The organism is Streptomyces sp. NPDC058457 (assembly GCF_042720695.1).
In the GTDB taxonomy this organism is placed as follows: Bacteria; Actinomycetota; Actinomycetes; order Streptomycetales; family Streptomycetaceae; genus Streptomyces.
On record NZ_JBHXLU010000040.1, the window covers coordinates 1 to 57,348 of the forward strand.

Sequence of the window (57,348 nt, forward strand, 5' to 3'; positions counted from 1 at the left end):
CGGGATGGTGGAGCGCGGGCACGGCAGCGTCGTGGCGGTCTCGTCGGCTGCGGGGCTGATCGGAATATTCGGTTACAGCGCCTACGGACCGGCCAAGTTCGCCGTACGCGGGCTGCTGGAGTCGGTACGGGCTGAGCTGACACCCCACGGGGTGCACGTCGGGGTGGTCTTCCCGCCGGACGTGGACACCCCGCAGCTCGCCGAGGAGGACCAGTGGAAGCCGGCCGAGACCCGCGCGGTCGGTGGGACGATCAAGCCGCTGGCGGCGGAGAGGGTCGCGTCGGCCATCGTGGACGGCATCGAGCGCAGGCGCTTCGTGATCTGCCCGGACGCGGGCACTCGCGCCCTGGCACGGTTCGGAAGCGTCCTCCTGCCCTTCCTCAACCGGGAGTTCGACCGGAGGGCCAGAGCGGCCCGCAGACCGTGATCCGCCCCACGGCGTGAGCCGGGCCCCGAACGGTCGCGGGACGCGGAGCAGACGGGACGACGCCGCGGGACTCGGCCGGCGTTGATCACGACGCACTTCACCCGGGTCCGGTCCTCCAGACAGTCAGGGCCCATCGAGAGGCCGAAGCCGCTGTGCCGATCGCCCCGCCGGGACCGCCGTCCCCCAGGGTGTTGACGGACACCTGGCCTGCCCGGACATGGCGGGCCGGCCGCACCGCCCGTCCGAGGGCGCGTCCACGCCGTCCCGGTCAGCCCGTAGCGGGCGCCGTTGGCGAGTTCGACGGCCTCCTTCTCGTCCTCGTGGGTGAGGACCGACAGCACTGGGACCGAGGATTTTCTCGGCCATGCCGGACAGCCCTGACCGAACGCGCCGGCCGGCGAGGAGCTCCGGCGCGGACGCGGGACGACGATCCGCACCGACAGAGTCCGGATCGCCCTCGACCTGCCGGCCCTGGATGACCGCCTCGCGAGCGCCCGAGTGCCCGATTCCCCCTTTTTCGGACTCCGGCGGCGTGGTGGTGGGCCCGCACGCTCGTGGAGTCGACCGACACCAGCCGGACGAACTCCCACTCCGCATCGGACAGTTCGTGGCGACGTATCACCCGACCGTGATCCACCACCGGAGATCATGTGGCGACAGGCCCGGGGCGTCGTCGTACGCGGCTGCCGACAATCCCTGGGGACCTCGGGTCTGGTTTGATCAGTCGTTCTCGAAGTCGAATGGGCCACGGCTTGTGGCGCCCTAAGCTCTTTTGTAACGCCGCATCCCCGTGACGAATGGCTGGAGCCGCCCATGAGCGGACGGAATTGTCAGGTCTGCGCCGCCCCGCTGCCGGATCGCGGCCGTGGCCGGACTTCCGTCTACTGCTCGGCGGCCTGTCGTCAGCGCGCCTACCGACACCGACGCACCGCAATCGACCCGCCGGCGGCCGAGGTCCTCGCGGACATAGAGCGGCGGGTGAAGACCCTGGCCCTGCAGCCTCCCGATGCTTTCCGCTCGGACGCCGAGGCCCTGGCCGCGGCGGTACGCAAGCTGCGGCGGCTGGCCCATAACGTCACGCCAGGCGCCGTGACGAAAACTGCGGAACGGCCGCCGGACTCCGACGACGAGGTCGACTTCGCCGCACTCGTCGAACCCCACCGCAAATGGCTGCACCTGCACTGCTACCGCATGGTCGGCTCCTACGACGACGCCGAGGACCTGGTGCAGGAGACCCTGCTCAAAGCCTGGCGCGACCGATCCGGTTTCGAGGGCCGAGCGGCGCCCCGGACCTGGTTGTACCGGATCGCCACCAACGCCTGCATCGACCACCTGCGCCGCACCGGCCGCCGTCCCCGGCGGTACGAGCCGGTCCCCGGCATCGAGTCCGGCAGCAGCGAGCCACCGGACCGCCTGCCCTGGTTGCAGCCCTATCCGGACCGACTGCTCGACGAGCTGTCGGCCGACGACGAGCAGCCGGAGACCGCCGCTGAGTCGCGGGAGACCATGGAACTGGTCTTCCTCGCCGCGCTCCAGCACCTCCCGCCCCGGCAGCGCGCGGTGTTGATCTTCCGTGACGTGCTGGGCCGCCCGGTGGAGGAGGCGGCGACGCTGATGGACATGAGCGTCGCAGCGTCCAACAGCGCCTTGCAGCGGGCCCGGCAGACGCTGCGCGAGCGGCTGCCTCAACGGCGGATGGACTGGGCGGTCGGGGAACACAGTCAGCAGGAGCACGACATCGTGCGCCGCTACATGGTCGCGGCCGAACGTGCGGACGTGTCGATGATGGCCGACCTGCTCGGCGCCGACGTGGTGGTGACCATGCCGCCCAATCCGATGTGGTTCGCCGGCCGGGACGCGCTGCTCCAACAGCTCGGACGGGTATTCGACCCGGCCTCGCCGGGGTACTTCGGTCGCTGGCGGCACCTGCCGGTCCGGGCGAACCGGCAGCCGGCCGTCGCCGGGTACGTGCAACGGCCGGGGACCTCGGTGTACCGGGCGCAGATGGTCGACGTGCTGCGCATCGAGGCCGGACGCATCGTGGAGATCACCACGTTCGAGGCCCACCTGGTCGCCGCGTTCGGTCTGCCGCTCAGGCTGCCGGTCGAACACGCCGCCGATGGGCACCGATGACAGATCGCCCCGGCCGACGTCCAACTCTTCGAAGACGTCACCGATTCGGGAAACCAGGAGAGATCATGGCCACGCAGAAGATCCAGGTCGAGCGTAACTACACCGCCGCACCGGAGAAGATCTGGGAGCTGTGGACCACCGCGGCCGGCATCGAGGCCTGGTGGGCGCCGGAGGGGTTCACTGTGCACGTCGACGCCCTGGACCTGCGCGTCGGCGGCACCTTGACCTACACGATGACCGCGACCGGCCCCGAGCAGATCGCGTTCATGGAGAACGTGAGCCTGCCGCTGAGCTCGACCTCGCACAAGACCTTCACCGAGATCGAGCCCACCCGGCGTCTGGCCTACACCACACTCGCCGACTTCATCCCCGGCGTCGGGCCGTACGAGTTCCTCACCGAAGTCGAGCTGCGTCCGGCCGCCGACGGTGGAACGCACGTGACCATGACGGCCGACACCATGCACGACGAGGAATGGACCGGGCGGCTGGCCGCCGGGCGGGCGAACGAGATGGACAATCTCGCCAAGGTGGTCGGGGCTTGACTGATCGTTTCCGAATGCCGTGCGGACTCGTCGGGAGCGAGGGTGCAACCGGCGAGTTCGAGCAAGCGACCTGTGCCCGGAGAGTGCCGCTGAGTTCGGCCAGGTCCTGCGGGAATGTCCTGCCGCGTGTCGCGAGGAACCGGGTTGTCCCTCCCGACAGAGTCGGCCGCCCGCTCGCCTTCACAGGCACGGGCGGCAACACCAACGACTGCACCCGGTTCACCGCCGTGACGGAAGCGATACGGGTACCCCGCACCGTGTCGACGCGGCAGCCGAGGTGGGCGCCCGCCGGCCTTCGGCAAGCAGCTCTGCAGGCGTCGCAACGTGGCGGAACGCTGCTTCACCCGCCAATTTGACGACGACTCCTAGTACACCGCTTCGAGGATCCCGAGGATCTGCTCCTCGGTGGGCTGCCGGGGCGCGTTGCGGGTGACCGCGTCCGCGAGGGCAGCCGCGGCGACGGGGCGCAGCAGGTCCGGGCGGGCGCCCAGGTCACGCAGGCGCTGCTTGATGCCGAGCGCGCCGGAGATCTCGCGGACGGCGTCGATCGCGGCGCGGGCCCAGTCGCCGTCGGCGGGCGGGGCGAGGCGGAGCGCGCGGGCGGCCTGCTCGTACGCCTCCTGGGCGGCCGGCGCACTGAACTCCAGGACCTCCTCCAGGACGGCGGCGAGCGCGACCCCGTGCGGGGTGCCCGTGTGGGCGGTCAGGGCGTGCCCGATGCCGTGGACGAGACCGAGCCCGGAGATGGTCAGGGCCTGGCCCGCCAGGTGGGCGCCGAGCATCAGCCCCGCCCGGGCCTCCAGGTCCGAGCCGTCGGCGTGGGCGACGGGCAGCCAGCGGCCGACCATCGCCACCGCCTGCGTCGCGTACGCAACCGAGACCGGGTTCGCGCCCTGCGAGGCCAGCGACTCGATGCCGTGCACGAGGGCGTCGATGCCGGTGGCCGCCGTGATCCGGGCGGGCAGGCCGAGCGTCAGCTCCGGGTCGAGCAGCGCGATCCGCGGCTTCACCGAGGGGTGGCCGAGGTACACCTTGCGGCGGGCGGCGGTGTCCTCGACGACGCCGAAGCCGTTGGTCTCCGCGCCCGTGCCCGAGGTGGTCGGGATCGCGATCAGCGGCAGCCCGTCCAGCGCCTCCCACAGTGCGTCCGCGTCGGCCGCCGCCGCGTCCGCGTTGCCGACCAGGAGCGAGATGCCCTTGGCCGCATCGAGGACCGAGCCCCCGCCGAGGGCGACGACCACCGCAGCGCCGAACTCCCGCGCCCGGGCAGCGCCTTCGTCGACGTTGCCGGTGGAGGGGTTGGCGCCGACCCCGTCGTACACCCCGTACTCGACGCCCGCCGCGTCCAGCACCTTGAGTACCTGGTCGGCGATCCCGGCGGCCCGCAGACCGCGGTCGGTGACCACGAACGCGCGGCTCATGCCGAGGGAGGAGACCAGGTCCGGGAGGTGCGCGAGGCGGCCGGGGCCGAACTCGATACGGCAGGTGGGGTCGACGGTCAGCTGGCTGGTGAGGGACTCGCCCATGGCGTACGGCTCCTGAAGACGCGAGGGGAAAGGGGGACGCGGATCGGCTCAGGCGGGACTCATCAGGGCCTCCTCCGGGTGCGGCAGCCGGAACTCCCGGCCGGCCAGGGCCTCGTAGAGCCGAACCGGGCTCATCTCCCCGGCCAGGTCGCCGTGTTGTGCCTTGGAGCGGCGGTAGATCTGCTCCACCAGCGCGGACAGCTCCGTGGCGACGCCCAGGTCGCGGCCGAGGTCCACGGCGAGGCCCAGGTCCTTGCAGGCGAGGACCATGGCGAACGAGTCGTCGTAGTCGCCGTCGACCAGCACGGACAGCAGGTCCTCCGCCAGGAAGTGCGAGGCCGCCGGGCTGGCCAGCAGCGAACTGCGCAGCACGCCCAGGTCGACGCCCGCCTTCGTGCCCATGGCCAGCACCTCGGAGGTGGCGACGAGGTGGGTGAACCACAGCAGGTTGATCATCAGCTTGACCGTGTAGCCGGCCCCCAGGGGGCCCACGTGCAGCACCTTGTCGGGGTCGCCCATGGCCTCGAGGACCGGCAGGCACCTGGTGAAGTCGTCCGCCTCCCCGCCCACGAATATCTGCAGCCGCCCCGACTCGGCGCCGCGCGCCATCCCGCTGACGGGGGCGTCCAGACGGCGTACCCCGCGCCGGTCCAGGACGTCGGCGGCGATCCGGTCCGCGACGGCCGGGGTGGAGGTCGACATGTCGATCCACAGGGCGCCCTCGGACAGCGCCTCGGCGGCCCCGCCGCGCAGCAGCACCTCCTCCACGACACGCGGGTTGGGCAGCATGGTGATCAGCAGTTCGGCGCCGGCCACGCACTGGGCCGGGGTGTCGGCCCAGCGGGCGCCGAGCGCCAGATGGCCGGCAGCGGCCTCGGGCCGGGTGTCGTGCACGGTGACCAGGTGTCCCGCCTGGATCAGGTGACGGGCCATGTGACGTCCCATGTTGCCCAGGCCGATGAAACCGATCCTCATCGTTGTCCTCGCTAGGTGATGGTGAAGTACGGGGATGGGCCGTTCAGGCCAGGTTGATCCAGGTGGTCTTGAGGGCCGTGTACGCGTCCAGCGCGTGCAGGGACTTGTCGCGTCCCGCGCCGGTGGCCTTGAAGCCGCCGAACGGGGTGATGACGTCACTGGCGTCGAAGGTGTTGATCCAGACCGTGCCGGCCCGCAGCCGCTTCGCGGTGCGGTGGGCGACCGTCACGTCCCGGGTCCAGACGGCGGCGACCAGCCCGAAGTCGCTCTCGTTCGCGAGCCGTACGCCCTCGTCGACATCACCGTCGTACGACACGACGGCGAGCACCGGGCCGAAGATCTCCTCCTGGCCGACGGCGGAGGTGTTCGCCACGCCGTCGAGCACGGTCGGCTCGACGAAGCAGCCGCCGGTGCCGGTGCGGGTGCGTCCGCCGCCCAGCAGCACCCGCGCACCGTCCGCCCTGCCGAGCTCGATGTAGCCCAGGATCCTGGCGAGTTGGGCCTCGTCCACGACGGGTCCCATGACGGTGGCCGGGTCCAGCGGGTCGCCGATGCGGAAGGTCTCGGCGGTGATCCGCCTTACGGCGTCCAGGAGTCGGTCCTTGACCGAGGCGTGCACGACGACCCGGGAACCGGCGTTGCAGGTCTGCCCCGCGTTGTAGAAGATCCCCCACGCCACGGCGGACGCGGCGGCCTCGATGTCGGCGTCGGCCAGGACGAGCTGGGGCGACTTGCCGCCCGCCTCCACGGCGATCTGCTTGCCGTTGGACTCGCCCGCGTACACCTGGAAGAGGCGGGCGACCTCGGCCGAGCCGGTGAAGGCGATCTTGTCGACGTCCGGGTGGCGGCCGAGGGCCTGACCGGCGACCTCGCCGCGACCGGGGATCACGTTGAGCACGCCGTCGGGCAGCCCCGCCTCGGTGGCCAGCGCCGCCAGCCGGAGCGCGGCGAGCGAGGTCTGCTCGGCGGGCTTGAGGACCACGCTGTTGCCGGTGGCGAGCGCCGGGGCCAGCTTCCAACTGGCGATCAGCAGCGCGTAGTTCCACGGCACGACCGCGCCGATGACACCGAGGGGTTCGCGGGTGATCAGCGCCAGCGCGTCGCCCGGGGTCGGGGCCACCTCGTCGTACGTCTTGTCGATCGTCTCGGCGTACCAGGCGATGGTCTCCGCGGCCTTGGCGACGTCGATGCGCACCGACTCGGTGATGGGCTTGCCCATCTCCAGGGTGTCGAGCAGGGCCAGTTCCCCGGCGTTGGCGAGGATCAGCCCGGCCCAGCGCAGCAGGATCCGCTTGCGCTCCTTCGGCGCGAGGTCACGCCAGCGGCCGTCCTCGAAGGCGGCCCGGGCGGCCCGTACCGCCCGGTCGACGTCCTCGGCCCCGGCCGCCTGCACCTGAGCCAGCACCGCGCCGTCGCGCGGCGAGACGCTGGTGAAGGAGTCGCCGGAGGTGGCGTCGGTGCAGGCGCCGTCGATGAACAAGCGTGTCTCGAAGACGAGTTTGTCCGCCGCGGTCAGCCATTCGTCGTACGAGCGGGCCAGCAACTCGTCGATGGTGTAGGTCACTTGATCCTCCAGCGGTCGATCGCGTCCTCGTCCAGCTCGACGCCGAGACCGGGCAGGTCCGGGACCTCCAGATCGCCGTCGGCGTTCACCCGAACCGGCTCGGCGAGCATGAAGTCGCGGCGCTCGGGGGTCCAGCCGGGCGGGTCGTACGGGAACTCGAAGAACGGGCCGCCGCCGACGCCCGCCGCCACCTGGAGGTTGGCGAGCACGCCGATGCCGTTGGTCCAGCTGTGCGGGGTGAACTGACGGTGCTTCAGCTGGGCCAGTTCGGCCAGGGTGCGGGCGCGGTGCATGCCGATCGCCAGCACCACGTCCATCTGGTAGATGTCGAGGGCGTCCGCTTCGAGGTAGCGCAGCAGCTCGGTGGGGGAGTGGTGCATCTCGCCGGCGGCGATCCGCACCCCCGGGTTCTCGGCGCGCAGCTGCCTGAAGCCGTTCAGGTCCGCGTACGGCAGCGGCTCCTCCACCCAGAACACGTCGAGTTCGGCGAGCCGGGCGACGGTCTTGCGGGTCGTGGCGAGGTCGGAGGCGTTCGCGGTGTCGCCGGCCATCCGCCAGGACTGGTTGAGGTCGACCATGATCTCGAAGCCGGGGCCGAGTTCCTCGCGGACCGCACGGACCGCCGCGATGCCCTCGTCGATGCGGTCGCGGTCGATGCGGATCTTCATGGCGCGGAAACCGGCCTCGCGCACCTTCAGGGCGGTCTCGACGCGCTCCTCGGGGGATTTCAGCTCGCCGGAGGAGGCGTATGCGGGCAGCTTCTTCGCCGCGTTGCCGAAGAGCTCCGACACCGGGCGGCCGTGCACCTTGCCGATGACGTCCCACAGCGCGGCCTCCAGCGGCCAGTAGTGGGCGCCGTGGAAGTTGGCGGTCTCGATCGCCCGGACATGCCGGGTGATGTCGAGCGGGTCCTCGCCGACGAACAGGTGCTTGTACGTCTCGAAGCCGTCCATGAGATCGCCGGAACCGATGCCGGTGATCCCCTCGTCGGTGTGGACGCGCACGATCGTCGCGTCGAAGGCGAGGCGCGGCTCCGGGTCCCAGGCGGCGCGGAACGGCGGGTCCAGCTCCAGCCGCAGCCGGTCCAGGACGATGTCGGTGATCTTCATCGGGCGAGCACCTCGGTGGTCGGCGTGTAGAACGGGTTGGCCGGGCCCTCCTTGGCGGCCGCCAGCACGTCGGACACGGTCGGCGTACCGGTCACGGCGGCACGGACCGCGCCGTGCGCGGCGGCGCGCTGGTTGCGGAAGGAGGTGTCCAGGTCGTCGACCGCCGGGTTGACCCACACCGCGGCGATGATCAGCAGGTCGTCCGCCTCCGCCGCCGGGATCAGCCCCTCCTCGACCGCGTCCGCGACCCCCTGCGCCAGGCCGGCCTGGGCGGAACCCCAGGTCGCCCGCTCGTGCAGCTCGCCCGCGGCGGCGGCCTTGGTCACGAACAGGGTCAGCGGTTTCACCGGCACCGACGGCCGGACGACGGTGAGGAACGGGACGTGCCCGGCGCTCGGGGTGGCCAGCGCAGTGGCCCACGCCGTCTCGACGGGACCGCCCTTGCGTCCGATCACGATGTTCGTGTGCGCGGCGCCGACGCCGTCGCCGACGAACGACTCGCCGATCAGCGCGGTCGCCGCGAAGCCGGGCGGGCGGGTGGGGGAAACCGGCGTGGGCATCGGATCTCCTGGGCCTGGGAAACATGATTCACCGGGCACAGAAGGACGAACCTCGTATTCGGCGCAGTTCATTCGGCCCGATGCGGCGAATCTAGGTCGGCGGCCACCCCCTCGCAAGGCGCCGACGGGAATCGAAATGGCGGTTGCTCTGCTGACAACTTCATCTCTGACCTGGGGTTCCGCTGTCGGTATCCGTGCCTACGATGACTCCGTGACCGACTCCTCCGCGGCTTCCCGCGGCCACGGCCTCCGCCGGGACATCGACCTCCTCGAAGCGCTCGCCTCCGACGAGGCCCAGAGCGCCGGCGGCCTCGGCGTCGTACGCCTCGCCCAGCTGGTGGGCCGGGAGAAGACCCAGATCTCCCGGGCCCTGAAGGCGCTGGCCGCCGAGGGCATCGTCGATCGCGACCCCGACACCCTGGAGTACCGCATCGGCTGGCGGCTCTTCTCCCTGGTCGCCCGCACCTCCGAGAGCCGGCTGGTACGGGTGGCCGAGCCGGTCATGCACGCCCTGTCGGCCGACCTGGAGGAGACCAGCCACCTGTGCGTCCTCAGCGACCGTGACGTCCTCACCCTGCTGTCCGTCTCGGGGCACTCCTTCCGCGTGCACGGCTGGGAAGGGCGCGGGGTGCCCGCCTGGCGGCTGTCGGCGGGGCGCGTGCTGCTCGCCGACGCGACCCCGGACGAGCTGTACGTCCGCTTCGGCACCAGCGGCGAGATGCCGGTACAGGACCTGTGGGCGCTCATCCAGGACGCCCGGCGACAGGGCTACGCGCGGGTCAGCGAGGAGTTCGAGGAGGGGCTGGTCGGGGTGTCGGCGCCCATCCGGGACTTCCGGGGCCGGGTCGTCGCCGCCATCAACATCTCCGCCCCGAAGTCCCGGTTCGGCGACCGGCTCGACGAGGCGGGGCGTACCACGGCACGGGCCGCGACCCGGGTGTCCGCACTGCTGGGCTGGGAGCCCCGGCGCGCCGCGCCGGCGCGGACCCGGCTCACCTGACAGAGGTGCTCAAGCGACCTCCCCGCGTGATCGGCGAGTTGCCCTCACAGCAACCCCCGTTGCGATCCGCCGAGGTTGCCTTGTCGGCCCCATGACGCGCTCGTAAATTCACCGCGCATCGGACGAGTCCCGTCCGGAACGGAGAAAAGAGCAGCTCATGAACCTCGCCGGCATCGACCTCCTGGCCAAGGCGCCGTACGCGGAGGGCGATGTGTTCCTCGGCGGCCGCTGGATCGAGGCCGCCGACGGACGCACCTACCCCGTGTACGACCCGGCCACCGGCGACCTGATCCGCCAGGTCTCCGCGGCAGGCGAGGAGGACGCCCGCGCGGCGATCGGGGCCGCGGAGTCGGCCGCGGCCGGCTGGCGTGCGACACCGCCCCGGCGCCGTTCGGAGATCCTGCACGACACGTTCGAGCTGATGCGCGAGCACACCGACACCCTCGCCCGGCTCATCGTGCTGGAGAACGGCAAGGCCTACCGGGACGCGGCGGCCGAGGTCGGGTACGCCGCCGAGTTCTTCCGCTGGTTCGCCGAGGAGGCGGTCCGGATCGACTCCTCCTTCGGCGACGCCCCGGCCGGCGGCTACCGGCACGTCGTGCGCAGACACCCCGTCGGCGTCACCGCGTTCGTGACCCCCTGGAACTTCCCGGCCGCCATGGCCACCCGCAAGATCGCCCCGGCGCTCGCGGCCGGCTGCCCGGTACTGCTCAAGCCCGCCCCGGAGACCCCGCTCACCGCCCTCGCGGTGGCCGCACTGCTCACCGAAGCGGGCCTGCCCGAAGGCCTGTTGAACGTCCTGCCCACCGACCGCGCCGCCGAGGTCGGCGCCGCCTGGCTCGCCGACGAACGGGTCCGCAAGTTCTCCTTCACCGGCTCCACCGCCACTGGCAGACTCCTCCTGGAGCAGGCCGCCGCCAACGTCGTCAACGTGACCATGGAACTGGGCGGCAACGCCCCCTTCGTGGTCTGCGCCGACGCCGACGTCGACGCCGCCGTACGGGGCGCGATGGACGCCAAGATGCGTGGCGGCGGCGAGGTCTGCATCGCCGCCAACCGGTTCTACGTCCACGCCGACGTCGCAGCGGAGTTCACCGAGAAGTTCGGTGCCGCCATGGTCGCCGTCCGCGCCGGATCCGGCCTGGCGGAGGGCGTCACCCTCGGCCCGATGATCAACCAGCCGGCCGTGGACAAGATCCGCGACCTGGTCGCCGACGCCCTGGCGCGCGGCGCGCGCATCGCCGCACAGGGCGAAGTGCCCGAAGGACCCGGCCACTTCCACCCCGCGACCGTCCTCGTCGACGTCCCCGACGACGCCCGCATCCTGCACGAGGAGGTCTTCGGCCCCGTCGCACCGCTCACCACCTTCACCGACGAGGACGAGATGCTGGCCCGCGCCAACGCCTCGGTCCACGGCCTGGCGTCGTACGTCTACTCCCGTGACGTCGGCCGCGCCCTGCGCCTCGCCGAACGCCTGGAGGCCGGCATGGTCGGCGTCAACCGCGGTCTGCTCTCCGACCCCGCCGCGCCCTTCGGCGGCGTCAAGCAGTCCGGCCTCGGCCGGGAGGGCGGCCGCGAGGGCATCGAGGCCTTCCTGGAGACGCAGTACATCGCCCTCGACTGGCCCCTCTGAACCTCTGAACCTCCGCCCGTCCCCGTCCCCGTCCCCACCCGCGCACCCGCTCACCCCAAGGACCGCTCATGGCAATGACGCCTGCGACCCAGCAACCGCCCGGCACCCCGGAAGTGCCCGCCGACCGCGACCGCGAACGCCGCCGCCTGCACACGAAGCTGAAGCTCGCCACCCAGATAGGCGAGGGCATCGACGGCTACATCATCGGCGGCATCGGCATGGCGATGACCGCCCTCACCGCCGATCTGCACCTCTCCACCCTCATGGAAGGCCTGGTCGGGGCCTCCCCGCTGATCGGCATCTTCGTCGGCGGCCCGCTCTTCGGCCGCCTCGCCGACCGCTTCGGCCGCCGCCCGGTGTTCCTCGCCGACATGCTGATCTTCCTGGTCGGCTCGGCGCTCCAGTTCTTCGTCACCGACGGGCTGCAACTCTTCCTCATCCGGCTGCTGATGGGCGTGGCGATCGGCGGCGAGTACGCCATCGGCGCCCCGCTGCTCTCCGAGTACGCCCCCAGAAAGGGGCGTGGCCGGCTGCTGGCCAGCCTGGAGATCAGCTGGTACGTCGGCTACGCGCTCGCCACGGTCGTCGGCGCCCTGTTCGCGGACGTCGACGGCGGCTGGCGCTGGTCCCTGGCCAGCAGCGCGGTCATCGCCGTCGTGTGCGTGTCGTTGCGCGGCGGCATCCCGGAGTCGGCCCGCTGGCTGCTCAGCAAGGGTCGCCGGGAGGAGGCCGAGGCGCTGATCGAGAGGTACGGCATCGAGATCGACGTCGACGCGGAACTCGACGAGCGGAGCGCGACCGGACAGGCCGGATTCCGGTCGCTGTTCAGCAAGGACCACCTGCGCAGCACGGTGTTCGCGAGCGTCTTCTGGGCGGCCCTGGTGCTGCCGTACTTCGCCATCGGCACGTTCTGGACGCAGGTCTTCGACGCCCTCCACATGGGCGACAACGCGGTCGCGGCGCTGCTCGTCTACTCGTTCACCGCGGTCGCCGGTGTCACGGCCGGCTGCCTGGTCGTGGACCGCATCGGCCGCCGCAGGCTGCTGATCCCGCCGTTCTGGATCACCGCGGCCTGTCTGGCCCTGGTCGCGGTGTGGCCGCACTCGACGCCCGTCATCGTGGGCGGCTTCGTCTTCTTCATCTTCCTCAACGCGGCCTCCAGCGCGCTCACCGCGGTCTACCCGTTGGAGGTGTTCCCCACCTCGCTGCGCGCCACCGGCGTCGGCTTCGCCACCGCGATGAGCAGGGTCGGCGCGGCCGTCGGCACCTTCCTGCTGCCGATGGGCCTCGACCGGTTCGGGGTGGAGTTCGTCCTGCTCGTCGGCGCCGGGGTGCTCGCGCTCGGCGGCCTGGTCTCCCAGTTCCTGGCCCCGGAGACCACGGACCTGGACCTCGCGAAGGCGGCGCGGACGGCCCGTGGACCGGTGAGCGGCTGACGTCTCCCGACGTGACGCGGCTACGGCCTCTGCGTGAGTGCGGTGACGCCGAGGCCGTCGGCCGACTCGATCTGCGGGAGCGTGTGGAAGTACATCACCGCGTCCTTGTGCCGGGGCTGTTCCTCGTTGGGACCTCCGCCGACGAGCATGCCCAGAAGGACGGCGTTGCCCTTGCCGTCGAGCCGGTACACCGGTGAGCCGGAGTCACCCTCCAGGGGGCCGGACGAGACCGGCTTGGTGGCGGCGGCGAGGCCGGTCGTGCAGTCGTCGGTGTGCCCCGGTTCCGTGCTGCACAACGTGCCGTGATCCGGGGTCCGGACCTCGAATCCGCAGTTCACCTTGGTCACCATCCCGCTGTAGCAGACCATGTCGCCCTGCGCGACGGAGCCCTTGCCGACCACCCTGACCGCACTCGGGACCTGGGGATCGACCCAGATCGTGGCCGCGTACGTCTGCGGTCCGGACTGCCCGCGCACACCGGTGATCAGCTCCATGTCGTGGTGTCCGTCGGGAACACCCGCCTCGAATCTCACGACCGTGACCGTGCCGAAGTCGATGGCGCCGCCGGACCGGTCGTGGCCCGAACCGAGATCGGTGTCCTTCTTGAAGCAGTGCCCGGCGGTCACCATGCCCTTCTTCCTGGGGTCGGCGTTGAACCGCACGGCGAATCCGGAGGTGCAGTGGTAGTCGCTCTCCTGCACGGTCGGGAAGACGGAGAGGGCGGCGCCGCCGAAGTGCGGTTGTACGTCGTTGGCCCGGCCGTACGGCCCCGGTTCGGCCAGCGGGTGTGGGGTGTGGAGCGCCGAAGGCACCAGGCTGAGACAGCCCACGGCGGCAAGGGCGACGGCGTAACCGGTGGGTGTCCTCGTGCGCATGGGCTGCCTCACAGCTCGATGTCGATGACGATGCCGCCGAGCAGTCCGCGCCTGGCGGGCACATAGTCGGCATGCACCAGCCGACGGGCAACCGGGACGGGCGTGCCGCCCACGGTCACGGTCTCGATGGCGGTGTCCGGGTCGCTCTGGTGGAGCTCGTGTTCCTCGACCAGGAACCGGTAGCGGACAAGGAGTTCGGTGGGCCGGTCGGGGAAGTCGACCGTCCAGGCGAAGCCGGCGCCGTCGGGCCGGCAGGTGAGGTCGACCGGGTCGCCGACCGGCGCCCAGTCGAGTTCGTCGCCGGCGGCCAGCTTCTGCAGGGTGGCCCGGACCCGCCGGCTCCCGGCCACCGCGGCCGGCCCCGTGCCGATCCGCCGGCCGAGGTCGTTCCAGGTGGCCGGGCCGGACAGGCGCAGCCGCACACGGTTGTCGACCGTGGTGGCGGTGACGGTCCGGGGCGGCGGCAGCTGGCCGAACTCGGCGACCACCGCCTTCGACAGTTCGAGACCCGGCAGGGCGAAGGGCTGGTAGCGGGCGACGACCGGGCGCAGGAACGGGAAGTAGGCGGTGGCCGCGGCCGCGGCCAGGTCCACGTCGATGTCGACGTACCAGAGGCGGCGGTCGGTGTCGTACACCGGCGTGTACGCGGCGACGGAGACGGTCGGCGGGGTGGTGGCGCCGGCGGACTCGGCGAGCGGCAGGCCGGTGGCCGTGACGGTGGGGCTCGGGAAGGCGGCGGCCGAGGGCGGAGGCAGGGGCGTGGTGTCCGCCCACACCGGGTCGATGCCCCAGCGGGTGGCGTACTCGTCGGGCAGCACGCCGGCCGGATCCAGGAGTACGGCGAGGAGTTCGTCGTCGCCGGAGGAGTACCACGGGCGGTTCAGGTAGAGCCGCAGGCCCGCGAGGTGCCGGGTCCTGGTCACCGTACGGGTGTCCCGGTCGACCGCGGTGGACCAGCGGAACGTGGGCACCAGGTGGCTGACGTCGGGCGGCTCCGGGCGCCGTGAACTGGGCACGGGCACCGCGATGCCCGGGCCGGTCCGGGTGACGAGTTTCGGGTCGTCGGTGATGGTCGGGTGGAAGTACTCGCGGAACCGGGTCATCGCGGTCGGCGTGTAGGTGAGGTTCCGGTGCCGAGTGTCGCCGAACTCATGGGAGACGGAGGCGAATCCGAAGTCGGCGTCCGCCGGGATCGTGGTGTCCTCCAGATGGGAGAGGTGGGTGAAGCGCTGCGGGCCCGCCTGCGTGACGTCGTCGACCCACTCGCTCCAGGTGCCCTCCACGGCCACGGTGGCGGTGCTCTCCACGTGCACCAGCAGGGTGCTCTCCAGCAGCGCGGACGTCTGTTCCGGCCCCCGGTCCACGCGCGGCCGGTCCAGCTCCGGCGGCCGCAGCGGCTTCTCCACCGCATGCACCAGGTCCAGCCGCACCCACGGGGTGAGCAGCCAGTTCTCGCCCGCCGCGCTGAGCCGCGCGACCAGGTCCCGGTCCCGCTGCGGGAGCGACGCCCAGTAGTCGGAACGGGTCAGCAGGGCCCACTGGTTGAGCAGCGGCAGGTCGGCGGGGTCGAGGTAGCAGCTGAGGTAGACACGGGCGGTCTCGCCCTTCGTGAGGTACACGGTCAGCCGGCGCCACAGCGGGTTGTCCTCGGGCCGCGGCTCGTCGTCGCCCTCCTCGATGCGCAGCACGAACGGCCTGGCCCGCGGCCAGGGGCCGGTGAAGGGGAAGAAGTAGTCACCGGTGGTGCCCGGCAGACCGCGCAGGCAGACACCGCGGGCGAGCGGGTCCGGCAGATAGGGCAGCAGCAGCTGATCGCGGTCGTGGATCACGAACTCGCCGGTCTTCAGGCCCGCGCCCCGGTGGGCCAGTGGCAGCCGGGTGAGCGGCTCGGTGTCCCGGACGCTGTGCTTGGCCACCCGGATCTCGCGGAACCGCAGCAGGTCGGTGCTGGACTCCGGGTCCTCGGGGTCGCTGACCACGGTGTCCAGGAAGGACCCGGACTCCCGGGCGGCGGAGGCGAAGTAGCGTCGGCGTACCTCCTCGGTGACGTCCGGGCCGAACGCCGGGTCGTAGCAGCCGTGCTCCTCGGCCATGCGCAGCGCGCACTTGGGCGGGGCGATGTGCCGCTCGTCGCGGTAGCCGTAACTGCGGTCCAGATGGTCGACGCCGGTGTCGGTGCCGTGGTCCGGGACGTCCGAGCGCCGCACGCTGTACGCGAGCGCGGAGATCTCCGTGCCGTCGTCCTCGACGGTGCTCCTGATGACGAGCCGCTCCGCCGACTCACCTTCGTTGAAGGGTTTCGACGGTACGACCACCGGCTGCGGCACCGGCTCCCAGCGCCGGTAGGTGACCGCCGGGGTGGCCGTCTCCCCGGGGATCTCGGCGGTGGGGTCGAGGCTGTTGCCGGCCAGGTCGACGGCGCGCGCCCGCAGCCGGTAGGCCCGGCCGTAGCGCAGGGCGGGCAGGCTGCCGGGCTGGGCGGTGAACCGGGTCTCCAGCGGTACGTCAGGGGAGACCTCGGGGGCCACTGCCTCCGGCTGGCCGTTCAGGCCGATCGTCCGGCCCGGGCGTGCGGCGACCAGGCTCCAGCCCTCCCAGCCGAACAGCGCCTGGTGGCCGTAGAGTTCGTCGGCCCCGGGCGACTGCCTGGTCACCGCGCTGGTCTTCACGTGGCCCTCGTCGGGCCGGACGGTGAGCGGCACGGGTGCCTCACCGGGGCGGCGGACGGTGTAGGTGCCCTGGCGCCGGCACAGGGAGTGCCAGCTGTGCACCTCTCCGGTCGCCTCGGCGACACCGACGTCCACCCGGTAGCCGCGCACCAGGTCCTCGGCGTGCAGGACGGGGTCGGCGGTACCCGCGGTGCGCTCGCCGTCGGCGCCGATCCGGCCCGCCAGCCGGTGGTCGGCGTCGGCGCACAGGACGGTGAGCCCGCTGCCGCGGGCCGCCGGGGTGCCGGTGCCCAGCTGTTTGCGGGCCGGGACCGTGTCGTCGAGCAGGCCCTGGTCCAGGGCGTCGACCACACGGGCGTAGTCGACGTACTTCAGTGCCGCGCCGTCCACGTCGAGGTCGGTGACCCGGAACGCGTCGGAGCCGAGGTCGAGCATCCGGCCGCGCAGCACGCCCTCGTCGGCGGGCAGGGGCTCGAACCGGCTCCCCGCCCGGTAGCGCACCCTGGTCGCCGGGCGCAGTCCGGGGGCGTGCAGCCGGTCCCGGTCGGGGTGCCCGGCGAAGGAGACCTGGACCGCCCCCTCGTCGGCCAGTCCGGGCGGTGCGGTGAAGACCAGGTCGACGACCAGTCCGAACCTGCGCTGCAGCTCGGGGTAGTCGGCGAGCAGGGTGCACGCCTCGTGGAAGTCGACGCGGTGCGGCTCCGGTTCGGGCTGCGGAGCGGCCGTCCGCGCCGCCGAGGACTGCGTGCGGTCGAAGAAGCGGTGCGCCTCGGCGAAGGCGAAGGCCCTGGCCCGCGCCTCGTAGTCCGGGTTGCCGGTGCGCCGCATGACGCGCGGGGTGTACGGCGACGGGCCGGCGGCCGCCTCGGCGGTCCCGGCGCCGAGCAGGGTGTCGAGGGTGCGGTAGGCCTCGCCCGGGTCGAGCGCGAAGTCCTTCACCCCTGGTGCGATCAGGTCCAGGACCGCGCCGGGTGCCGGGAACTTCCAGCCCTGGTCGAGGTCCGGGTCCGGCGGGCCGCACTCGCTCAGCTCCTGGGCGGCGGCCTCCAGACGCAGGCGCTGGGCGGTGGTGGCGACCGCGACCTCCCGGTACAGGCCGGTGACCTCGGTGTGCACCGCGGCCGCCGGATAGGAGCGGAGGGTCTGCTGAACCGGACCGGCGGCCGTGGCGTTCTTCTTGCCCGGCGGCCTTACCGGGGTGCTGTCGCGGAACAGCGCGGTCCAGGCCCTGCTGTCCGCGGGCGGGAACCGGTCGGCTAGGGCGACGGAGCCGGCCGTGGCGGTCACCGGGCCGCTCGGAGTGCCGTAGAAGTCGAGGGACAGGTGGTCGACGAGGCTGTCTAGTGCCGTCGGCCAGTCGCGCATCCCGTCGTAGTCACCGAGCCGGGTGGATCCGGTGAGCAGCGGGGTGACCAGGACGGAGACCCGCAGGACGTCGTGTCCGGCCGGGTCCTGGCCGGCGATGCCGTCGGGGAGCACGGTCCAGCGCAGGGTGCGTTCTGCGGTCACGGGGTCACCTTCGCGAAGGCGGTGCAGTACTCGGACACGGGGTCCCGTTCTGCTCCGGTCACCGGGTCGGGGTAGACGGACATCAGGTCGGCGAACGAGGGCGGGACGACCGGCGGGGGATCAGTGGCCGGGACGAACCCCTCGGCCAGGGGCGCGGGAGCCGTGCCCGAGCCGGCGAACCGCTTCTCGCAGGTGATCTCCACCGACTCGGAGAAGAACCCGATCTCGATGCTGATCGACAGGGTGGCCCGGCCGACCGCGTAGCCGTCGGTGTAGCCGAGCTCCAGATACAGCTCGATCGAGGCGGAGACCAGGCCGAGCACGTCGACCTCGCCGCGGGCGCGCAGATAGCCGACCAGTTTCACGCCCTTCGCGGTGTCCAGCCGGAAGTACACCCCGGCCATCACCGAGAGACTTCCGCTGGCCACCCCGAAGTTCATGGACACCGCGGCGCCGAACTCCAGGGCCGCCTCCAGCACCGTGATCTCCTGGGCGGAGAGCACGATGCCGAAGTACCCGCCGCCGCCCAGCATGGACACGGTCAGCCGGAACGGCGCCTCCCGGCGGCAGAACGCGAAGCCGACCTCCAGGGCGCTGCCGAGGAACGGCACTTGGAGGGAGGCGCTGAGCGCGATGTTCTCCAGGCTGAACACGCCGACGGCCAGGTTCGGCAGCGGCATCGAGTAGTTCGCCGTGATGCCGGAGGAGGTCACTTCGACGGCCGGCGGATCGCTGAAGCCGTCCAGCGGGATCAGCCGCCGCAGGGTCTCCACGAACGACAGCTCGTTGACGAACCGGACGTGCCCGAACTTCACCTCGATGTCCGGCTTCTTGCCGATCCGCATGGTGAAACGGATCAGCTCGAAGTGGAGTTCCAGGCCCTGGAGCACGCCGGGCACCAGGAGCAGATCGAAGTCGGACAGCGTGCAGGTCACGTCGGCGCCCTGCGGGACGCCCTCGCTCAGCGCGCCGCGGCGGTCCACCACGAGGGTGAGGTGTCCTGCGGCCCGCCCGTCGGACAGCCGGAACAGGGTGTTCGGGGCGTCCGGCCAGTCCCTGAGGTCGGGCGCCCATTCCATCCTGGCGTTCACCACCTCGGCCAGCTTGGCGCCCCTGGCGGCGAGTTGGACCGCGTCCTTGAGGGCCAGGGCGCCGCTCACCGTGCCGTCCCAGGTCGCCACCTGCTGCTGGACCCGTTCCAGGACGGCGCGGACGCCCGGATCCGTGGCGGCGGGCAGGACGGCCCGGAGGTCGGTCAGCGCCGACGAGAAGACGTGGAACGCGTTCTCCACGTCCTCCAGCCCCGGCGCCTGGTCGTCGCCCTTGAGCGCGCCGACGACGAACTCCACCAGGGTGTCGGCGAAGACCGCCGCCGCGTCGGTCGCCCTGATCACCCGATCGGCAATCTCCGGGAACTGCCGCTCCAGCGCGGAGGTGAGCCCGCGCACCCGGCGCAGGTCTCCCAGGAACCCGGTGACGGCGTCGACCGTCTCGGAGAAGAAGTTGGGCGCCTGGAGATTGTCCAGGCCGGTCGCCTCCAGCAGCTTCACCAGCGGGATGACTCCGAACAACCTGGCGTTGGCGCCGAGCAGTTGGCCGAAGAACGCCGTCGGGTCGAAGCGGCCCTCCGCGATCGCGGACCAGTCGTGCTCCAGGACGTCCGACGCGTCGGCGCCCGCCGCGCGGGGCAGTTGCGGCGCGGCGACCGGTCCGGTCAGCCGGGAGACACCGGCCACGTCGAAACTCGGGGTCACCAGGGCCCCGGACTGGTCGGCGGAGCGGTGGAAGGACATGGGTGCGGTGTAGAGGACGAGTTCCGCGAACAGCTCGCCGCGGTTGCCGTCCTCGAACGCGTGCTTCGCGTAGGGGGCCGGGTAGCGCAGTGGCAGCGCGGACCGGAACCCGCTCAGGGACCTCACCTGCGGCAGCACCGCGCGCGCCCAGCGCAGCCGGGGGACGAAACGGGGGGCCGCCTCGCTGTCCCCGGCCAGCAGTTCGTCGGTGGTCTCCATGCCCCAGACGGCCTCGGCGAGTTCGAGCGCGGTGTCGCCCGGGGTGGTGCTCGGTGCCATCGCCACCGACTGGCCGCGCAGGGCCGCGGATACGCGTCCGACGGTCGTGGTCCCGTCCGGTGGGCCCGAGGTGGGGCCGGTGTCCTGCCGGTTGTAGTGGTCGGCGACGGCGGTGACGGCGTCGGAGGACTCGTGTGCCGTCTTTCCCAGGAACAGCAGGGGGACCTGGAACTCGACCAGCCTGCCGTCCCGGTCCACGGCGCTGACGGCGAACCGGAAGGCGTCCTCGGGCCGGGCCGGGTCGTTGCCGCTCGCGACCGGGAAGAAGGCGTGCTCGCCCGGCAGGATGCCGTCGAGGTTGACGGGCTCGGCGAGATCCGGGGTCACCTGGGTGAGCAACTGCACGCTGGTGAAGGGGAACAGCAGATGCAGCCGGTCCCGGGGCGGGGCGCCGGGGCCGAGCACCTCCCGGTCGTAGCCGATGACCGGCTCTCGTACGACGACGAACATCCGCTGGCAGAGATAGGCGCCGTGGTCCGGACGGCCGGGATCGAACTTGCGCTCGGTGACCTTGACCAGCTCGGCCCGGTGCCCGAAGGGGCACAGCCGTCCGGCGTACATGACCCGCACGTAGTGGTCCCGGCCGAGCGCCGCGCGGTGCCGCCACTGGGTGACGTCCAGGCCGGTGGGCGGTTTCGGCCAGCGGCCGAGCGAGTCCAGGCCGCCGCCGAGGCTGGACAGGGTCAGGCTCCGCACGTCCACCGGCTCGGGCGGGCGGTCGCCGGTGAGCGCGAAGTCCGAGGTGAGGTGGACCAGTTGATGGCGGTCGCGGGAGTCCAGCGCCATGCGGAACTCGTACTGGCCCGCCGGGGGCAGGATGATCCGGCCCGGTACGAAGTCGGGGTCCCGGGTCCATACGGCCCTCGCGGTCTCCTGCCGCAGCCTGGTGTGCCAGAGGGCGATGCGCTCCTGCGGCTGAGCCGGGCCGAGCGCGGTGGTGTGCGTCCAGCGCGCGTCCTGGGTCGGCGACAGCAGCAGCCGGTACGGCAGTTCGATGCCGGTGCGCGGGTCGGCGGGGTCGGCGAAGGGGTTCTGCGGGCCCGGCGGTGGCTGGGGCGGGCCGGCCTGCGGAGGCTGTCGTGGGCCGGCCCGCGGTGGCTGTGGCCGGCCGGAGTGCGCCGGCGGCAGTGGGGCGGGGTGTGGCGCGCCGACGGGACCGGCCACCGCGGCCAGCGCGGTCTCCGCGCCGTACCGCGCGGTGAGTTCGGCCAGTGCGCGGACCGCCCGCAGGACGTGCTCGGCGCTCCGGCCCGCGAGTGCCTCGGCGAGCCGGGCGGTGGCGGCGGGCGCGGCCGGTGCCACCGCGGCGTCGACCACGCGCAACGGCAGGGTACGCATCGCGGTCAGCAGGCCGGTGACGGAGTAGTCGATCCGGTCCTGTGCACCGACGACGAAGACCAGGGCGCTGCGCCCGGCGATCCGCGCGAGCACGGGCGGGGCGGGGTGGGGTTCACCCGCTCCCGGTTCGCCCTCGGCCGGCAGCCCGGGGGCGGCCTCGAAGAACGCCTGCTCGGTGAGGTGCTGCGGGCCGAAGTCGACCACCAGCAGGCCCTCGACCGCCGGATCGGCTCGCTGGAGTGTTCGCCTGCCGAACGGGGAGGCGTCCAGGCGCAACCCCGGGAAGCTGAATCTCAGATCCAGCAGATCGTCCGTACGTAACAGCCTGATGGGTGCTGGAGTGGGATTCGTTGAGGTCACCAGCCGCTCCTGCCCAGGTGAAGAGAGCCCGCCCCGGGCGATGACCGTAGCCTCGGTCCGACATGTAGATCAATGTGCAAATTCACCCGCAAGGGTGATCGTGTGGCGATGTGCACCCGGATGAGTGAATGATGTTCATGGGTCTTGGCATCGCCAGGTGACGCGACCGGAATGCAAAGGTTGCGGTGTCCGGTACAGCCCCGCACCCCCCGCCCGGACGTAGCGTGAGCCCGTCACCGTATGCCCGCCCCGCAGCAGCACCGGGAGTCCCAGATGGCCCGCTCCGAAGCCCGCGTCCCCACCGACCGCCCCGCCCGCTACGCCAAGCAGCTCGCCTCGCATCTCGGCCGCCGCTCGCAGACCAGCTGGGACGAGGAGACCGGCACCGGCGGCATCGTCTTCCAGAACGGCACCGGCACCCTCACCGCGACCGAGGGCGCCCTGCTGCTCACCGTGGAGACGGACCCCGAGAACCTCGAGCTCCTGGAGAGTGTGGTCGGCCGGCACCTGGTCCGCTTCGGCACCCGTGACGAACTCGTCGTCGCATGGCACCGCGACAACGGGGAGCAGGGCACCACCCAGAGCAACCCCGAGGACCCGATGCCCCACTGAGCCCGGCCGGAGACCGGTCTAGTCGAACTGGCTCGGCAGGGGTGCCGGGGTCTTGCCGGACAGCACGTCCTTGAGGCGCTGGGCGCCGTTCTGTACGGCCAGGGCGGTGCTGTCGTGGTCGACGCCGGCCAGGCCGCCGTTGGTGACCGCCGCCCCGGAGGCGCCGACGCGCATCGCCGCGACGTCCAGGGTGGTGGTGGCGGGCTGTCCGTTGGAGGTGCCCTGGACGGTCACCGTGAGCGCCGCCAGTGCGTCGGCCACCTTGGGCGGTTCCTTGTACTCGACGACCTGCACGGTCCGCCGGCTGCCGTCCGAACCGGTGGCCGTGAACTGGTTGCACTTCTCCGGGAGGCTCTTCAGCCAGTCGATGGTGGCGTCCATCTTGGCCTGGCCGTAGTCCCCGACCTGGTACAGCATCCGGGAGTTGTCCGCGGTGAAGCCGCGCAGCCCGGAGGCGCCGGTGGCGCGGCCCAGCAGGGTGTCGGAGTAGAGGCTGTCCAGCAGCCGCTGGCAGTCGGCGGCGTCGGCCTTGCCGCTGAGGAAGTCGGCGACGTCGACCTTGCCGACCAGCATCTGGTTGCGCCAGGTGGCGGCATCACTTGCCAGCTGCCAGTCGTCCTCGATGTCGGCCGGCGTGATCAGCGCGGCCTGTGCTCCGGCGCCGGTGAGGGCGGGGGTGCGCGACGGGTCCGGGGAGCGCTCGGCGGCGGGGGAGACGGCCGCGGCCTCGGGGGAGCCGCTGCCGTCCGAACATGCCGCGGTGGCGAACAGGGTCCCCGCCGTCAGGGCCGTGGCGAGAACACGCGCGGGTCGGGACGGACGGTTCATCGCGACTGCCTCCTCGGGAACGCGGTAGGTCCCTCCACGCCACCACCGCCCGTGAGCGCCGACCACTCGCACGTGCCATTCGGGTGAGCCTCAGGATCCGGCCGCCGCGACCCGTACCCGTCGGCTGCCGCAGCGCGGGCACACCGCGTCCGTGAGCGGCGACGGTACGGCCCGGCCGGCCTCGTCCACGTACTCCAGGGTGCTCTGCAGCTCGGGGTCGGCGACCGGGTCGGTGAAGAACACCGCCTGGAAGGTGGCCTCCCAGGCGTGGCCGCACCGCCCGCAGTGGAACGCGAAGGTCTCGGGCACGGCGCCGGGGACGGGTCCGGGACCCGGGGGCTCGGTCATCGGTTCCGGCTCCTGTCACTCGGCCTCCGCCACCCAGCGCACCGCCCCTCCCGGCGGGCGGCAAGTCGGGGCCGGGTGTCTCAGGCGTGGACGCCCCCTTGACGCCGGGCGGAGGCCGATCGACACTCCAGATGGGAATCCTAGTGAAAAGGTAGGGAAAGATGGGTCGCCTGCGCACGCTCACCGGCAGACACCGCCGCGAGAGCCCCGCGCCCTGGGCCGGTCCCCTGCTCACCTCCCGCCGCCACATCGACCTGCTACGGGTGTGCGGCGCCACCGGCCGCAGAGGCTGAGCGCCCGATCCCGGCCGCACGGGCCGGGAGTCCACCAGCCTGGACCCACCAGGGCGCACCGGAACCCACTCGGATCCCACTGAACCCACCGACGAACGCTTCCGCCGCGCGTACGCCCGCGCGCCCGCCCCCGGGGAGACGCATGTCCATCGCTCCACTCGCCGCCCTGCCCTCCGTCCGTACCGCCGCCGCCTTCCGGGGCCGCATCGGCCGGGACGCGCGCAGCGGCCACTACGCCGTGCCGCGCCGCTACCGGCTCCACCTCTCCACCGCCTGTCCGGACGGCCTGCGCATCGCCGTCGGCCACAGCCTGCTGGCCCTGGACGACTGTTGTCCGGTCACCTTCCTGCCCGCGGTCCCGGACTGTCCCGACGGCAGCCATCCGGCGCTGCGCCCGCTGTACGAGGCCAGCGCCCACCGCTACTCGGGACCGGCACTTGCGCCGGTGTTCAGCGACGACTGGTCCGGCCGTATCGTCAGCACCCACAGCCGGGACATCCTGCGCGACCTGGACCGGCACTTCGGCGACGGCGTCGCCCGGCTCTACCCGTGCGGTGCCGAGGCCGAGATCGAGGCCGTCGAGCGGCTGTGCGCCGAGGACATCGAGCAGGCCGCACAGCGGGCCGGCCGCGAGGGCGGCGACCCGGAGGCGCTGGCGGTGCTGCTCGCCGCCCTGGACGGTCTGGAGCGCCGGCTGACCGGCGTGGAGTTCCTGGTCGGCGGGCAACTCACCGCCGCGGACATCGAGTTGTGGGTGACCCTGGTGCAACTCGACACCGTGCACCGCAACCACCTGGACGCCGCCGCCGTGCACGCCATCGCCGGTCACCCGGTGCTGTGGGCCTACGCCCGGCGGCTGGCCGCCCACCCGGCCTTCGGCGCCCACCTCGACCTCGACGGCATCGCCCGCCGCCACCACGGCCGTTGCCAGGGCCTGGAGGCCGCCGGCGCGGCCGTCCAGATCCTGGACTGGGCGGGCCACGCGGCGGACGCACCCGGCGTTCCGCGCAGGTGAGAGCGGCCCGAACCGTTTCGCCAGTCGGACAGGCGTTGACATTCGTTCGGGCAACTGCGTTACTTACGGACCAGAACGGTCATGAGTGTCAGCGTCAAGCCCTGGCTTGCTGACCGGCAACCCTCGCATCGCGGTGGGGTGCCCCAGGTGACGACCGGACCGACGACGTTTCGGCAAGCGACGATTCGGTAAGCGCGAGGCCCCCGGGGCCGGCTCGACAGTGACAGGTGACGGACATGTACGCAGCTTCCAGGACGGCCCAGCGCCGCGCCGTGGGCTGCGTACGCCCGTACCCGAGCCCGCTCGTCGCCGACCGTGCCGTCGACCTGCTCCGTGTCAACAGCGCCCTGTGTAGCGCGTGTACCGCACCGGGCTGTGCCCGCTGTCGGGTCTGACCAGGCCTTTTAGCCGGTTTCCCGCAGCTCAGCACCCCAGCGTCCCCGTCGAAACACCGGCCGCCCGGTGTGCCGCCGTCCGCCCAGCCCCGTGCCCCGCGCGCCTCCGCGCATCGTGCCGTGCCCGAACACGGCACGGTGCGCGGCCCCCGCCGCGGGACACGTGGGTGTCCGACTCCGCCGGAGCCCGCCATGAGTGAACCCCCAGGCGCCACGATCGCTGCCCCCGAGGCGCCCCCCGCAGCCGACGAGCCGTCAAAACCCCTGGCCGCACAGCGAGTTCTGCCGCTGCGCAGGCCGGGCCGGTGGATCGCCACCGCCGTCGTCCTGGTCCTCGTCGTCCAGTTCGCCCACGGACTGGTGACCAACCCGTTCTACCAGTGGGACCGTTTCGGCTACTGGTTCCTGCGGCCGACCATCCTCGACGGACTGGTCATCACCCTCGAAGTCGCCGCCTACAGCGCGGTGTTGGGCCTCCTCGGCGGCATCCTGCTCGCCCTGGCCCGGCTCTCGAAGAGCCCGGTGCTGCGCGCGGTCAGCTGGACCTACGTGTGGGCGCTGCGCTCCATCCCGCTCATCGTGGTCCTGCTCTTCCTCTACAACTTCAGCGCCCTGTACAAGACGTTGAGCATCGGCGTCCCCTTCGGACCGGCCTTCTTCTCCTTCGACGAGTCGAAGCTCGCCACCGACATGGTGGTCGCCGTCATCGGCCTCAGCCTCAACGAGGCCGCCTACGCGGCCGAGGTGGTCCGCGGCGGCATCCTCTCCGTGGACCAGGGCCAGCACGAGGCGGCCGCCGCGCTCGGCCTGCCCAAGGGCTACCAGTTCCGGAAGATCGTGTTCCCGCAGGCGCTCAGGTCGATCACCCCGAACTACGTCAACCAGCTGATCGGCCTGATCAAGAGCACCTCGCTGGTCTTCTACGTCTCGCTGCTCGACCTCTTCGGATCCGCGCAGAGCATGGGCTCCACCTACCCCGGGGACATCGTGCCGCTGCTCCTGGTGGTGACCGTCTGGTACCTGATCCTGACCAGCATCGTCTCTGTCGTCCAGTTCTACGTCGAGCGGTACTACGCCCGCGGCGCCACCCGCACGCTGCCGCCGACCCCCTTGCAGAAACTGCGCACCGGCCTCACCGACCTGCGCGCCCGTATCCGCCGGGAGGCCGCGGTATGACCATCACCGACAGCGTGGAGACGGCCCCCGCCGCCCTGGAGATATCCGGCGTCCACAAGTGGTACGGCACCCACCGCGTCCTCGACGGCATCGACCTGACCATCCGCCCCGGCGAGGTCACCGTCATCCTCGGCCCGTCCGGCTCCGGCAAGTCCACTCTCCTGAGGGTCATCAACCACCTGGAGAAGCCCGAGATCGGCCATGTCAGCATCAACGGCGAGCCGATCGGCGTGAAGCGGCAGGGCGACCGGCTGAAGGAGCTGAGCGAGCGCGCCATCCTGGCCCAGCGCGGCCGGATCGGCTTCGTCTTCCAGAACTTCAACCTCTTCCCGCACCTGACCGTGCTGGACAACGTGGCCGCCGCCCCGGTCGCCACCGGAAAGCTCACCAAGCCCGAGGCCCAGGCCCTGGCCAAGGAACTCCTGGAACGGGTCGGCCTCGGCGAACGCGTCGGCGCCTATCCCCGCCAGCTCTCCGGCGGCCAGCAGCAGCGGGTGGCCATCGCCCGCGCCCTCGCCCTGCGCCCCGGTGTGATCCTCTTCGACGAGCCGACCTCCGCCCTGGACCCCGAACTCGTCGGTGAGGTCCTCGCCGTCATCAAGGACCTGGCGACCAGCGGCACCACCCTCGTCATCGTCACCCACGAGATCGGCTTCGCCCGCGAGATCGCCGACCGTGTCGTCTTCATCGACGGCGGCCGGATCGTCGAGCAGGGCCCGCCCTCCCAGGTGCTCGACAAGCCGCAGCACGAGCGGACCAGGGACTTCCTCAGCAAGGTCCTCTGAACCGCCGTACCCACAGATCTCCCCCCACGTCTCTCTCATCTCATCCAGTCACAAAGGACGACCATGCCTGCCCACTTCACCCGACGCAGCCTGATACGCGGCATCACCGCGGCGACCGCGGTCGCCTCCCTCGCCACCGGGCTCGCCGCCTGCGGGGGCGACAGCGACGCGGCCACCACCACCTCCGCCGCGAAGACCGGCGAGGTCGTCGTAGGACAGGTCTCCAACGGCGCCGCCACCCAGACCACGATCAAGGTCTCCGAGGTCAAGTCCATCAGCGCCGAACTGCCCGACTCCGTCAGGAAGAGCGGCAAGCTCGTCATCGGCGAGGGCGCCCTGCCCGCCGGGTTCCCGCCCCTGGCCTACGTCGGCAGCGACCAGAAGACCCTCACCGGCTCCGAGCCCGACCTCGGCCGCCTGGTCGCCGCGGTCTTCGGCCTCAAGCCCGAGATCCAGAACGCCACCTGGGAGAACATGTTCGTCGGCATCGACAGCGGCAAGGTCGACGTGGCCTTCTCCAACGTCACCGACACCGAGGAGCGCAAGAAGAAGTACGAGTTCGCCTCCTACCGGCAGGACAACCTCGCCTTCACCGTCCCGAAGAAGAGCACCTGGAACTTCGACGGCGACTACGAGAACCTCGCCGGCAAGACCGTCTCCGTGAGCGCCGGCACCAACCAGGAGAAGATCCTCCTGGAGTGGAAGAAGAAGCTGGAGAGCGAGGGCAAGAAGCTCACCGTCAAGTACTTCCAGGACAGCAACAGCGTCTACCTGGCCCTGTCCAGCGGCAAGATCGACGCCTACCTCGGCCCCAACCCCGGCATCGCGTACCACAACAAGCAGACCGAGAACACGCCCAACGCCACCCGCACCGCGGGCACCTACTCCGGCGCGGGCGCCAGCCTCCAGGGCCTGATCGCGGCCACCGCCAAGAAGGACAGCGGCCTCGCCAAGCCGCTGGCGGACGCCATCAACTACCTGATCAAGAACGGTCAGTACGCCGAGTGGCTCAAGGCCTACAACCTCTCCAACGAGGCCGTCGCCAAGTCCGAGGTCAACCCGCCCGGACTGCCGCTCGACAACTCCTGATCACCTGTCTAGAAGCAACCCTGCAAGGCAAGAAAGGACCGCGCCTCCGTGACGCTCCAGACCCACCTCCACGGAGGCGGGGCCCCGCTTGCACCCGACCCGGCCCCGCTCGACAACGCCGTCTGGTCAGCCCTCGCCGGCCCGCACGCCCACCTTGCGGAGCGGGTCGGCCGGGCGGCCCGCTATCCCGACGACGTCTACGCCTACGCCGCCCTCGCCGACCCCACCGACCCGGCGGCCTGGGCCGACCTGCACACGCTCGTCGGCCCGGGAACGACCGTGAAGATCAAGCCGGTCGAGGCGGCGCCGCCCGGCTGGGCGGTGGTCGGCGGCGGGACGGGCGTCCAGTTCGTGGACACGGCACTCCGGGCCGAGCCCGCCCCCGAGGCGGTACGGCTCGGGCCGGACGACGTGCCCGAGATGCTGGACCTGGTCGCCCGCACCGAGCCCGGCCCGTTCCGCACCCGGACCGTCGAGATGGGCACCTATCTCGGCATCCGGCACCGCGGGCGGCTGATCGCCATGGCGGGGGAGCGATTGCGGCTGCCCGGCTGGACGGAGATCAGCGCCGTCTGCACCGACCCGGAGCACCGGGGCCGGGGCCTGGCCACCCGCCTGATCCGCGCGGTCGCCGCCGGGATCCGGCAACGCGGGGACACCCCGTTCCTGCACGCGGCCCCGGGCAACGCGAACGCGATCCGGCTGTACGAGTCGATCGGCTTCACCGAGCGGCTGCGCGGCCGCACCCTGCTGGTGCGCAGCCCGGGAACAACCACGGAAACCGGTCTGTTGTGACTCACGACGAGATGTACGCGGAGCAGGCCGGAAGATCTGGGAGGTGGGGGACGTGACACGTGTCCTTAGCCCCAGCCGCCGTACCGTCCTGCACTCCCGGCCGCACATCGACCTCCAGCGCGTGGCCGGCGCGCTCTGTTGCTCCTGATCAGTTGTCCCCGCCGCGCCCCGTCTCCGGCGCGCCCTCGTACGGACCCTCAGGAAGGCACCCCTGTGTCCTCATCTCCCGCTTCCCGCCTGCACCTCGCCGTCGCCCTGGACGGCACCGGCTGGCACCCCGCGTCCTGGCGCGAGCCGGTCGCCCGCCCCCGCGAGCTGTTCACCGCCGGCTACTGGGCCGACCTGGTCGCCGAGGCCGAGCGCGGTCTCATCGACTTCGTCACCATCGAGGACGGCCTCGGCCTGCAGTCCTCGCACTACGGCGAGCTCGACGGCCGCACCGACCAGGTCCGCGGCCGCCTGGACGCCGTCCTGATCGCGTCCCGGATCGCGCCCCTGTCCAGCCACATCGGCCTGGTGCCGACGGTGATCGCCACCCACACCGAGCCGTTCCACATCTCAAAGGCGATCGCCACCCTGGACTACGTCAGCACCGGCCGCGCCGGGCTGCGGGTGCAGATATCCGCCCGCCCGAACGAGGCGGACCACTTCGGCCGGCGCGCCTTCCCGCCGATCGACCTGGCGGAACTGCAGTCCCCGGCCGGGCAGGAGCGGCTCGCCGAGCACTTCGACGAGGCCGCCGACCACGTCGAGGCCGTGCGCCGGCTCTGGGACAGCTGGGAGGACGACGCCGAGATCCGGGACGCCGCCACCGGCCGCTTCGTCGACCGCGACAAGCTGCACTACATCGACTTCGAGGGCCGGCACTTCAGCGTCAAGGGCCCCTCCATCACGCCGCGCCCGCCGCAGGGCCAGCCGCTCGTCACCGCCCTCGGCCACCAGACCGTCCCCTACCGGCTGATCGCCCGCCAGGCCGACGTCGGCTACGTCACCCCGCGGGACGGCGCCGACGCCCGCGCGATCGTCACCGAGATCCGCGCCGAGCAGGAGGCCGCCGGGCGGGCCGGGGACACGGTGCACATCTTCGGCGACCTCGTGGTCTTCCTCGACGACGACCAGGCCACGGCCGACGCCCGCAAGGAGCGCCTCGACGCCCTCGACGGCGGCGCGTACACCAGCGACGCCCGGATCTTCACCGGAACGGCCGCTCAACTCGCCGACCTCCTTGAGGAGTTCGCCGCCGAGGGCCTCACCGGATTCCGGCTGCGGCCCGCCGTACTCGGCCACGACCTGCCGCGGGTCACCGCGGACCTGGTCCCGGAACTCCAGCGCCGCGGCCGCTTCCGCACCGCCTACGAGGCGGACACCCTGCGCGGCCTGCTCGGGCTCGCCCGCCCCGCCAACCGCTACGCCGCCGCGACCGCCTGAGCCGGAAGGACCGCACCCGACATGAGCAAGCCCCTGAAGCAGATCCACCTGGCCGCGCACTTCCCCGGCGTCAACAACACCACCGTGTGGAGCGATCCGGCCGCCGGCAGCCACATCGAGTTCAGCTCCTTCGCCCACTTCGCGAAGACCGCCGAACGCGCCAGGTTCGACTTCCTGTTCCTCGCCGAGGGCCTCAGGCTCCGCGAACAGGGCGGGAAGATATACGACCTGGACGTGGTCGGCCGACCCGACACCTTCACGATCCTCGCCGCGCTGGCCGCCGTCACCGACCACCTCGGTCTCACCGGCACCATCAACTCCACCTTCAACGAGCCCTACGAGGTGGCCCGCCAGTTCGCCAGCCTCGACCACCTCTCCGGCGGCCGGGCCGCCTGGAACGTGGTCACCTCCTGGGACGCCTTCACCGGCGAGAACTTCCGGCGCGGCGGCTTCCTGCCGCAGGACGAGCGCTACTCCCGTGCCAAGGAGTTCCTCGCCACCGCGAACGAGCTCTTCGACTCCTGGCACGGCGACGAGATCCTCGCCGACCAGGCCACCGGCGCCTTCCTGCGCGACGCCGGGGCCGGCTCCTTCGTGCACAAGGGTGCCCAGTTCGACATCCACGGCCAGTTCAACGTGCCGCGTTCCCCGCAGGGCCGCCCGGTGATCTTCCAGGCCGGCGAGTCCGACGAGGGCCGCGAGTTCGCCGCGTCCGGCGCCGACGCGATCTTCAGCCGGTACGCCACCCTCGACGCCGGCCAGGCCTTCTACACCGACGTGAAGTCCCGCCTCGCCAAGTACGGCCGCCGCCCCGACGAACTGCTGATCCTGCCCGCCGCCAGCTTCGTCCTCGGCGACACCGACGAGGAGGCCGAGGAGATCGCCCACCAGGTGCGCCGCCAGCAGGTCAGCGGCGCGACGGCACTCAAGCACCTGGAGTTCGTCTGGAACCGGGACCTGTCGTCGTACGACCCGGAGGGGCCGCTGCCCGACGTCGACCCGCTGGTCGGCGAGGAGCACATCTCCCGGGGCCGTGCCCAGGTCAGGATGTACCGCGACCCGATCGCCATCGCCCGCGAGTGGCGCGAGCTCGCCGAGGCCAACAAGTGGTCCATCCGCGACCTCGTGATCAACACCGGCAACCGGCAGACCTTCGTCGGCTCCCCGGCCACCGTCGCCCGCACCATCAACGACTTCGTGCAGGCCGACGTCTCCGACGGCTTCATCCTGGTCCCGCACATCACCCCCGGCGGCCTCGACGGCTTCGCCGACACGGTCGTACCGCTGCTCCAGGAGCAGGGCGTCTTCCGAACCGAGTACGAGGGCACCACCCTCCGCGACCACCTCGGCCTCGCCCACCCCGACGAGCCCCGGGGCGAGCGGGTGGCGTCGTGAGGGTCCTGGCGATCACCCTGATCGTGCACCGCCCGGATCCGGTCACGGGGAGACAGAAGTCCACCCACGACCGGTTCCGCGAGGTCCTCGACAACGCCGTGTTCGCCGAGGAGTTGGGCTTCGACGGCTTCGGGGTGGGGGAGCGGCACGAGCGCCCGTTCATCTCCTCCTCCCCGACGGTCGTACTCAGCCATGTCGCCGCGCTCACCCGGCGCATCCGGCTGTTCACCGCGGTGACCACGCTGAGCCTGCTGGACCCCGTCCGGGCGTACGAGGACTACGCGACCCTCGACCACCTCTCCGAGGGCCGCCTCGACCTGATCATCGGCAAGGGCAACGGCACCGCCCAGCGCGAGCTGTTCCACGTCACGCCCGAGGACCAGTGGGACCGCAACGCCGAGAGCTACGAGGTGTTCCGGCAGCTGTGGCGGCAGGACAAGGTGACCGCCAAGACCCGCTTCCGGCCGGAGCTGACGGACGCCGAGGTCTGGCCGCGCCCCTACCAGCGGCCGGTCCGCGTCTGGCACGGCAGCGCCACCAGCAAGGAGTCCGTCGACCTCGCCGCCCGCTCCGGCGACCCGCTGTTCTCCGCGAACGTCACCAACCCCGTCGAGCCGTACGCCGAGTTGGTCCGGTACTACCGGGAACGCTGGGAGCACTACGGCCACGACCCGGCGGACATCGCGGTCGGCGCGGGTACCGCGGGCCTCCTGGTGGCGCCCACCACCCAGCAGGCGCTGGCCGCGTACCGCCCGGTGTTCGAGGCGAACCTGGCCTTCTTCCGGCGGGCCGGACTGCCGGTCGTCTTCGAGACCCTGGAGGACTTCGCCGAGCGCAGCTCGGCGCTGATCGGCAGTCCGCAGCAGGTCATCGAGAAAGTGCACCGCTACAACGAGCAGTTGGGGCACACCGTCCTGCATCTGCACGCCGACGCCGGTGGGCTGACAGATGCTCAGCACCGTGACTCGCTGGAGCTGTTCCAGTCGGCGGTGGCCCCGGTGCTGCGCAAGGACATCCCCGACCCACCGTTCCCGTGGGCACCCGTACACCCGGCCGCCGAGGAGCCCGCACATGTCTGACATCCCGCTCGGCGTCCTCGACCTGGTGCCGATACCGAGCGGTGCCACCGCCGCCGACGCGCTGCGCAACTCCGCCGAACTCGCGCAGCGCGCCGAGGAGTTCGGCTACGCCCGCTACTGGTTCGCCGAGCACCACCTCAACCCGGGGGTGGCCGGTACCTCCCCCGCGGTGGTCCTGGCACTGACCGCCGCCGCGACCTCCACGATCCGTCTCGGCTCCGGCGCCGTACAACTCGGCCACCGCACCGCGCTGTCCACGGTCGAGGAGTTCGGCCTCCTCGACGCCCTGTTTCCGGGCCGCCTCGACCTGGGCCTGGGCCGTTCCGGCGGCCGCCCGCCCGGGGAGAAGGCGGCCGCGCCGACGGCGACCCCGGTGGTCGACGGCCGGGCGCCCAACGGCCTGGTCATCCCGCCCCGCTTCTCCCTCGCCCGCCTGCTCGGCTCCCCGCGGATCGCTCTCCACCGCAAGCTGCTCCTGCTCCCGAACGCCGAGTCCCAGGACTACGCCGAACAGATCGACGACATCCTCGCGCTGCTCGCCGGGACCTACCGCACCGAGGACGGTGCCGAGGCGCACGTCGTGCCCGGCGAGGGCGCCGAGGTCGAGGTGTGGATCCTGGGCAGCAGCGGCGGCGAGAGCGCCCAGGTCGCGGGCGAGCGGGGCCTGCGTTTCGCCGCCAACTACCACGTCAGCCCGGCCACGGTCCTGGAGGCGGTGGACGGCTACCGCACGTACTTCCAGCCCTCGGACGTCCTCGACAAGCCGTACGTCAGCGTCTCCGCCGACGTCGTGGTCGCCGAGGACGACGCCACCGCCCGCGAACTCGCCACCGGCTACGGCCCCTGGGTCCGCAGCATCCGTACCGCCGAGGGCGCCATCCCCTTCCCCACCCCCGAGGAGGCGCGGGCGCACGTCTGGACGGACGAGGACCGGGAGCTGGTCCAGGACCGCCTCGACACCCGGTTCGTGGGCAGCCCGCAGCACGTCGCCGACCGCCTGGAACAGCTCCAGGAGGCCACCGGCGCCGACGAGTTGCTCATCACCACCATCACCCACGACCAGGCCGACCGGGTCCGCTCGTACGAACTGCTCGCGGCGGAGTGGCGCCGGCGCTGAGGCTCACACCTGGTCGGCCACCAGCTCAAGGAGCCGGTGGCCGACCGTTCCCGAGAACCACTCGGCATGGCCGACGTAGTACTCGTACGCCAGCCGGGCGTTCGCGGGCGACCGGGTGACGCCGTGGAAGTAGTCCAGCTCGGACAGGGCGAACTCGGCGTGGACCAGGGGGAGAAGAGCGGGCAGGGCCGCCGATTCGGCGGCGCTCAGCGGGCGCACCGACCGGTATCCCCGGAGCAGTTCGACCGCGTGCTTCTCCTGGACCGGACGGTCGGGATGCAGCCACTGCACGGTGTTGCGTTCCAGGGCCGTGGCCAGGTCGTGCACGGCGGTGGTGCGGTCGCTCATCCCGAAGTCCAGGACCGTGGCGACCTCGCCGTCCTCGCCCCAGAGGAGGTTGGAGGCGTGCCAGTCGTTGTGGGTCCAGAGGGGGCTGAGCGCCGGGAGGTGCGGGGCCAGGTGCTCGTGGCGCGGGAGCAGCACGCGGTGGGTGTCCTCGCGCCAGGGGAGATCCGCCAACGCCGTTGCCAGTCGCGGCCGTTCGGATATGTACGTGTTCAGCGCGGCCCAGGGGTCCGGGGCCGCGAACACCGTGAAGGAGGCGACCAGCGGCTGTGGTGAGCGGCGCGGTGCGGCGAAACCCTCCGCCGCCAGGTGCAGCCGGGCCAGCGCCTCGCCGGCCGCCCGGGCATGGGCCGTACCGAGGAACGGCGACCAGGACAGCGCGTCCCGGTACAGGTCGGTGCCGGTCCCGGCCGAGTGGACCTCGTACGTCCACTCGCCGCGCTCCACCAGGTCCAGGACCTCCACCACGGGTGCCCCGCGCTCCCGCAGGTGCCGGAGAAACGCGTGCTCCTCCGCCAGACCCTGCGGGGTGCGTACGCAGACATGGTGCCGTTTCACGAACAGCCGCCGTCCGCCCCGGTCCACGACGGCCGCCGCCGACAGCGGGCGCGGGCTGCGCCACACCACCCGGGCCGGACCGGTCACGGCCGTGACCTCGGTGTCGGTCAGCGGCGGCCAGTCAGGTTCGACCGGCTCGGTGCCCAGACCGTGGGCGAGATGTGAACTCATGGGGTCCGCACCGCCGTTGTGCCGCGCAGGGAGTCCAGGATCCGGCGTTCCGTCGCCGCGAACCCGGGTGCCGTGAAGTCGTCGGCGCTGCGCGGGCGGGGCAGCGGGACCTCGACGCGGTCCACCACCGCGGCCGGGCGCGGGGACAGGACGTGGACGGTGTCGGCGAGCAGCACCGCCTCCCGGATGTCATGGGTGACCAGGACGACCGTCCAGCGGTGCCGCTGCCACATGCCGGCCAGCCACAGCTGCATCTCCGTGCGGGTCAGCGAGTCCAGCGCGCCGAAGGGCTCGTCGAGGAGCAGCACCGGCCGCTCCAGGACCACCGTGCGCAGCAGCGCGGCCCGCTGCCGCATGCCTCCGCTGAGCTGGGCGGGGTACGCCTTCTGGAAGCCGTCGAGGCCGAAGTCGGCGAACAGCGCGTCGGCCCGCGCCCGCGCCTCCCTCTTCCGCACGCCCTGTGCCTCCAGGCCCAGTGCGGTGTTGTCGAGGACCGTCCGCCACGGGAACAGCAGGTCCTTCTGCGGCATGTAGGCGACCTTGCCGGATGCCACCCCGGCCGGCTCGCCCTCCACCAGCACCTGACCGGAGGTCGGTTGGTCGAGCCCGGACACCAGGTTGAACAGGGTGCTCTTGCCGCTGCCGCTGGGTCCGATGACGGCGGCGAACTCGCCTGGCTCCACGGTGAGGTCGAGGCCCCGCAGGACCTCCAGTGAACCGAAGGACTTGCCCACGCCCGCGATGCGCAGACTGCTCATTTCCCGGCCTTTCGTTCCCAGGGCAGCACCAGCCGCTGCAGCAGACAGGTGGCTCCGAACAGGGCGATGCTCAGCGCGGCCGTCACCGCGACCGCCGCGAACACCAGGTCGGTCCGGAACGCGCTCTTCTGGGCCTGCATGTAGATCCCGAGCCCCGACTCGGCGCCTGCGTACTCGGCGAACACCGCGCCGACCACGGCGTAGGTGATGCTCACGCGCAGCCCCGCGAAGAAGTACGGCATCGCGCTCGGCACCCGCACCAGCCGGAACGCCCGCCAGCGGCCGGCTCCCAGTGAGCGCAGCAGCCGCATGGCCTCCCGGTCGGTCGCCGCGAAGCCCGCGGCCAGGTTGGCGGCCAGTGGGAAGAACGTCGTCAGCGTGACCACCAGCATCTTGGGCAGCAGCCCGAAGCCGAACCAGATGATCAGCAGGGGCGCCACGGCCACGATCGGGATCGTCTGGGAGGCGACCAGGAGCGGGTACAGGCCCCGGCGGGCGGCGGCGGAGAAGTCCAGCACCACCGCCACCAGCCAGGCCGCCGTGAACGACAGGGCGAAGCCGAGCAGCGTCTCCTGGAGCGTGGGCAGCGTCTGGTCCCACAGGTCCTGGCGGTTCGCCCAGCCCTGCTCCACCACCCGGGCGGGGGAGGGCAGGGTGGTCGGGTCGACCCCGGCCGCCGTCACGTACAGCTGCCAGCCGCCGACGACCACGGCGAGCACCAGCAAGGGCGGCCACAACGACCGCAGCACCGGCCTCACTTGGCGTCCGGGAGGTAGGCGTTGGTGAAGAAGGTCGAGGTGTCCGGCGCCTTGGTGAGCTTCTTGCCGTTCGCGTCGACGAGCAGCCCGGCGCCGTACTCGAAGTCGGCGAAGGCCTTCCAACGGGCCGCGCTCTGCGTCCCGATCGTGCCGTCGGCGCCCTTGTAGTACTCCTTGGCCAGCAACTGCGAACTCTCCTTCACCAGCTTGGTGTTGGTGAGCACGCTCTTGTTGGCGGCGATGAGCAGGTCGGCGGCCTGGCCGGGGTTCTCGGCCGCGTAGCGGTAGCCCTTGTCGACGGCCGCCAGGAACTTCTTCGCCACCGCCGGGTTCTTCTTCAGGAACTGGTCGGAGGACGCGATCAGCGTGGAGTAGATCGCCGGGAAGCCGTAGTCGGAGAGCTGGAAGTCCTTCAGCGGCTTCCCGCTGAGCTTCGCCTCCAGGCCCTCCCAGGTCGGCATCGGCATCGCGAAGTCCGCCTTGCCGGCGTACAGCGCCGCGTACGCCGAGGTGTTGAGGGTGACCTGCCTGAAGTCGCCCTTGCCACCCGCGTTCTTGATCACCTTCTGCAGCAGCGGCTTCTCGTAGGGGGCGCCGAACCCGGCGTAGGTCTTGCCGTCCAGGTCCTTCGGCGAGGTGATGTCGGTGCGGTCGGCACGTACCGAGACGGTCACGTCCGTCTTCTGCGTGACGGCGTAGACGGAGGTGATGTCCTGGCCGGCCGCGCGGGCCGTGGTGACACCCTCCTGGTAGGAGATGCCGAAGTCGGCCTTGTGGCTCGCGATCAGGGTCTCGGGCGCGGTCGAGCCGTAGGGCACGATCCTCAGATCGATCCCGGCGTCCTTGAACCAGCCCTTGGCCTGGGCGACGTAGATGCCGGTGTGGTTGGTGTTGGGGGTCCAGTCCAGGGCCAGGGTGACGGTGGTGGTGCCGTCCTTGGCGGCCGCCGTGGAGTCGGCGTCGGCAGAGCAGGCGGTGGTGACGGCGAGGAGGGCCAGGGCGGCGAGGGCCGGCAGCGCGGTGCGGCGGAGCATGGTGGAGGGTCCTTCGTACGGGGGAGGGGAGTCGGGCGGCGGTGCGGGGCGGTCAGGCCCGACACAGCGCGCTGTCCACCCGCTTGAAGTCGACGGCGAGCCGCCGGGTGAGCAGGGTCATGCGGTCACGTCCAGCAGGCTGTTGGTGAAGGACCGGTTCCAGTCGTGGTCGTGCGCGATGGCACCGTTCTCGGCGAGCCAGTGCGCGTAGGGGCCCATCCGGCCCTCGTCGATCACGCCCCAACGGCCTTCCGGGTCCGTCCACGTCGGCGCGATCAGGGCGAGGGAGCGGGCGATGAGCGGACGCGGGAAGTACGGGATGACCCGCTCCAGCATCTCCAGCGTGGCGTCGGGCTCGTGGGCGGCGGTGGCGTATCCGCGGGCCGTCACAGCCAGGAAGTCCCGTACCAGAGAAGGCTGTTCGTCGAGCAGTCGCTCGCTGGTTCCCAGCAGGTAGCTGTGGTAGCGGGGCGCGCCTATCTCGTCGACCGGCCAGGTCAGCCGACTGTGCTCGGGCAGGTCGCCGCGCAGGGCGTCCCAGGACCAGTAGTTGCCGAAGGTGGCGTCCGCCTCGCCGGCCTCGATGTCGTCCACCGTGAGTTCGCGGGAGCCCGCGTCGACGGTGATCACCGCGTCCGGGTCGCCGCCGTCCGCCGCCACCAGATGGCGGACCATGGCCCGTCCGCGCGGGGTCGGGTTGTAGGCGAGACGGCGGCCCGCCAGGTCCCGGGGGCGGGTGATGCCGGTCGAGGTCGTGGTCTGGATCGCCTCCAGGCCGCGGTGGTTGACCGCGGCGACGGCCACCAGCGGCTGGCCCAGCGACGCCCGGCGGGCGAGCAGCCGGTTCGGCGGGAAGATCCCGAAGTCCACCTCGCCCCGGGCCAGGTACTCCAGCGTGTCCCCGCGCCCCGGGTCCTGCACCACCAGCTCGACGTCCAGGCCCGCGGCCGCGTACCCGTCACGGGCACGGGCGACGTACAGACCGGATGAATTCGGCCATGGGTGGAAATAGTCGAGCATGACCCGGATGTGCGGCATGGAGGTACTCCGAAAGCGGCGCGCGATGGCGCGCGGAGGTGAGCGGGGTGGAGGAGGCGAGGGAGGCGGCGGTCAGCGGGACCGGCGACAGCACGCGCGACAACAACAGGAGCGGGCGGCGTGACGGAACACGGGGGGCCGCGGCTCGACTGCTGTGGACACGTGAACTCCTACGCGGGGCGCATGGCGCTGCTGGTGCGGTCGGCGTCCCCATGGGGACCGTGTCCGCCATCGCGGCACACGGATCCCAGACGCCCTCTCAGCCCGGTCGGGGAGGGGCTCCCGCGTAGATGGCCGAAACCATAACCGCAGCTCCTGCCTGCTGTGCAAGCCACGTCCGCGATATGGGATGCGCATGCCCGATTGGTGAGACGTCCAGGTCGCGGGCGTACGATCGCCCGCCATGACCACCCTGCTGCCCGGCCCCCTGGTCGACGACGTCTGGCTCTCGACCCACCTGGACGACCCCCGGCTGGCCGTCCTCGACGCCACCGCGCTGCTGCCCTCGCCCCGCCACGACGGCGACCATCGCTCCGCCTCCGGCCGCGCAGGCTGGGCCGAGCGCCATGTTCCCGGCTCCCGCCATGCCGACCTCACCGGTGACCTCTCCGACCCCGGTGCGCCGTACCACTTCGCCGTCCCGGCGCCGGACGCGCTCGCCGCCGCGCTGGCCCGGCTGGGCGTGGGGGAGGGGAGCGAGGTCGTCGTCTACGACACCGGGGGCGGAATCTGGGCCGCCCGGCTGTGGTGGATGCTGCGTGCGATCTCGGTACCGGCCGCGGTGCTGGACGGCGGCCTGGCGGCGTGGGAGGCGGCGGGGCGACCGGTGGCCGCGGGGGACCGCGGCCCCGGGCCCGCCGCCGTGCCATTGACGCCGTTGCCGCGGCCCGGGCTCTGGTCGGACATCGAGGAGGTGGCGGCGATCAGCAGGGGGGAGCGGCCGGGGGTGCTCGTCTGTGCGTTGCCCTCCGGGGGGTACGCCGGGTCCGTGCCGAGCCGGTACAGCCGGCGGGGGCACATTCCGGGGAGCGTCAGCCTGCCGGGGCGAGGGCTGCCGGCTGCCGAACTCCAGGAGACGGTGCGGGAGTTGGGTGACGCTTCGCCCGTCGTCCTCTACTGCGGTGGGGGGATCTCGGCGGCGGGGGCGGCGCTTGCGCTCACGCTGCTGGGCCGTGAGGACGTGTCGGTGTACGACGGTTCACTTGAGGAGTGGTCCAAGGACCCGGAACGGCCGCTGGAGTTGGGCGGCTAGCGGGAGGGGTGGGGCGGTGCGCTGCCGGGAGCGGGTGCGTGGGGGTTGATCGCGCCCCCGCGGCGGAGCCGCATATCGACAGGGGCCCCGCGCCCCTGGGTCGGCTGCCCCGAAGTGCGTTCCCACGCACCGGAGCTGCCGCGCGGACGTCTCCCTCCCCCGAAGGTGGCGTCCGCGCGGCTGCTTCCCCCGGCGCCGGACAGTGGTCCGACCTCCGCGTCGCCGTCGTGTGCCGGTGTCACCAGCACATGACCGCTGTCTCCCCCGACCCCCACGTGGAGTGGAGACGGACGCGGACGAAGTAGCGGCGGCCCTTGACGAGCCGGACCCTGATCCTGGTGTTGTGCGGGGTGCCTCCGTCGTCGTGGCCGGCGAGGTAGCGCGGTTCCCCGTCGCGCTCCTCGAAGACCACGACGACGGAGTCGCTCTCTCCGAAGGTGCCCACGCTGTAGACGCGGGTCTCCGGCGGCTCCACGGCGAAGTCGGCCTGTCCGCCGGGACCCAGGCTGAGCGGTGCCGAGCGGAACGGCACCAGCTCGGCCGGCGGATCGGCGGGCGGGTACCAGCGGAGCACGAACTCCTTGTCGGCCGGGGACAGCGACCCCGGCGGGTAGAGGCCGCTGTGGTAGTGCTCCGGTTCCAGGACCAGCCCCGGGCCGAAGGGGAACTGCATCACGGACTGCGGGTCCCACACCGACCCGTTGGCCTCGGACGGGTCCAGCCTGCGCAGGATGTTGAAGTCCGTGCGGTCCCGGCTCCAGTGGTTCGGCGCTCCGGCGAGGTCGGCGTAGACCGCCTCGTCGTCCCAGTGGACGCCCGCGAACGGGCTCTGGTGCTCGTGCTGCATCCCGAGCGCGTGCCCGATCTCGTGCAGGGCCGTCCAGCGGCCGCCGGACTCGGTCAGGTCCCAGCCCAGGTTCATCGTGCGATCGTTGGCGCCCACCGAGAGCGCGTCCCGGCCCACCGCCGACCAGGATCCGTCACCCAGCTGGAAGCCGATCCGCAGCTCCGCCTCGCACCGGTCGAAGACCTCGGCGAACAGCACCCCGATGCCGAGATCCTGCCACTCCCGGAAGCACTCGCGCACCACGTCCCGCTGCTCCTTGGCACCGGCCCACGCCACCCGGCGGGTCTCCCCGGTCCCCGGGACCGGGATCACCGAGGCGTCGCTGTCGGCGTCGAAGAAGTAGTAGTGCAGAGCCGTGCCGTTGACCCACATCCGCCGCCCGCCGACGAGCGCGCCGAGCCGCTCGGCGGTCAGTCCCGGCGCGAACGCAGGGGCCGACTGCTGCGGAAGCGAGCAGTAGCGTCGGGCCATGCGCCCAGACTGCCGTTCGACCCGGCCGGACGCCTGAGTCGGAAGCTACTCAAGTCCCCCTGTATCAGAGCTGAGTAACGCGACTCATACTCACGTGACGACTTACGAACGGGATGCACGAACCCTCGAACTGCCCTGGCCGTTCACCGGCCGGGCGGACGAACTGGAGCTGGTCAGACGGTCGTCGGTGGCGGGACGGCAGGGTGTCGTGGTGACCGGCCCGGCAGGCATCGGCAAGACCCGGCTGATCACCGAAGCGGTCCGCGGCACCGACTGCGTCCGGGTCACCGGCACCCCCGAGACCAGCACCCTCCCGTTCGCGGCGTTCGCACACCTGCTCTCCGACCGCGTCTCGCTGCCCGGCGCGGTCCGGCACCTGTCCGGGGTACGGCTCCTGGTCGTCGACGACGCCCACCTCCTCGACGAGGCCTCGGCCGCCCTCGTCCACCAGCTTGCCGTGCACGGCCGCACCCGGCTCGTGGTGGCCGCCGCCGACCCGGCACCCCTGCCCGGCGCCGTCTCCCGGCTGTGGACCGGCGAACTCCTCACCCACCTGGCCCTGGAACCGCTGCCGTACGACGAGACGGACCGGCTGCTCGCCGGCGGCGGTCTGGAACCGCTCACCGTGCGCCGGCTGCACCGGGTGTGCCGAGGCGATCTGCGGCTGCTGCGCGACCTGCTCGGCGCGCTGCGCGAGTCCGGTCCGCTGACCCGGGTCCCGGACACCGGAGAGTGGGCCTGGCGCGGCCGGCTGCCGCTCACCGCGACCGTACGGGACCGTGTCGCACCCCTGCTGGGCCGACGGGGGCCGGGAGAGCGCGACACCCTCGAACGCCTCGCCTTTGCCGAGCCGTTGCCGCTCCACCTCGACGACGGCCTCGACCTGGCCGTCCTCGAACGGCTGGAGACAGACGGCCTGATCCACGTCGACGACCGGGGCGCGGTGCGCCTCGCCCACCCGCTGCACGGCCCCGCGCTGCGCGCCTCGGCGGGCCGGCTGCGGGCCCGGCGCCTGGCCCGCACCCCCGACCAGTGCGAGCCCGCCCTGAAGGACGAACAAAGGCAACTGGAGCGACACATCGAGCAGTTGGACGTACGGGAGGTGTCGGCCCCGGTGGGGGAGTGGCTGGCGTCGGGAGGCCTGCCCGTACCGGCCGGGTACGCGGCCGTGCGTGCCCGGTACTCGTGGCTTCGGGGGGAGCTGCGAGAGGCGGCGGCGTGGGCGAGGGAGGGACTGCGGGCGGCGCCGGGCGACGCCTCCTGCCGTACCGAACTCGCCCGGGCCGCCGCCGAGTCGGGGGAAGGTGCCGTAGTGCGCGGGGACGGGGGTCTCGCGCACTACGGCACCGTACGGCTCGGGGAGCCCGAGGGGGCCGCGGGAGCCGTGCGGCGGCTGGACGGCGTGCTCGCGCGGCACGCCGAGGCCCTCGCCCGCGGCGACGGACCCGCCCTGGACCGGGCGGCCGAGGCGCTGGCGGAGCGCGGCCTGCTGCTGTTCGCGGCGGAGGCCCACGCCCAGGCCGTCCGCGCCCACCGCGACCCGCGCGCCGCCCGGATGTCCCGCACCCGCGCGGTCGCCCTCGCCCGCCGCTGCCAGGGCACCCGCACCCCGGCCCTGGCCGGCCTGGTGCTCGGCGAACTCACCGCCCGCCAGCGCCAGATCGTCACCCTCGCCGCCTCGGGCCTCAGCAACCGCCAGATCGCCGAGCAACTGACCCTGTCCGTACGGACGGTGGGCAACCACCTCTACAGCGCCTACACCCGCCTCGGCGCGAGCGACCGCGCGGCCCTGCCGTGGCTGGTGGAACAGCCGGACCGGCAGTCGGCCTGAGGCTTCGCCGGAAGTGCCGCCTCATGTCGTCGATCGCGTGCGGCGCCGTGGTGGCTGGTCGCGCAGTTCCCCGCGCCCCTTCGGGGGCGCTGCCGATCTCAGGCCGCCCCGAACGCGGCGAACGCCCACCCCGTCGCCTGGTGGAGCGCGTCGCCCGGCAGAGCGGCCCGGGCGTCGCGCAGCGCCTCCGCCAGCGACAGCCCGGCGCCCAGCCCCTTGTGCAGGGCCAGCATCAGCGGGACCACCGCCGCGTCGTTGACGGGTGCGCTGCTCGCCACCACCCCGGCCGTGCCCAGCGGCAGCAACGCCGTGACCAGGCCGAGGAGTTCATCGGCGCCCACCGACGCCAGGCGGGCCGTGTCGCAGCTGGAGAGGATGATCCGGTAGGGGCTGCGGGCGAGGCGTTCGAAGTCGTGCACGATCAGCGGGCCGTCGGCCATCCGCAGCGAGGAGAAGAGCGGGCTGTCCGCGCGGAACGTGCCGTGCGCGGCGATGTGGGCCAGCGCGGCGCCGTCCAACTCCTGTAGAACGCGCGGGACTTGAGCGTCCTCGTGCTCCAGGATCCGGGCCGCCGCGTACCGGCCCGCCACTTCGGGCACCTCAGCGCCGCCGGTCGCCAGCCCCGGCCCCCGGACCAGCACATGGCGGCCGCCCGGCGGCGGCTCGGTCTCCCGGGCCCGCAGCCAGCTCCCCGCCGACGGCGACACACTGAGCACCCGCTCCCGGAGGGAGGGAAGCAAGGCCCAGGGCACCCGGTGCAGCGCACCCGGCGGGACGATCACCACCGGCCCGGAGCCGAGCTGGTCCGCCGCCGCGCCGAGGAGCAGCTCCTCCAGCCGCTTCCCGGCGGCCTCCACCACCGGCAGCCGCCCCTCCGCCCCCGGATGCGCGAGCCGTCGCAGCCCCGCCTGGACGTGCTCCGCCTCCGCGACCGCCTCCGCCAGCAGGCCGCCCACGAAGCGCCGTACCCGGCCCTGCCCGCACAGCAGGATGTGCACCCGGCCGTCCAGGACGGCGAGTTCGACCAGCCGCGCGTCACCGAGCCGGTCCAGGAGCCGAGCCGGGTCGAAGCGGTCGCCGCCGCCGGGCGCGTCACCCCGGGTGTGATGGGTGCGGGCGCGGATCTCCCGCTCCAGGCGCCGCTGTTCACGCTCCAGGGCGGGCACCGGACGGCGCTCCCGGCGAGCCTCCTCCGCGCGCGAGGCGATCTCCCGGAACGCGGTGAGCGAGGCGAGCAGGTCCGGGTCCGCGGGCGGCCGGGTCGGGGGAGTGGACAGCACCGTGGCCCGCCAGCGCTCGCTCCACTCCAGCAGGCGGCGCGGCCCGCCGTGCGCGAGGCTCGCCTGCTGGGCCAGCGCGGCCAGTTCGGCACCCTGCGCGGTGGCCCGTGCCCGCAGCTCCGAGGCGCCCAGCGTCATCCGGTGGTCGTCCAGGACGTCGAGGCCGCGCCGGCACGCCTCCAGGACACCCCGGCCCGAACCGGCCGCCCGGGCCCGCAGCGCCTGCGCGGCCCAGCCGGTCATCCGGGCCAGCGGCGGACCCACATGCCGGCTGCGCGCGGCCACCGCGAGATGCCGCTCCGCATCCGCCGTCCAGCCCAGCGCCAGCGCGATCCGCCCGGCGAGCAGCGAGGCCTCCGGCGCGGCCGGGGCACCGAAGGACGCCAGCTGGTCGGCGACCGCCGCCGTGTCCTGCACCAGCCGCCCGGACGCGGCCCCGCCCGCCACCCGCGCCTCGATCAGCACCAGCCGCGCATGCGTCTCCCACCAGCTCCGCCGCTGCCCCGAGAACAGCCGTACGGCGACGGCGGCCCGGGCGATCGCGGTCTGCGCGTCCCCGGTCGACAGCGCGGACCGGGCGGCGGTCAGCAGCAGTTCGGCCTTGCGGGTGGACTGCCCGCCGATCCGGTCCAGGGTGGCGATCGCCGCGTCCGCCTCGGCCAGCGCCTCCGGGGCAAGACCGGCCGCCATCAGCACGTCGCAGCGCGCGATGTACAGCATGAACGGGGGCGTGCCCAGCTCGTCGTACCGCTCCTTGGCCTCGGCCAGCAGCCGCAGCGCCGCCGGGATGTCGCCGGACCGGTACGCGGCCAGGCCCCGGTTCTCCACGGCGACCGCCTTGTCGTGCTCCTGGCCCGTCGTCTCCCACAGCAGCTCCGCCGCCGTGAAGTCCGCGTCCGCCCGCTCCACCGCGCCCATCGCCAGATGCACGGTGGCCCGCACACTCAGTGCGCGTGCGGTCCAGATGACGTCGTCGGCCTGCCGCAGCACCGGTATCGCCCGCCGCAGATCCTCCAGGGCCTCCTTGTGCCGGCCCAGCACCCAGGAGGCGAACGCCCGCCGGTACAGCACCCGGGCCCGGGTGTGCCCGTTGCCCCGGGCCACCCCGCGGTCCAGCGCGGCCAGACCCTGCCGCGTGCGCCCCGCATGCACCAGGGCGACACCGAGGGCGGCGAGGACGTCCGCCTCCCGGTCCGCCGAGTCCGCCCGGGCCGCGAAGTCCCGGGCACGCCGCAGATGGTCGAGGGCCACCGCGAGGTCCCCGAAGTCCCGCTGCCAGATGCCGATGACCTGGTGGGCGACGGATGCGTCCAGGGGCGTCGGATCGGACCGAAGGACCTGCTCCGCCCGCGCCAGGGCCTCGCCCGGGGCGGCGAACACCATCGGCAGCAGTTCCGTAACCGAATCGCTTCGCGCAGTCACCCCTCGGATGGTAGTGGCCTGGGCATACATGCCCCACAGGTTTGGCGCTGTATCAGGCGGCGGGCCCGTGACTCTGACTGAAGAACGCCGTTTCCGGGGGAGGACAGGCCATGGCACCTCAGCGATTCCATGAGCAGTTCGAACAGATCCAGCGCTCCATGCCGGACGTCCCACTGGCGATGGGGCCGGACGACGCCGCCGAGTTCCTGTACGAGAAGGGGGTCGTCCTCGCCCGCGACGGCGCGGAGGCACGGGTCGTCGAGGACACCGTGCGCGCCCACTTCACCGCCACCACCGGCCTGGTCGCCGACCAGGTGCGCAGGGCGGGACCGGAGACCAACCGCACCGGGGTCACCCGCATCCAGGTCGGCGACCCGAACCACGGCGACCGCACCGGCGACCGCGCCGTCGGGCACGCGCTGCGCGCCCTGCGGGAGGCGGAGGGCCGCGCCGGGCGCCGCCTGGTCAGCCGCAACCACATCGTGTCCACCACGGGGAACGCCAACTCCTGCAACCCCTGCGAACCGCTCCCCGCCCTGCTCACCCAGATCCCCAACCCGCAGCCCGTGGTCGGCAGTTACGACCCGGACACCGCCGTCAGCGTGCTGGTGATGGACACCGGCCTGGTGCACGACTACCGCTCCTACCCGCTCCTCGACCGCGTCCAGGGCGACCTGCAGGTCACCGAGACCGACGCGGACGGCATCCTCCAGCAGTACGTCGGCCACGGCACGTTCATCGCCGGACTCATCGCCGCCCTCGCCCCCAACACCGACATCACCGTCACCAACACCCTGAACGACGCGGGCGCCATCCTGGAGTCCGAGTTCGGCGGCAAGCTCTTCGAGGCGGTCGACCAGCACGGCTGGCCGGACGTCATCAGCCTCTCCGCAGGCACCTCGAACGGCAGCGCCGACGGACTGCTCGCCGTCGAGGCCTTCATGGACGCCCTGCGCGCCCAGTCCACCCTGCTCGTCGCCGCCGCCGGCAACAACAGCAGCGCCACCTCCTTCTGGCCCGCGGCCTGCGCCGGCCTGCCCGGCTACGAGAACGCGGTCCTCTCGGTCGGCGCGCTGCGCAGCGACGGCGAGTACGGCGCCTGCTTCACCAACTACGGCAGCTGGGTGAACGTCTACGCCCCCGGTGAGCAACTCATCGGTGCCATGGCCGGCTTCGACGCACCCGTGCCGTACGTGTACCAGCACACCACCTACGACGCTTGCCGGTTCGGCTTCACCTACGCCTGCACCTGCCAGTACCCGCGCCACACCGGCGTGTTGACCGACACCGGGACGACCGGCCCCGGCAAACCGGACCAAGTGATGTTCGAAGGGTTCGCACAGTGGAGCGGAACATCGTTCGCCACCCCCATCGTGGCCGGCCTCGTCGCCGACCGGATGAGCACCAGCAAGGAGCCCGACCCGCGCACTGCCCGCACCCAACTCCTGGAGAACATCGCGGAGTACGCCGAGGTGCGCGGTGCCCATGTGCCGGCGCTCCGCCCGGCGAGCTGGCAGCCGGTCCCGGTCGTCAGGCTGGCTACGACGGCCTGACTTCCGGCCCGAGTTCCGGCCCGAGTTCCGGAACACTCCCCTCCACGGCGTACGATGACTTGCCGTACACGAGGGGTGGGACCGTGGACCGAGCAGAGGTCGGCGCGTTGGTCCAGTCCGCCGTCGACGGCGACGCCGCGGCCTGGAAGGCGCTCGTTGAAGGGCTGAGCCCACTGGTGTGGTCGGTGGTGCGCGCGCACCGGCTCTCCGACGCCGACGGGCACGAGGTGTACCAGACCGTGTGGTTCCGGTTCGCCCAGCATCTGGGCCGGATCCGGGAACCCGAGAAGGCGGGCTCCTGGCTGGCCAGCACGGCGCGCAACGAGTGCCTGAAGGTGATCCGGGGACTGACCCGGCTGCTGCCGACAGACGATCCCCAGGTCCTGGACCGGATCAGCGAGGACCGTACGCCCGAACAGTCCCTGATCGACGCGGAGGACGAGGCGGACGAGGCGGAGCGGATCCGCCTCGTCTGGCAGGAGTTCGAGGAACTCGGCGACCGCTGCAGGCAGTTGCTGCGCGTCCTGATGGCCTCGCCGCCGCCCAGCTATGTCGAGGTGTCCGTCGCGCTGGGCATCGCCGTGGGCAGCATCGGCCCGCTGCGCCAGCGCTGTCTGCGCCGGCTCCGGGCCCGGCTCGACGCGAGGGGTGCGGTGTGAGCGACGACGACTTCCCGGCCGACGAGGGCTTCGACGAGGCCGAGTTCGACGCCGAGTTCGACGCGGACCTCCTGGAGGAGGAACTGCGCCGTGCGGCCGCCGTCCTCGACCCGCTCCCGGCCGAGCTGCTCCAACTGGCCATGGACGCCTACGTGCTGCACGACCTGGAGGCCCGGGTCGCCGAGCTGACCTTCGACTCCCTGGTCGACGCCATCCCTGTCAGAGGCGTCGAGGACCCGCCCCGGATGCTGACCTTCCGGGCGGGCGATCTCACCGTGGACGTCGAGGTCACCGGCGACGGGCTGCTCGGCCAACTGCTGCCCCCGCAGTCCGCGCGGATCGAGGTGCTCGGCGGTCCGGCGGTGGCCCGCCCGCTCACCGTCGACGGCATGGGCCGCTTCGCCGGCGACACCCCACCCGCCGGGCCGTTCGCGCTGCGGCTGCGGACGGGCGGGGATGTGATCGTGACGGAGTGGCTGCGGGCGTGAGGCGGAGAGTGGTATGTCACATACCACTCCGGGTCGCCAGGCAGAGTGCTATGTGACACCGGGTCACCAGGTGGCCGACAGCGTCCGCGGCCCCCGGATCATCGTCTTGCGGCGCCACTCCACCCCCTCGGCCGGCACCGCGAGCCGTAGCCCCGGCAGCCGGTCGAGGAGGGTGTCGACCAGGAGTTCGGTCTGCAGCCGGGCCAGGACCGCGCCCGTGCAGTAGTGCGCACCGTGGCCGAGGGCGAGGTGCGGGTTGGGATCGCGGTCGGGGTCGATGCGGTCCGGGTCGGGGAACACGGCCGGATCGCGGTTGGCGGCGAGGTAGGAGACGTAGACCGGGTCGCCGGCCGTGATCCGGGTGCCGTCGCCCAGCTCGACGTCCTCCAGGGCGATCCGGGCGAGCCCGACCGTGCTGCGGTGCGGGATCCAGCGCAGCAGCTCGTCCAGGACCGGCCCGCGCTCCGCCGGCCGCTCCCGCATCCGCGCCATCAGCTCCGGCCGCGTCAGCATCAGGAAGAGCATCTGCCCGCAGTTGTGGGTGACCGCCTCGCCGCCGATCTGCAGCGGACCGGCCAGCCCGACGGCCTCCTCCTCGCCGATCTCGCCGCGGGCCACCGCGGCCCCGAGCAGCGAGTACACGTCGTCACCCGGACTGCCGGCACGCGCGCGTACCGCCTCGGTGATCCACCCGTACAGCCCCTGTTTCGCCGCGTCGGCGGCCTCGACCCCGCCCGAGGTGGAGATGATCTGCCGGGTCCAGGCGTGCACCCGGTCCCGGTCCGCCTCCGGCACCCCCATCACCTCGCTGACCACGGTGATCGGGAACGGCTCCAGCACCCGCTCGATCAGATCGGCGGGCGGCCCGTCCCGTAGGACCCCGTCGACCAGTTCGTCGAGGATCGCCTGCGCCCGGGGCCGCAGCCGCTTCATCGCGCCGACCGTGAAGGCACCGGCGAGCGGCTTGCGCAGCCGGTTGTGGTCGGGCTGGTCGGCCCAGGCCAGGGAGCCCGGCCGGGGCTTGAAGTGCGGGGCAAGCCGGGTCACCTGGCGCCGGGTGACCTCGGCGCGGCTGAACCTCGGGTCGTTGGTGACGGTCCTGACGTCCTCGTACCGGGTGGCGAGCCACGCCCAGCCCTCGCCGTACGGCAGCCGGATCCGGGTCACCGGCCCTTCCGCCATCAGGGCGGCGAGGACCGGGTCGAAGTCCGTGCCCGCCAGTTCGAGCGCGGGCCAGTCCCGCACCGGCGGCCCGGCCTCGCAGACGGGTGGGACCGGCTCCGCCGTCGCGGGCGCGGTCGTCTCCGTGGGCGTGGGCGCGGTCATCTCCGTGGTCATGCCTCCACGGTCGTACGGCCCTCACCCCGTGTCCTGCCGGAATGCTCCAGCCGGAGGGTCAGCGGCCGACGGCGTCCACCAGCGCGGCGAGGGCGGCGGCGAGCCGGCCCGCTCCCGGGCCCGCCGGACCGCCGGGCTCGGTCATGTAGAGGTCCCGCCGGATCTCCACCATCAGCGCGCCCACCTGCGCGTCCGTCCCGTAGAACTCCAGTGGCACGTAGGTCCCGCCGAACGGGCTGTCCAGCCCTGTCTCCCCGCACCCCGCGAAGGCCTCGCGGGCCGCCTCCGTCAGCCAGGCCGGGGTGTGGAAGGCGTCCGTGCCCAGGCACACCGGCGGCCGCGGCCCCGCCCCGTGCAGCTCGTAGGGCAGCGCCCGGCTCGGATAGGAGTGCACGTCGATCACCACGGCCCGCCCGGTCGCGGCCAGCCGCCCGGCGACGGCCTCCGTCATCGCCCGGGCGTACGGCCGGAAGTACCGCTCGACCAACGGCCCGGGGTCGGACGACTCGTCCCGCAGCACCCCCCGGTGCGTGGTCCGCGTGTACACGGCCCCCATCCCGACGGCGAGCATCTCCTCCCGCTCGTCCGGGAACCGCTCGGGATCGACGACCAGCCGGGACAGCCGGTTGACGAACCGCCAGGGGGCCACCCCGGCCAGCGCGGCCGCGGCCTGAGCGAGCTCCGCCGTGTGCGCGTCCGTGATGTGGTCCAGCTCCCGCTCCAGCGCGGCGTCGTCGAGCACGATGCCGGCCCGTACCCCGGGCGGGATGGTCCGTGCCGAGTGCGGCACGTGCAGGATCACGGGCGAATCGGCGGCGCCGGGCAGGAGCGCGTACGACGGCTGGGACACGGGCGGCTCCCGGGGCGTTGTCGGTGGCAGGGTGCGGGATCAAGGTGTCACATCGACGACCGGCGAAGGGGGCAATGAGTTGTCAGGCCAGCAGCTCCCGCACCAGCGCGCCCACCTGTTCCGTCTCGATCAGGAAGCCGTCGTGGCCGTACGGCGACTCGATCACCCGGAGCCGGTCCGCGGACTTGATCAGCGCCGCCAACTCGGCCTGCTGGGCCGGGGGATAGAGGCGGTCGGAGTCCACGCCCGCCACCAGGGTGCGGGCCGTGACCAGGCCGAGTGCGGCCCGCACCCCGCCCCGGGCGCGGCCGACGTCATGGGCGTTCATCGCCTCCGACAGCACCACGTAACTGCCCGCGTCGAACCGCCGTACCAGCTTGGCGGCATGGTGGTCGAGGTACGACTCGACCTGGTAGCGGCCGCCGTCGAAGGGGTTCTCGGTGCCCTGCGGGGTCCGGCCGAAGCGGATCGCGAGCTCGGGTTCGCTGCGATAGGTGACATGGGCGATCCGCCGGGCCAGGCCCAGGCCGGTGTGCGGGGCGCGTCCGGTGCCGTGGTAGTCGCCGCCCTGCCAGTCGGGGTCGGTGCGGATCGCGGTGAGCTGCATGGCCGACCACGCGATCTGCTCCGCGCTCGCCGCGGCCGTCGTGGCGAGCAGCAGCAGGGCCGCCACCCGCTCCGGGTACGACACCGCCCACTCCACGGCCCGCATCCCGCCCATCGAGCCGCCGACGACCAGCGCCCACCGCTCGATGCCCAGGGCGTCGGCCAGCCCGGCCTCGGCGGCGACCTGGTCGCGCTGGGTCAGGAAGGGGAAGGCACCGCCCCACGATCCGCGCCCGTCGGCTCGCTCCGCGGCCGGTCCGGTGCTGCCCTGGCAGCCGCCCAGAACGTTCGGGGCGACGACGAACCAGCGGTCGGTGTCCAGCGCCAGCCCCGGCCCGATCACGCCCTCCCACCAGCCCGGGGTGGGATGCCCCGGCGCGGCGGGCCCGGCGACATGGCTGTCCCCGGTGAGGGCGTGCAGCACGAGCACGGCGTTGGCGGCGTCCGGGGCGAGCCGGCCCCAGGTCTCGAACGCCAGCCGTACGCCGGGAAGTTCACCGCCCGCCTCCAGCGGCAGCGGCTTCTCCGCCGCGTACCACTGCCGACGACCCGGCGGATCCCCCTCCCGCCAGGCCCCGGAGGCCGGCGGAAGGGGAAGGGAACTCTCGGGATGCGGTACGGCGTTCAGGACGCCGCGCCCTTGGCGGCGCGGAATCCGGCCTCCAGGTCGGCCTTGAGATCGGCGAGGTTCTCGATGCCGACCGACAGCCGCACCAGGCCCGGCGTGGTCCCGGTCGCAGCCAACTGCTCCTCGTCCAGCTGGCTGTGGGTGGTGGACGCCGGGTGGATGATCAGGCTGCGGACGTCACCGATGTTGGCGAGGTGGCTGAACAGCTCGACGGCGTCCACGAACCGCTTGCCCGCCTCGATCCCGTCCCGCAGTTCGAAGGAGACGATCGCGCCGGCGCCGCGCGGCAGGTACTTCTGCCCCGCCTCGTACCAGCGGCTGGACGGCAGGCCCGGGTAGTGGACGGCGGCGACCTCGTCGCGCTGCTCCAGCCACTCGGCCAGCGCCTGGGCGTTGGCCGAGTGCCGCTCCAGCCGCAGGCTCAGCGTCTCCACGCCCTGCAGCAGCAGGAACGCCGAGTGCGGCGAGAGCGCCGGGCCGAGGTCGCGCAGCAGCTGCACCCGCAGCTTGATCGCGTACGCGCCCGGGCCGAGCGCCGGCCAGTAGCGCAGGCCGTGGTAGCTGGGGTCGGGTTCGGTGAAGTCGGGGAAGCGGTCGGAGTGCGCGCCGAAGTCGAAGCTGCCCCCGTCGACGACCACGCCCGCGATCGCCGTGCCGTGCCCGCCGAGGAACTTGGTCGCCGAGTGCACCACGATGTCCGCGCCGTGCTCAAGGGGCCGCAGCAGGTAGGGAGTCGGAACCGTGTTGTCCACGATCAGCGGCACCCCCGCCGCGTGCGCCACGTCCGCGACCGCCCGCACGTCGAGCACGTTGCCGCGGGGGTTGCCCAGCGTCTCTGCGAACAGCGCCTTGGTGTTGGGGCGGACGGCCGCCCGCCAGGCCTCGGCGTCGTCCGGGTCGTCCACGAAGGACACCTCGATGCCGAACCTCGGCAGCGTGTGCCGGAACAGGTTGTACGTGCCGCCGTAGAGGGACGTGCTCGACACGATGTGGTCGCCCGCGCCCGCCAGCGTCAGGATCGCCAGGGTCTCCGCGGCCTGCCCGGAGGACAGGGCGACCGCCGCGGCCCCGCCTTCCAGGGCGGCGATCCGCTGCTCGAAGACATCCTGGGTGGGGTTGTGGATGCGGGTGTAGATGTTGCCGGGCTCGGCGAGCGAGAACAGGTCGGCGGCGTGCTGCGTGTCCCGGAACACGAACGACGTCGTCTGGTAGATCGGCGTCGCCCGGGCGCCGGTCGTCGGGTCCGGCGCGGCCCCGGCGTGGATCTGCCGGGTCTCGAACGACCAGGCCGAGGTGTCGGGCCCGGCGGGCGCCTCCTCGGGCGTGTGACCGGCGGTGACGGAGTCGATGGGCTGGCTCATGGTGCTGCTCCTCGTGCGGGAAGGCACGACGGCGTGCGCGTACGGGCACGCGTCGGCAGAACAGGGTGGAACAGGAGAGACGGGGAGGACGGGGAAGACGGGGAGGGCGTGCGAAGGGCCGGAGCGGAGCGTCAGCTCCCGGCGCGACACCCTGTGGTGGTGACACGCACGTGGACGACATGGCGTTGGGTCACAAGCACCGTCATGGGTCGAGCGAACCACAGCGGGTCACGGCGGACCAGCCGCGCACCGCGCGTGACACGCAGACTTCACGAACGACATACGTGCGTCATGCCGCGCGACTCATGTGGCCGGTGCGAGGGCGGCGAGGACGTCTTGCGAGGTCTGCGTCCGTGCCGTCGGCGACCTCGACGCGTGGGTGCGACGGCACCAGGTCGGACAGGGGAGATCCGGCCCTCGGTGTCAGGTTGAAGGGCGGGATCGGGAGTCGAGTTCGGCCGCGCGTGTCCGCAGCTCGTTCGAGGCCGCTACGGCATGGAGGGCGAGCGGTTCGCCGTCGTCCGACTCCAGCCAGCGCTCAACGGCGATTCTGAAGGCGAGCATCCCCACCTCCGCCCCCGGCCGGGCGGTCAGCTCGTCCGTGCCGCGTGCGCGCAGGGCGGCGCTGATCGACCCGGCGATCCTGGCGTGCTTGAGCAGCCCCCGCTCCTGCACTCTTGGCGCGGGCCATGTCGATGGCTGGACCTGGAGCCGACGCTGCCGGAGTGACAGGGCCGGACAGGGCTCCGCCCCGGCGGGCGGGGTGCCTGCCGGGGCGGAGACTTGGGGACTTCAGGAGGCGGCTTCGGCTCAGAGGGCCGCGAGCGCCGCGTTCCAGGTGGCCGACGGGCGCATGACCGCGTCCGCCTTGGCCTTCTCGGGCTGGTAGTAGCCGCCGATGTCGGCCGGGGAGCCCTGGACGGCGAGCAGCTCGTCGACGATCTTCTGCTCGTCGGCGGCGAGCGACTCGGCGAACGGCGCGAACGCCTTGGCCAGGTCGGCGTCGTCGGTCTGCCGGGCCAGCTCCTGCGCCCAGTACAGGGACAGGTAGAAGTGGCTGCCGCGGTTGTCGATGCCGCCGACGCGACGGGTCGGGGACTTGTCCTCGTTGAGGAAGGTCGCCGTGGCGCGGTCGAGGGTGTCGGCAAGGACCTTGGCGCGGGCGTTGCCGGTGAAGTCGGCGTACTGCTCGAAGGACGGCACCAGGGCGAAGAACTCGCCGAGGGAGTCCCAGCGCAGGTAGTTCTCCTTGACCAGCTGCTGGACGTGCTTCGGCGCGGAGCCGCCGGCGCCCGTCTCGAACAGGCCGCCGCCCGCCATCAGCGGGACGACCGACAGCATCTTGGCGCTGGTGCCCAGCTCCAGGATCGGGAAGAGGTCGGTCAGGTAGTCACGGAGCACGTTGCCGGTGACGGAGATGGTGTCCTCGCCGCGGCGGATGCGCTCCACCGACAGCTTGGTCGCCTCGACGGGGGAGAGGATCCGGATGTCCAGGCCCTCGGTGTCGTGCTCCGAGAGGTACTGCTCGACCTTGGCGATCAGCTGCGCGTCGTGCGCACGGCCCTCGTCCAGCCAGAAGACGGCCGGGTCGCCGGTGGCGCGGGCGCGGGTGACGGCCAGCTTCACCCAGTCCTTGATCGGCGCGTCCTTGGTCTGGCAGGCGCGGAAGATGTCACCGGCGGCGACCGGCTGCTCGATCACGACGTTGCCGGCCGCGTCGACCAGGCGGACCGTGCCGGCCGTGGCGATCTCGAAGGTCTTGTCGTGGGAGCCGTACTCCTCGGCCTTCTGCGCCATCAGGCCCACGTTCGGGACCGAGCCCATGGTGGACGGGTCGAAGGCGCCGTTGGCCCGGCAGTCCTCGATCACGGCCTGGTAGACACCGGCGTAGGAGGAGTCCGGGATGACCGCGAGGGTGTCGGCCTCCTGGCCGTCCGCGCCCCACATGTGGCCGGAGGTGCGGATCATGGCCGGCATCGAGGCGTCGACGATGACGTCCGACGGCACGTGCAGGTTGGTGATGCCCTTGTCGGAGTCGACCATGGCGAGGGCCGGGCCCTCGGCGATCTCGGCGTCGAAGGAGGCCTTGATCTCGGCGCCCTCGGGCAGGTTCTCCAGGCCCTTGAGGATGCCGCCCAGACCGTCGTTCGGGGACAGGCCGGCCGCCTTGAGCGTCTCGCCGTACTTCGCGAACGTCTTCGGGAAGAAGACGCGCACCACGTGACCGAAGATGATCGGGTCGGAGACCTTCATCATCGTGGCCTTCAGGTGCACGGAGAACAGGACGCCCTCCTGCTTGGCACGGGCGACCTGCGCGGCCAGGAAGTCGTTGAGCTGCGCGACGTGCAGTACGGAGGCGTCGACGACCTCGCCCGCGAGGACCGGTACGGACTCCCGGAGGACGGTGGTGGTGCCGTCCTCGGCGACCAGCTCGATCTTCAGCGCGCCGGCCTCGGAGATCACCGCGGACTTCTCGGTGGAGCGGAAGTCGTTCTCGCCCATGGTCGCCACGTTGGTCTTGGACTCGGGGGTCCAGGCGCCCATGCGGTGCGGGTGGGTCTTGGCGTAGTTCTTGACCGAGGCGGGGGCGCGGCGGTCCGAGTTGCCCTCACGCAGGACCGGGTTCACGGCGGAACCCTTGACCTTGTCGTAGCGGGCGCGGATCTCGCGCTCCTCGTCGGACTTCGGGTCGTCCGGGTAGTCCGGCAGCGCGTAGCCCTTGCCCTGGAGCTCGGCGACGGCCGCCTTCAGCTGCGGGATCGAGGCCGAGATGTTCGGCAGCTTGACGATGTTGGCCTCGGGCGTCTTGGCAAGGTCGCCCAGCTCGGCCAGCGCGTCGGGGAGGCGCTGGTCCTCGTTCAGGTACTCCGGGAAGTGGGCGATGATGCGTCCGGCCAGCGAGATGTCGCGGGTCTCCACGGCGACACCGGCCTGCGAGGCATACGCCTGGATCACCGGCAGGAACGAGTGCGTCGCGAGGGCCGGGGCCTCGTCTGTGTAGGTGTAGATGATGGTCGAGTCAGTCACCGGGTGCTCCGCTCCACGTCTGCAACATTGCTCGACATCAAGATATCTCGTGATCGACCCATGCTCGACAGGGGTCCGCGACTCGGAAGATCCGGTTGTCCGGTTGTCATACGACGGGCAACCGGATCGGTCCAAAGGGTGGTCATGACAAACGAGCCACCATGCGCGCCACCACCGACCCGGCGGCCGGACCGACCACCCGGCTCGCCCGAGCGAAAGCGGACCATGAGATATCGCACCAGAGTGGCGGCCCCGGTGGCCGCCCTGCTCGGCACGGCGACCGTACTGGCCACGGGGGCCCCGGCCCTCGCGCGTCCCTTCTCCGCGGGGGAGAAAAGCGGCGTCGCGAGGACCGGGGGCAGCACACCGGCCCCGGGCCCGGAGACCCTCGGCGACCCCGTCTACCCGGCCCTCGGCAACGACGGCTACCGCGTCCTCGCCTACGACCTCGACCTCGCGTACGACGCCACCACCCGGCTGGTCGACGCCACCGCGACGCTGCGCATCCGCACCACCCAGGACCTGTCCCGCTTCTCCCTCGACGCCCTCGGCCTGGACATCTCCGCCGTGCGCGTCGACGGCCGGGACGCCGCCTTCGAACAGACGGACGAGAAGCTGCGGATCACGCCTGCCAGGCCGTTGTGCGAGCGGGACGGTGTCACCGTGTGCGTGACCTACACGGCCGACCCGCGCCGCACCCTCCCGCACACCGCCTGGGTGCCCACCCCCGACGGCTTCGCGATCTGCCCGCAGCCGAACTCCGCGCACACCGTCTTCCCGTGCAACGACCACCCCTCGGACAAGGCCGACCTCACCGTCCGCATCACCGTCCCGAGCGGCCTGCGGGGGGTCGCGAACGGCCTGCTCACCTGCACCGAGACGCTTTCCGACGGCCGGACGGCGTACTCGTACCGCTCCCGTTCCCCGATCGCCACGGAACTCGTCCAGATCACCGTCGGCGACTACGTGATCAAGGACCGGCCGGGCCCG

At 72.3% G+C, this 57,348-nt stretch carries 47 protein-coding genes, 2 pseudogenes and 1 riboswitch (1 of these 50 only partly in view); of the genes and pseudogenes, 24 read left to right on the top strand and 25 right to left on the bottom strand.

Translation table 11 applies throughout. The annotated features are described in order from the left end of the window. The coding region (locus ACFWPS_RS27975; RefSeq protein ID WP_383709320.1) for an SDR family NAD(P)-dependent oxidoreductase at nt 1-427 on the top strand (427 nt) is incomplete at its 5' end. A 104-nt stretch (nt 428-531) separates the two neighbouring features. On the opposite strand, the pseudogene ACFWPS_RS27980 reads toward ACFWPS_RS27975, so the two are convergent. Both ACFWPS_RS27980 and ACFWPS_RS27985 read right to left on the bottom strand, forming a co-directional pair. After that, nucleotides 532-864: pseudogene (locus ACFWPS_RS27980) on the bottom strand (aldehyde dehydrogenase family protein); the annotation flags it as partial. A 41-nt stretch (nt 865-905) separates the two neighbouring features. Beyond that, nucleotides 906-1,004 (bottom strand): annotated as a pseudogene (locus ACFWPS_RS27985) (IS5/IS1182 family transposase); the annotation flags it as partial. Between the two features lie 236 nt (nt 1,005-1,240). On the opposite strand from ACFWPS_RS27985, the gene ACFWPS_RS27990 reads away from it, so the two are divergent. Together ACFWPS_RS27990 and ACFWPS_RS27995 are read left to right on the top strand one after the other, a co-directional pair. Continuing rightward, nucleotides 1,241-2,560, top strand: coding sequence for an RNA polymerase subunit sigma-70 (locus tag ACFWPS_RS27990; protein WP_383709323.1), 1,320 nt, complete (start codon nt 1,241-1,243; stop codon nt 2,558-2,560). 65 nt (nt 2,561-2,625) lie between these two features. Further along, nucleotides 2,626-3,102 carry an SRPBCC domain-containing protein gene (locus ACFWPS_RS27995; RefSeq protein WP_383709326.1) on the top strand — a complete coding sequence of 159 codons (477 nt, stop codon included), beginning with the start codon at nt 2,626-2,628 and terminating at the stop codon, nt 3,100-3,102. 365 nt (nt 3,103-3,467) lie between these two features. On the opposite strand, the gene ACFWPS_RS28000 is transcribed toward ACFWPS_RS27995, so the two are convergent. The 5 genes from ACFWPS_RS28000 to fae are packed head-to-tail and all read right to left on the bottom strand — an operon-like array spanning nt 3,468 to nt 8,836. Beyond that, nucleotides 3,468-4,628 (bottom strand): iron-containing alcohol dehydrogenase family protein, encoded by a 1,161-nt coding sequence (locus tag ACFWPS_RS28000; RefSeq protein WP_383709329.1) that lies wholly within the window; start codon nt 4,626-4,628, stop codon nt 3,468-3,470. 48 nt (nt 4,629-4,676) lie between these two features. Continuing rightward, entirely contained in the window at nt 4,677-5,603 is a 927-nt protein-coding gene (locus ACFWPS_RS28005; protein WP_383709332.1) for an NAD(P)-dependent oxidoreductase, read from the bottom strand. Nucleotides 5,604-5,646: 43 nt separating this feature from the next. Beyond that, complete coding sequence (locus ACFWPS_RS28010) at nt 5,647-7,167, bottom strand: aldehyde dehydrogenase family protein (protein WP_383709334.1); 1,521 nt, start codon at nt 7,165-7,167, stop codon at nt 5,647-5,649. Further along, a complete protein-coding gene (locus ACFWPS_RS28015) occupies nt 7,164-8,276 on the bottom strand; it encodes a mandelate racemase/muconate lactonizing enzyme family protein (protein ID WP_383709337.1) in 1,113 nt (370 codons plus the stop codon). The genes ACFWPS_RS28010 and ACFWPS_RS28015 overlap by 4 nt, the downstream gene beginning before the upstream one ends. After that, on the bottom strand, nt 8,273-8,836 hold the full coding sequence (gene fae / locus ACFWPS_RS28020) for a formaldehyde-activating enzyme (protein WP_383709340.1): 564 nt from the start codon (nt 8,834-8,836) through the stop codon (nt 8,273-8,275). Before fae ends, ACFWPS_RS28015 begins: the two co-directional genes overlap by 4 nt. Nucleotides 8,837-9,047: 211 nt before the next feature. Here fae and ACFWPS_RS28025 point away from each other — a divergent pair, with 211 nt between their 5' ends. From ACFWPS_RS28025 to ACFWPS_RS28035, 3 genes are all read left to right on the top strand, one after another. After that, complete coding sequence (locus ACFWPS_RS28025) at nt 9,048-9,836, top strand: IclR family transcriptional regulator (RefSeq protein ID WP_383709343.1); 789 nt, start codon at nt 9,048-9,050, stop codon at nt 9,834-9,836. Nucleotides 9,837-9,993: 157 nt separating this feature from the next. Continuing rightward, entirely contained in the window at nt 9,994-11,469 is a 1,476-nt protein-coding gene (locus ACFWPS_RS28030) for an NAD-dependent succinate-semialdehyde dehydrogenase (protein ID WP_383709346.1), read from the top strand. Between the two features lie 68 nt (nt 11,470-11,537). Then, nucleotides 11,538-12,905 (top strand): MFS transporter, encoded by a 1,368-nt coding sequence (locus tag ACFWPS_RS28035; protein ID WP_383709348.1) that lies wholly within the window; start codon nt 11,538-11,540, stop codon nt 12,903-12,905. 20 nt (nt 12,906-12,925) lie between these two features. Here ACFWPS_RS28035 and ACFWPS_RS28040 read toward each other — a convergent pair whose 3' ends face one another. The 3 genes from ACFWPS_RS28040 to ACFWPS_RS28050 are packed head-to-tail and all read right to left on the bottom strand — an operon-like array spanning nt 12,926 to nt 21,728. Continuing rightward, entirely contained in the window at nt 12,926-13,780 is an 855-nt protein-coding gene (locus ACFWPS_RS28040) for a trypsin-like serine protease (protein WP_383709350.1), read from the bottom strand. 8 nt (nt 13,781-13,788) lie between these two features. Beyond that, a complete protein-coding gene (locus ACFWPS_RS28045; RefSeq protein ID WP_383709353.1) occupies nt 13,789-17,958 on the bottom strand; it encodes a hypothetical protein in 4,170 nt (1,389 codons plus the stop codon). Next, nucleotides 17,955-21,728 (bottom strand): hypothetical protein, encoded by a 3,774-nt coding sequence (locus ACFWPS_RS28050; protein ID WP_383709356.1) that lies wholly within the window; start codon nt 21,726-21,728, stop codon nt 17,955-17,957. The genes ACFWPS_RS28045 and ACFWPS_RS28050 overlap by 4 nt, the downstream gene beginning before the upstream one ends. 273 nt (nt 21,729-22,001) lie before the next feature. Here ACFWPS_RS28050 and ACFWPS_RS28055 point away from each other — a divergent pair, with 273 nt between their 5' ends. Then, nucleotides 22,002-22,340, top strand: a complete 339-nt coding sequence (locus ACFWPS_RS28055; RefSeq protein ID WP_383709359.1) for a DUF2218 domain-containing protein — start codon at nt 22,002-22,004, stop codon at nt 22,338-22,340. Between the two features lie 18 nt (nt 22,341-22,358). Here the strand turns inward: ACFWPS_RS28055 and ACFWPS_RS28060 are convergent, their stop codons facing one another. Next, nucleotides 22,359-23,168, bottom strand: a complete 810-nt coding sequence (locus ACFWPS_RS28060) for a hypothetical protein (protein ID WP_383709362.1) — start codon at nt 23,166-23,168, stop codon at nt 22,359-22,361. 90 nt (nt 23,169-23,258) lie between these two features. Further along, nucleotides 23,259-23,516: a hypothetical protein gene (locus ACFWPS_RS28065; protein WP_383709364.1), complete on the bottom strand. Its 258-nt coding sequence runs from the start codon at nt 23,514-23,516 to the stop codon at nt 23,259-23,261. Nucleotides 23,517-23,677: 161 nt separating this feature from the next. On the opposite strand from ACFWPS_RS28065, the gene ACFWPS_RS28070 reads away from it, so the two are divergent. From ACFWPS_RS28070 to ACFWPS_RS28120, 11 genes are all read left to right on the top strand, one after another. After that, nucleotides 23,678-23,809: a hypothetical protein gene (locus tag ACFWPS_RS28070; protein WP_361294119.1), complete on the top strand. Its 132-nt coding sequence runs from the start codon at nt 23,678-23,680 to the stop codon at nt 23,807-23,809. Between the two features lie 142 nt (nt 23,810-23,951). Continuing rightward, complete coding sequence (locus tag ACFWPS_RS28075) at nt 23,952-24,824, top strand: glutathione S-transferase C-terminal domain-containing protein (protein WP_383709367.1); 873 nt, start codon at nt 23,952-23,954, stop codon at nt 24,822-24,824. 77 nt (nt 24,825-24,901) lie between these two features. Then, nucleotides 24,902-25,025, top strand: a riboswitch (SAM riboswitch). Between the two features lie 386 nt (nt 25,026-25,411). Further along, nucleotides 25,412-26,395: an amino acid ABC transporter permease gene (locus ACFWPS_RS28080; RefSeq protein ID WP_383709369.1), complete on the top strand. Its 984-nt coding sequence runs from the start codon at nt 25,412-25,414 to the stop codon at nt 26,393-26,395. Next, nucleotides 26,392-27,180 carry an amino acid ABC transporter ATP-binding protein gene (locus tag ACFWPS_RS28085; RefSeq protein WP_383709372.1) on the top strand — a complete coding sequence of 263 codons (789 nt, stop codon included), beginning with the start codon at nt 26,392-26,394 and terminating at the stop codon, nt 27,178-27,180. The genes ACFWPS_RS28080 and ACFWPS_RS28085 overlap by 4 nt, the downstream gene beginning before the upstream one ends. A gap of 63 nt (nt 27,181-27,243) precedes the next feature. Beyond that, nucleotides 27,244-28,269: an ABC transporter substrate-binding protein gene (locus tag ACFWPS_RS28090; RefSeq protein WP_383709374.1), complete on the top strand. Its 1,026-nt coding sequence runs from the start codon at nt 27,244-27,246 to the stop codon at nt 28,267-28,269. A 48-nt stretch (nt 28,270-28,317) separates the two neighbouring features. Further along, complete coding sequence (locus ACFWPS_RS28095) at nt 28,318-29,064, top strand: GNAT family N-acetyltransferase (RefSeq protein ID WP_383709376.1); 747 nt, start codon at nt 28,318-28,320, stop codon at nt 29,062-29,064. Nucleotides 29,065-29,116: 52 nt separating this feature from the next. After that, nucleotides 29,117-29,212, top strand: a complete 96-nt coding sequence (locus ACFWPS_RS28100; protein WP_350785419.1) for a putative leader peptide — start codon at nt 29,117-29,119, stop codon at nt 29,210-29,212. A gap of 65 nt (nt 29,213-29,277) precedes the next feature. After that, entirely contained in the window at nt 29,278-30,492 is a 1,215-nt protein-coding gene (locus ACFWPS_RS28105; protein WP_383709378.1) for an LLM class flavin-dependent oxidoreductase, read from the top strand. Nucleotides 30,493-30,513: 21 nt separating this feature from the next. Beyond that, nucleotides 30,514-31,887 carry an NtaA/DmoA family FMN-dependent monooxygenase gene (locus ACFWPS_RS28110; RefSeq protein WP_383709381.1) on the top strand — a complete coding sequence of 458 codons (1,374 nt, stop codon included), beginning with the start codon at nt 30,514-30,516 and terminating at the stop codon, nt 31,885-31,887. Further along, nucleotides 31,884-32,966 carry an LLM class flavin-dependent oxidoreductase gene (locus ACFWPS_RS28115; RefSeq protein ID WP_383709384.1) on the top strand — a complete coding sequence of 361 codons (1,083 nt, stop codon included), beginning with the start codon at nt 31,884-31,886 and terminating at the stop codon, nt 32,964-32,966. Before ACFWPS_RS28110 ends, ACFWPS_RS28115 begins: the two co-directional genes overlap by 4 nt. After that, nucleotides 32,959-34,083, top strand: a complete 1,125-nt coding sequence (locus ACFWPS_RS28120) for an MsnO8 family LLM class oxidoreductase (protein WP_383709387.1) — start codon at nt 32,959-32,961, stop codon at nt 34,081-34,083. The genes ACFWPS_RS28115 and ACFWPS_RS28120 overlap by 8 nt, the downstream gene beginning before the upstream one ends. Nucleotides 34,084-34,086: 3 nt before the next feature. On the opposite strand, the gene ACFWPS_RS28125 is transcribed toward ACFWPS_RS28120, so the two are convergent. From ACFWPS_RS28125 to ACFWPS_RS28145, 5 genes are all read right to left on the bottom strand, one after another. Further along, nucleotides 34,087-35,157 (bottom strand): phosphotransferase enzyme family protein, encoded by a 1,071-nt coding sequence (locus tag ACFWPS_RS28125; RefSeq protein ID WP_383709389.1) that lies wholly within the window; start codon nt 35,155-35,157, stop codon nt 34,087-34,089. Next, nucleotides 35,154-35,915 carry an ABC transporter ATP-binding protein gene (locus tag ACFWPS_RS28130; RefSeq protein ID WP_383709392.1) on the bottom strand — a complete coding sequence of 254 codons (762 nt, stop codon included), beginning with the start codon at nt 35,913-35,915 and terminating at the stop codon, nt 35,154-35,156. The genes ACFWPS_RS28125 and ACFWPS_RS28130 overlap by 4 nt, the downstream gene beginning before the upstream one ends. Then, on the bottom strand, nt 35,912-36,664 hold the full coding sequence (locus tag ACFWPS_RS28135; RefSeq protein WP_383709395.1) for an ABC transporter permease: 753 nt from the start codon (nt 36,662-36,664) through the stop codon (nt 35,912-35,914). Before ACFWPS_RS28135 ends, ACFWPS_RS28130 begins: the two co-directional genes overlap by 4 nt. Nucleotides 36,665-36,669: 5 nt before the next feature. Beyond that, a complete protein-coding gene (locus ACFWPS_RS28140) occupies nt 36,670-37,707 on the bottom strand; it encodes an ABC transporter substrate-binding protein (protein WP_383709397.1) in 1,038 nt (345 codons plus the stop codon). Between the two features lie 117 nt (nt 37,708-37,824). Further along, nucleotides 37,825-38,745, bottom strand: coding sequence for an ABC transporter substrate-binding protein (locus ACFWPS_RS28145; protein WP_383709400.1), 921 nt, complete (start codon nt 38,743-38,745; stop codon nt 37,825-37,827). 403 nt (nt 38,746-39,148) lie between these two features. Here ACFWPS_RS28145 and ACFWPS_RS28150 point away from each other — a divergent pair, with 403 nt between their 5' ends. Then, nucleotides 39,149-39,997 (top strand): sulfurtransferase, encoded by an 849-nt coding sequence (locus ACFWPS_RS28150; protein WP_383709403.1) that lies wholly within the window; start codon nt 39,149-39,151, stop codon nt 39,995-39,997. A 238-nt stretch (nt 39,998-40,235) separates the two neighbouring features. Here ACFWPS_RS28150 and ACFWPS_RS28155 read toward each other — a convergent pair whose 3' ends face one another. Then, nucleotides 40,236-41,315: a M12 family metallopeptidase gene (locus ACFWPS_RS28155; RefSeq protein ID WP_383709406.1), complete on the bottom strand. Its 1,080-nt coding sequence runs from the start codon at nt 41,313-41,315 to the stop codon at nt 40,236-40,238. Between the two features lie 94 nt (nt 41,316-41,409). On the opposite strand from ACFWPS_RS28155, the gene ACFWPS_RS28160 reads away from it, so the two are divergent. Further along, on the top strand, nt 41,410-43,146 hold the full coding sequence (locus ACFWPS_RS28160) for a LuxR C-terminal-related transcriptional regulator (RefSeq protein ID WP_383709409.1): 1,737 nt from the start codon (nt 41,410-41,412) through the stop codon (nt 43,144-43,146). Nucleotides 43,147-43,244: 98 nt separating this feature from the next. Here the strand turns inward: ACFWPS_RS28160 and ACFWPS_RS28165 are convergent, their stop codons facing one another. Further along, entirely contained in the window at nt 43,245-45,809 is a 2,565-nt protein-coding gene (locus tag ACFWPS_RS28165; protein WP_383709503.1) for a CHAT domain-containing protein, read from the bottom strand. A gap of 149 nt (nt 45,810-45,958) precedes the next feature. Here ACFWPS_RS28165 and ACFWPS_RS28170 point away from each other — a divergent pair, with 149 nt between their 5' ends. The 3 genes from ACFWPS_RS28170 (at nt 45,959) to ACFWPS_RS28180 (ending at nt 48,548) form a co-directional block, all read left to right on the top strand. Further along, a complete protein-coding gene (locus ACFWPS_RS28170) occupies nt 45,959-47,401 on the top strand; it encodes a S8/S53 family peptidase (RefSeq protein ID WP_383709412.1) in 1,443 nt (480 codons plus the stop codon). A gap of 83 nt (nt 47,402-47,484) precedes the next feature. Beyond that, the gene (locus ACFWPS_RS28175; protein WP_383709415.1) at nt 47,485-48,060 is read left to right on the top strand and encodes an RNA polymerase sigma factor; all 576 of its coding nucleotides are present in this window, start codon (nt 47,485-47,487) and stop codon (nt 48,058-48,060) included. Continuing rightward, complete coding sequence (locus ACFWPS_RS28180) at nt 48,057-48,548, top strand: hypothetical protein (RefSeq protein WP_383709417.1); 492 nt, start codon at nt 48,057-48,059, stop codon at nt 48,546-48,548. The genes ACFWPS_RS28175 and ACFWPS_RS28180 overlap by 4 nt, the downstream gene beginning before the upstream one ends. A 63-nt stretch (nt 48,549-48,611) precedes the next feature. Here the strand turns inward: ACFWPS_RS28180 and ACFWPS_RS28185 are convergent, their stop codons facing one another. The 6 genes from ACFWPS_RS28185 to ACFWPS_RS28210 form a co-directional block, all read right to left on the bottom strand. Further along, nucleotides 48,612-49,886, bottom strand: coding sequence for a cytochrome P450 (locus ACFWPS_RS28185; protein ID WP_383709418.1), 1,275 nt, complete (start codon nt 49,884-49,886; stop codon nt 48,612-48,614). 58 nt (nt 49,887-49,944) lie between these two features. Further along, nucleotides 49,945-50,736, bottom strand: a complete 792-nt coding sequence (locus tag ACFWPS_RS28190; protein ID WP_383709421.1) for an N-formylglutamate amidohydrolase — start codon at nt 50,734-50,736, stop codon at nt 49,945-49,947. A gap of 82 nt (nt 50,737-50,818) precedes the next feature. Beyond that, nucleotides 50,819-51,970: a homoserine O-acetyltransferase gene (locus tag ACFWPS_RS28195; RefSeq protein ID WP_383709505.1), complete on the bottom strand. Its 1,152-nt coding sequence runs from the start codon at nt 51,968-51,970 to the stop codon at nt 50,819-50,821. Then, the gene (locus tag ACFWPS_RS28200) at nt 51,967-53,331 is read right to left on the bottom strand and encodes a bifunctional o-acetylhomoserine/o-acetylserine sulfhydrylase (protein ID WP_383709424.1); all 1,365 of its coding nucleotides are present in this window, start codon (nt 53,329-53,331) and stop codon (nt 51,967-51,969) included. The genes ACFWPS_RS28195 and ACFWPS_RS28200 overlap by 4 nt, the downstream gene beginning before the upstream one ends. Nucleotides 53,332-53,754: 423 nt before the next feature. Then, on the bottom strand, nt 53,755-54,006 hold the full coding sequence (locus ACFWPS_RS28205; RefSeq protein ID WP_383709427.1) for a hypothetical protein: 252 nt from the start codon (nt 54,004-54,006) through the stop codon (nt 53,755-53,757). A gap of 135 nt (nt 54,007-54,141) precedes the next feature. Further along, entirely contained in the window at nt 54,142-56,358 is a 2,217-nt protein-coding gene (locus ACFWPS_RS28210; RefSeq protein WP_383709430.1) for an NADP-dependent isocitrate dehydrogenase, read from the bottom strand. 225 nt (nt 56,359-56,583) lie between these two features. Between ACFWPS_RS28210 and ACFWPS_RS28215 the strand changes: the two genes are divergently transcribed. After that, nucleotides 56,584-57,348 carry the beginning of a M1 family metallopeptidase gene (locus ACFWPS_RS28215; RefSeq protein WP_383709433.1) on the top strand. The gene runs 816 nt beyond the window's last position, so 765 of the gene's 1,581 nt are visible here — the first part of the coding sequence; it begins with the start codon at nt 56,584-56,586; its stop codon lies beyond the right edge, outside the window.

Bases quoted from the DNA above. Each gene is read 5' to 3' on its own strand.
- ACFWPS_RS28070 (WP_361294119.1), top strand. From the start codon at position 23,678: ATGGGTCGCCTGCGCACGCTCACCGGCAGACACCGCCGCGAGAGCCCC.
- ACFWPS_RS28145 (WP_383709400.1), bottom strand. From the start codon at position 38,745: ATGCCGCACATCCGGGTCATGCTCGACTATTTCCACCCATGGCCGAAT.
- ACFWPS_RS28140 (WP_383709397.1), bottom strand. From the start codon at position 37,707: ATGCTCCGCCGCACCGCGCTGCCGGCCCTCGCCGCCCTGGCCCTCCTC.
- ACFWPS_RS28035 (WP_383709348.1), top strand. From the start codon at position 11,538: ATGGCAATGACGCCTGCGACCCAGCAACCGCCCGGCACCCCGGAAGTG.
- ACFWPS_RS28120 (WP_383709387.1), top strand. From the start codon at position 32,959: ATGTCTGACATCCCGCTCGGCGTCCTCGACCTGGTGCCGATACCGAGC.
- ACFWPS_RS28005 (WP_383709332.1), bottom strand. From the start codon at position 5,603: ATGAGGATCGGTTTCATCGGCCTGGGCAACATGGGACGTCACATGGCC.
- ACFWPS_RS27995 (WP_383709326.1), top strand. From the start codon at position 2,626: ATGGCCACGCAGAAGATCCAGGTCGAGCGTAACTACACCGCCGCACCG.
- ACFWPS_RS28055 (WP_383709359.1), top strand. From the start codon at position 22,002: ATGGCCCGCTCCGAAGCCCGCGTCCCCACCGACCGCCCCGCCCGCTAC.
- ACFWPS_RS28150 (WP_383709403.1), top strand. From the start codon at position 39,149: ATGACCACCCTGCTGCCCGGCCCCCTGGTCGACGACGTCTGGCTCTCG.
- ACFWPS_RS28165 (WP_383709503.1), bottom strand. From the start codon at position 45,809: ATGGTGTTCGCCGCCCCGGGCGAGGCCCTGGCGCGGGCGGAGCAGGTC.
- ACFWPS_RS28110 (WP_383709381.1), top strand. From the start codon at position 30,514: ATGAGCAAGCCCCTGAAGCAGATCCACCTGGCCGCGCACTTCCCCGGC.
- ACFWPS_RS28075 (WP_383709367.1), top strand. From the start codon at position 23,952: ATGTCCATCGCTCCACTCGCCGCCCTGCCCTCCGTCCGTACCGCCGCC.
- ACFWPS_RS28080 (WP_383709369.1), top strand. From the start codon at position 25,412: ATGAGTGAACCCCCAGGCGCCACGATCGCTGCCCCCGAGGCGCCCCCC.
- ACFWPS_RS28065 (WP_383709364.1), bottom strand. From the start codon at position 23,516: ATGACCGAGCCCCCGGGTCCCGGACCCGTCCCCGGCGCCGTGCCCGAG.
- ACFWPS_RS28060 (WP_383709362.1), bottom strand. From the start codon at position 23,168: ATGAACCGTCCGTCCCGACCCGCGCGTGTTCTCGCCACGGCCCTGACG.
- ACFWPS_RS28130 (WP_383709392.1), bottom strand. From the start codon at position 35,915: ATGAGCAGTCTGCGCATCGCGGGCGTGGGCAAGTCCTTCGGTTCACTG.
- ACFWPS_RS28185 (WP_383709418.1), bottom strand. From the start codon at position 49,886: ATGACCACGGAGATGACCGCGCCCACGCCCACGGAGACGACCGCGCCC.
- ACFWPS_RS28040 (WP_383709350.1), bottom strand. From the start codon at position 13,780: ATGCGCACGAGGACACCCACCGGTTACGCCGTCGCCCTTGCCGCCGTG.
- ACFWPS_RS28085 (WP_383709372.1), top strand. From the start codon at position 26,392: ATGACCATCACCGACAGCGTGGAGACGGCCCCCGCCGCCCTGGAGATA.
- ACFWPS_RS28030 (WP_383709346.1), top strand. From the start codon at position 9,994: ATGAACCTCGCCGGCATCGACCTCCTGGCCAAGGCGCCGTACGCGGAG.
- ACFWPS_RS28125 (WP_383709389.1), bottom strand. From the start codon at position 35,157: ATGAGTTCACATCTCGCCCACGGTCTGGGCACCGAGCCGGTCGAACCT.
- ACFWPS_RS28200 (WP_383709424.1), bottom strand. From the start codon at position 53,331: ATGAGCCAGCCCATCGACTCCGTCACCGCCGGTCACACGCCCGAGGAG.
- ACFWPS_RS28000 (WP_383709329.1), bottom strand. From the start codon at position 4,628: ATGGGCGAGTCCCTCACCAGCCAGCTGACCGTCGACCCCACCTGCCGT.
- ACFWPS_RS28155 (WP_383709406.1), bottom strand. From the start codon at position 41,315: ATGGCCCGACGCTACTGCTCGCTTCCGCAGCAGTCGGCCCCTGCGTTC.
- ACFWPS_RS28015 (WP_383709337.1), bottom strand. From the start codon at position 8,276: ATGAAGATCACCGACATCGTCCTGGACCGGCTGCGGCTGGAGCTGGAC.
- ACFWPS_RS27990 (WP_383709323.1), top strand. From the start codon at position 1,241: ATGAGCGGACGGAATTGTCAGGTCTGCGCCGCCCCGCTGCCGGATCGC.
- ACFWPS_RS28090 (WP_383709374.1), top strand. From the start codon at position 27,244: ATGCCTGCCCACTTCACCCGACGCAGCCTGATACGCGGCATCACCGCG.
- fae (WP_383709340.1), bottom strand. From the start codon at position 8,836: ATGCCCACGCCGGTTTCCCCCACCCGCCCGCCCGGCTTCGCGGCGACC.
- ACFWPS_RS28170 (WP_383709412.1), top strand. From the start codon at position 45,959: ATGGCACCTCAGCGATTCCATGAGCAGTTCGAACAGATCCAGCGCTCC.